48 protein-coding genes and 1 tRNA gene (2 of these 49 only partly in view) are annotated in these 57,671 nt (G+C 62.7%); 33 read left to right on the top strand and 16 right to left on the bottom strand.

Features of this window, described 5'->3' with window-relative positions; genetic code table 11:
• The 10 genes from VVR12_RS04285 to xerD all read left to right on the top strand — a co-directional run.
• Positions 1 to 654, top strand: the 3' end of a protein-coding gene (locus tag VVR12_RS04285) for a sodium:solute symporter family protein (protein ID WP_368549912.1). The gene continues 1,023 nt to the left of window position 1, outside the view; 654 of the gene's 1,677 nt are visible here — the last part of the coding sequence; its start codon lies beyond the left edge, outside the window; the stop codon is at positions 652 to 654.
• An 18-nt stretch (positions 655 to 672) separates the two neighbouring features.
• A complete protein-coding gene (locus VVR12_RS04280) occupies positions 673 to 1,008 on the top strand; it encodes a hypothetical protein (RefSeq protein ID WP_368549911.1) in 336 nt (111 codons plus the stop codon).
• A gap of 203 nt (positions 1,009 to 1,211) precedes the next feature.
• Entirely contained in the window at positions 1,212 to 2,495 is a 1,284-nt protein-coding gene (locus tag VVR12_RS04275; RefSeq protein WP_368549910.1) for a hypothetical protein, read from the top strand.
• A 1-nt stretch (position 2,496) separates the two neighbouring features.
• Positions 2,497 to 3,486 carry an HAD-IIA family hydrolase gene (locus VVR12_RS04270; protein WP_368549909.1) on the top strand — a complete coding sequence of 330 codons (990 nt, stop codon included), beginning with the start codon at positions 2,497 to 2,499 and terminating at the stop codon, positions 3,484 to 3,486.
• On the top strand, positions 3,479 to 3,625 hold the full coding sequence (locus VVR12_RS04265) for a GTPase (RefSeq protein WP_368549908.1): 147 nt from the start codon (positions 3,479 to 3,481) through the stop codon (positions 3,623 to 3,625). The genes VVR12_RS04270 and VVR12_RS04265 overlap by 8 nt, the downstream gene beginning before the upstream one ends.
• Positions 3,622 to 4,353, top strand: coding sequence for a TlyA family RNA methyltransferase (locus VVR12_RS04260; protein WP_368549907.1), 732 nt, complete (start codon positions 3,622 to 3,624; stop codon positions 4,351 to 4,353). Before VVR12_RS04265 ends, VVR12_RS04260 begins: the two co-directional genes overlap by 4 nt.
• A gap of 75 nt (positions 4,354 to 4,428) precedes the next feature.
• Positions 4,429 to 5,421 carry an NAD kinase gene (locus VVR12_RS04255; protein ID WP_368549906.1) on the top strand — a complete coding sequence of 331 codons (993 nt, stop codon included), beginning with the start codon at positions 4,429 to 4,431 and terminating at the stop codon, positions 5,419 to 5,421.
• A gap of 21 nt (positions 5,422 to 5,442) precedes the next feature.
• The gene (gene recN / locus VVR12_RS04250; protein ID WP_368549905.1) at positions 5,443 to 7,149 is read left to right on the top strand and encodes a DNA repair protein RecN; all 1,707 of its coding nucleotides are present in this window, start codon (positions 5,443 to 5,445) and stop codon (positions 7,147 to 7,149) included.
• Between the two features lie 152 nt (positions 7,150 to 7,301).
• A complete protein-coding gene (locus tag VVR12_RS04245; RefSeq protein ID WP_368549904.1) occupies positions 7,302 to 8,051 on the top strand; it encodes an NUDIX domain-containing protein in 750 nt (249 codons plus the stop codon).
• A 60-nt stretch (positions 8,052 to 8,111) separates the two neighbouring features.
• On the top strand, positions 8,112 to 9,104 hold the full coding sequence (xerD, locus tag VVR12_RS04240; protein WP_368549903.1) for a site-specific tyrosine recombinase XerD: 993 nt from the start codon (positions 8,112 to 8,114) through the stop codon (positions 9,102 to 9,104).
• A 92-nt stretch (positions 9,105 to 9,196) separates the two neighbouring features.
• Here xerD and VVR12_RS04235 read toward each other — a convergent pair whose 3' ends face one another.
• A complete protein-coding gene (locus VVR12_RS04235) occupies positions 9,197 to 10,447 on the bottom strand; it encodes an NRAMP family divalent metal transporter (protein ID WP_409349875.1) in 1,251 nt (416 codons plus the stop codon).
• 153 nt (positions 10,448 to 10,600) lie between these two features.
• On the opposite strand from VVR12_RS04235, the gene VVR12_RS04230 reads away from it, so the two are divergent.
• From VVR12_RS04230 to VVR12_RS04215, 4 genes are read left to right on the top strand one after another with little or no spacing between them, the layout of a single operon-like run.
• A complete protein-coding gene (locus VVR12_RS04230) occupies positions 10,601 to 11,371 on the top strand; it encodes a LamB/YcsF family protein (protein WP_368549902.1) in 771 nt (256 codons plus the stop codon).
• A gap of 14 nt (positions 11,372 to 11,385) precedes the next feature.
• Positions 11,386 to 12,990, top strand: a complete 1,605-nt coding sequence (locus VVR12_RS04225; protein ID WP_368549901.1) for a carboxyltransferase domain-containing protein — start codon at positions 11,386 to 11,388, stop codon at positions 12,988 to 12,990.
• A gap of 15 nt (positions 12,991 to 13,005) precedes the next feature.
• Positions 13,006 to 14,754 (top strand): biotin carboxylase N-terminal domain-containing protein, encoded by a 1,749-nt coding sequence (locus VVR12_RS04220; protein WP_368549900.1) that lies wholly within the window; start codon positions 13,006 to 13,008, stop codon positions 14,752 to 14,754.
• Positions 14,755 to 14,764: 10 nt separating this feature from the next.
• Positions 14,765 to 15,457: a GntR family transcriptional regulator gene (locus tag VVR12_RS04215; RefSeq protein ID WP_368549899.1), complete on the top strand. Its 693-nt coding sequence runs from the start codon at positions 14,765 to 14,767 to the stop codon at positions 15,455 to 15,457.
• A 117-nt stretch (positions 15,458 to 15,574) separates the two neighbouring features.
• Here the strand turns inward: VVR12_RS04215 and VVR12_RS04210 are convergent, their stop codons facing one another.
• From VVR12_RS04210 to VVR12_RS04190, 5 genes are all read right to left on the bottom strand, one after another.
• Positions 15,575 to 16,945, bottom strand: a complete 1,371-nt coding sequence (locus tag VVR12_RS04210; protein ID WP_368549945.1) for a cation:dicarboxylate symporter family transporter — start codon at positions 16,943 to 16,945, stop codon at positions 15,575 to 15,577.
• Between the two features lie 95 nt (positions 16,946 to 17,040).
• Positions 17,041 to 18,186 (bottom strand): bifunctional 2-methylcitrate synthase/citrate synthase, encoded by a 1,146-nt coding sequence (locus tag VVR12_RS04205; protein WP_368549898.1) that lies wholly within the window; start codon positions 18,184 to 18,186, stop codon positions 17,041 to 17,043.
• Positions 18,179 to 19,102 carry a methylisocitrate lyase gene (gene prpB / locus VVR12_RS04200; RefSeq protein ID WP_368549897.1) on the bottom strand — a complete coding sequence of 308 codons (924 nt, stop codon included), beginning with the start codon at positions 19,100 to 19,102 and terminating at the stop codon, positions 18,179 to 18,181. Before prpB ends, VVR12_RS04205 begins: the two co-directional genes overlap by 8 nt.
• Positions 19,102 to 20,619 (bottom strand): MmgE/PrpD family protein, encoded by a 1,518-nt coding sequence (locus VVR12_RS04195; RefSeq protein WP_368549896.1) that lies wholly within the window; start codon positions 20,617 to 20,619, stop codon positions 19,102 to 19,104. Before VVR12_RS04195 ends, prpB begins: the two co-directional genes overlap by 1 nt.
• Positions 20,620 to 20,636: 17 nt before the next feature.
• Complete coding sequence (locus VVR12_RS04190) at positions 20,637 to 21,299, bottom strand: GntR family transcriptional regulator (RefSeq protein WP_368549895.1); 663 nt, start codon at positions 21,297 to 21,299, stop codon at positions 20,637 to 20,639.
• Positions 21,300 to 21,514: 215 nt separating this feature from the next.
• On the opposite strand from VVR12_RS04190, the gene VVR12_RS04185 reads away from it, so the two are divergent.
• From VVR12_RS04185 to VVR12_RS04145, 9 genes are all read left to right on the top strand, one after another.
• The gene (locus VVR12_RS04185; protein WP_368549894.1) at positions 21,515 to 23,443 is read left to right on the top strand and encodes an AMP-binding protein; all 1,929 of its coding nucleotides are present in this window, start codon (positions 21,515 to 21,517) and stop codon (positions 23,441 to 23,443) included.
• Positions 23,444 to 23,602: 159 nt separating this feature from the next.
• The gene (locus VVR12_RS04180; RefSeq protein ID WP_368549893.1) at positions 23,603 to 24,466 is read left to right on the top strand and encodes a ParA family protein; all 864 of its coding nucleotides are present in this window, start codon (positions 23,603 to 23,605) and stop codon (positions 24,464 to 24,466) included.
• Positions 24,467 to 24,670: 204 nt separating this feature from the next.
• Entirely contained in the window at positions 24,671 to 25,519 is an 849-nt protein-coding gene (locus VVR12_RS04175; RefSeq protein WP_368549892.1) for a ScpA family protein, read from the top strand.
• Entirely contained in the window at positions 25,512 to 26,339 is an 828-nt protein-coding gene (locus tag VVR12_RS04170) for an SMC-Scp complex subunit ScpB (protein WP_368549891.1), read from the top strand. The genes VVR12_RS04175 and VVR12_RS04170 overlap by 8 nt, the downstream gene beginning before the upstream one ends.
• A gap of 75 nt (positions 26,340 to 26,414) precedes the next feature.
• Positions 26,415 to 27,482, top strand: a complete 1,068-nt coding sequence (locus VVR12_RS04165; RefSeq protein ID WP_368549890.1) for a pseudouridine synthase — start codon at positions 26,415 to 26,417, stop codon at positions 27,480 to 27,482.
• Between the two features lie 9 nt (positions 27,483 to 27,491).
• On the top strand, positions 27,492 to 28,634 hold the full coding sequence (locus VVR12_RS04160; RefSeq protein WP_368549889.1) for a prephenate dehydrogenase: 1,143 nt from the start codon (positions 27,492 to 27,494) through the stop codon (positions 28,632 to 28,634).
• A 17-nt stretch (positions 28,635 to 28,651) separates the two neighbouring features.
• A complete protein-coding gene (gene cmk / locus VVR12_RS04155) occupies positions 28,652 to 29,323 on the top strand; it encodes a (d)CMP kinase (protein WP_368549888.1) in 672 nt (223 codons plus the stop codon).
• A 65-nt stretch (positions 29,324 to 29,388) separates the two neighbouring features.
• Entirely contained in the window at positions 29,389 to 30,984 is a 1,596-nt protein-coding gene (gene der / locus VVR12_RS04150; RefSeq protein ID WP_368549887.1) for a ribosome biogenesis GTPase Der, read from the top strand.
• A gap of 130 nt (positions 30,985 to 31,114) precedes the next feature.
• Positions 31,115 to 31,188 (top strand) — tRNA-Pro (locus tag VVR12_RS04145).
• 180 nt (positions 31,189 to 31,368) lie between these two features.
• Here VVR12_RS04145 and VVR12_RS04140 read toward each other — a convergent pair.
• On the bottom strand, positions 31,369 to 33,477 hold the full coding sequence (locus VVR12_RS04140) for an ExeM/NucH family extracellular endonuclease (protein ID WP_368549886.1): 2,109 nt from the start codon (positions 33,475 to 33,477) through the stop codon (positions 31,369 to 31,371).
• 164 nt (positions 33,478 to 33,641) lie between these two features.
• Here VVR12_RS04140 and VVR12_RS04135 point away from each other — a divergent pair, with 164 nt between their 5' ends.
• Positions 33,642 to 34,319, top strand: coding sequence for a cyclopropane-fatty-acyl-phospholipid synthase family protein (locus VVR12_RS04135; RefSeq protein ID WP_368549885.1), 678 nt, complete (start codon positions 33,642 to 33,644; stop codon positions 34,317 to 34,319).
• On the opposite strand, the gene VVR12_RS04130 is transcribed toward VVR12_RS04135, so the two are convergent.
• The 4 genes from VVR12_RS04130 to VVR12_RS04115 form a co-directional block, all read right to left on the bottom strand.
• Complete coding sequence (locus VVR12_RS04130) at positions 34,316 to 35,080, bottom strand: DNA-3-methyladenine glycosylase I (protein ID WP_368549884.1); 765 nt, start codon at positions 35,078 to 35,080, stop codon at positions 34,316 to 34,318. The two genes, VVR12_RS04135 and VVR12_RS04130, sit on opposite strands and share 4 nt — an antisense overlap.
• Before the next feature lie 57 nt (positions 35,081 to 35,137).
• Positions 35,138 to 35,863, bottom strand: a complete 726-nt coding sequence (locus VVR12_RS04125) for an alpha-ketoglutarate-dependent dioxygenase AlkB (RefSeq protein ID WP_368549883.1) — start codon at positions 35,861 to 35,863, stop codon at positions 35,138 to 35,140.
• 9 nt (positions 35,864 to 35,872) lie between these two features.
• Positions 35,873 to 36,400: a methylated-DNA--[protein]-cysteine S-methyltransferase gene (locus tag VVR12_RS04120; RefSeq protein ID WP_368549882.1), complete on the bottom strand. Its 528-nt coding sequence runs from the start codon at positions 36,398 to 36,400 to the stop codon at positions 35,873 to 35,875.
• 68 nt (positions 36,401 to 36,468) lie between these two features.
• A complete protein-coding gene (locus VVR12_RS04115) occupies positions 36,469 to 38,190 on the bottom strand; it encodes an ABC-ATPase domain-containing protein (protein ID WP_368549881.1) in 1,722 nt (573 codons plus the stop codon).
• Between the two features lie 171 nt (positions 38,191 to 38,361).
• Here VVR12_RS04115 and VVR12_RS04110 point away from each other — a divergent pair, with 171 nt between their 5' ends.
• Positions 38,362 to 39,450: an S-layer homology domain-containing protein gene (locus VVR12_RS04110; protein WP_368549880.1), complete on the top strand. Its 1,089-nt coding sequence runs from the start codon at positions 38,362 to 38,364 to the stop codon at positions 39,448 to 39,450.
• A 90-nt stretch (positions 39,451 to 39,540) separates the two neighbouring features.
• Here VVR12_RS04110 and glpK read toward each other — a convergent pair whose 3' ends face one another.
• From glpK to VVR12_RS04095, 3 genes are all read right to left on the bottom strand, one after another.
• Complete coding sequence (glpK, locus tag VVR12_RS04105) at positions 39,541 to 41,100, bottom strand: glycerol kinase GlpK (protein WP_368549879.1); 1,560 nt, start codon at positions 41,098 to 41,100, stop codon at positions 39,541 to 39,543.
• 104 nt (positions 41,101 to 41,204) lie between these two features.
• Positions 41,205 to 41,990: an MIP/aquaporin family protein gene (locus tag VVR12_RS04100; protein ID WP_368549878.1), complete on the bottom strand. Its 786-nt coding sequence runs from the start codon at positions 41,988 to 41,990 to the stop codon at positions 41,205 to 41,207.
• A gap of 91 nt (positions 41,991 to 42,081) precedes the next feature.
• Positions 42,082 to 43,845, bottom strand: coding sequence for an FAD-dependent oxidoreductase (locus VVR12_RS04095; RefSeq protein ID WP_368549877.1), 1,764 nt, complete (start codon positions 43,843 to 43,845; stop codon positions 42,082 to 42,084).
• A 108-nt stretch (positions 43,846 to 43,953) separates the two neighbouring features.
• Here VVR12_RS04095 and VVR12_RS04090 point away from each other — a divergent pair, with 108 nt between their 5' ends.
• Positions 43,954 to 44,904, top strand: a complete 951-nt coding sequence (locus VVR12_RS04090; RefSeq protein WP_368549876.1) for a sugar-binding transcriptional regulator — start codon at positions 43,954 to 43,956, stop codon at positions 44,902 to 44,904.
• On the opposite strand, the gene VVR12_RS04085 is transcribed toward VVR12_RS04090, so the two are convergent.
• Complete coding sequence (locus VVR12_RS04085; RefSeq protein WP_368549875.1) at positions 44,893 to 45,789, bottom strand: LysR family transcriptional regulator; 897 nt, start codon at positions 45,787 to 45,789, stop codon at positions 44,893 to 44,895. The two genes, VVR12_RS04090 and VVR12_RS04085, sit on opposite strands and share 12 nt — an antisense overlap.
• Before the next feature lie 160 nt (positions 45,790 to 45,949).
• Here VVR12_RS04085 and VVR12_RS04080 point away from each other — a divergent pair, with 160 nt between their 5' ends.
• The 5 genes from VVR12_RS04080 (at position 45,950) to VVR12_RS04060 (ending at position 52,322) form a co-directional block, all read left to right on the top strand.
• Entirely contained in the window at positions 45,950 to 49,432 is a 3,483-nt protein-coding gene (locus VVR12_RS04080) for a bifunctional proline dehydrogenase/L-glutamate gamma-semialdehyde dehydrogenase (RefSeq protein WP_368549874.1), read from the top strand.
• Positions 49,433 to 49,650: 218 nt separating this feature from the next.
• Positions 49,651 to 50,037, top strand: coding sequence for a glycine cleavage system protein GcvH (gene gcvH / locus VVR12_RS04075; RefSeq protein ID WP_368549873.1), 387 nt, complete (start codon positions 49,651 to 49,653; stop codon positions 50,035 to 50,037).
• A 256-nt stretch (positions 50,038 to 50,293) separates the two neighbouring features.
• Positions 50,294 to 50,746 carry an FHA domain-containing protein gene (locus VVR12_RS04070; RefSeq protein ID WP_368549872.1) on the top strand — a complete coding sequence of 151 codons (453 nt, stop codon included), beginning with the start codon at positions 50,294 to 50,296 and terminating at the stop codon, positions 50,744 to 50,746.
• Entirely contained in the window at positions 50,746 to 51,495 is a 750-nt protein-coding gene (locus VVR12_RS04065; protein ID WP_368549871.1) for a MerR family transcriptional regulator, read from the top strand. The genes VVR12_RS04070 and VVR12_RS04065 overlap by 1 nt, the downstream gene beginning before the upstream one ends.
• Positions 51,496 to 51,725: 230 nt before the next feature.
• Complete coding sequence (locus VVR12_RS04060) at positions 51,726 to 52,322, top strand: MerR family transcriptional regulator (protein ID WP_368549944.1); 597 nt, start codon at positions 51,726 to 51,728, stop codon at positions 52,320 to 52,322.
• Positions 52,323 to 52,392: 70 nt separating this feature from the next.
• Here the strand turns inward: VVR12_RS04060 and VVR12_RS04055 are convergent, their stop codons facing one another.
• On the bottom strand, positions 52,393 to 53,223 hold the full coding sequence (locus tag VVR12_RS04055) for a ParA family protein (protein WP_368549870.1): 831 nt from the start codon (positions 53,221 to 53,223) through the stop codon (positions 52,393 to 52,395).
• 318 nt (positions 53,224 to 53,541) lie between these two features.
• Between VVR12_RS04055 and VVR12_RS04050 the strand changes: the two genes are divergently transcribed.
• Together VVR12_RS04050 and VVR12_RS04045 are read left to right on the top strand one after the other, a co-directional pair.
• On the top strand, positions 53,542 to 56,985 hold the full coding sequence (locus tag VVR12_RS04050; RefSeq protein WP_368549869.1) for a pyruvate carboxylase: 3,444 nt from the start codon (positions 53,542 to 53,544) through the stop codon (positions 56,983 to 56,985).
• Between the two features lie 118 nt (positions 56,986 to 57,103).
• A protein-coding gene (locus VVR12_RS04045; protein WP_368549868.1) for a mycothione reductase crosses the window boundary here: on the top strand, positions 57,104 to 57,671 show its 5' portion. Its footprint extends 839 nt past the window's final position; only the first 568 of its 1,407 coding nucleotides appear in the window; its start codon is at positions 57,104 to 57,106; its stop codon lies beyond the right edge, outside the window.

Raw genomic sequence — 57,671 nt, 5'->3', positions numbered from 1 at the left:
TCCGGCGTCCTGGGCGTCGCAGTCACCGGTCTCATGGCCTCGTTCATGGCTGGTATGGCGGCCAACGTCTCGTCTTTCAACACGGTGTTCACCTACGACATCTGGCAGGAATACGTTAAACCCAACAAGTCCGACGCTTACTATCTCTCCACCGGTCGCTGGATCACCGTAATCGGTGTGGTGATCGGTGTGTTTACTGCGCTACTAGCTGCCCAGTTCGGCAACATCATGACCTATATGCAGACGCTGTTCTCGTTCTTTAACGCACCGCTCTTTGCCGTTTTCATCTTGGGTCTGTTGTGGAAGCGCATGACACCGGCAGCTGGCCTGTGGGGTTACATCGCGGGTATCGTAGCACCGACCATCCTGTGGATCGCCTACATGAACAACCCGTCCCTCTTCGACACCGCTACCGCGGAAACCCTCTACGGCGCGATTCTTTCGTTCGTGACCGTGATCGTGGTCTCCGTTGTGGTCTCGCTGATCACCCGCCCCAAGCCCGAGAGCGAGCTACAGGGTCTGGTATATGGCATCGGCACCATCGATATTACCGGTGACGCCGTGGCCGGTGATGAGGCCTGGTACCGTTCCCCGGCGTTGTTGGGTACCTTGGCCCTCGCGCTGTGTGTCGTCTTCTATCTCATGATTATCTAAGGATCGGTGAAAAAATCCATGGTTTTTGAAAAAACTGGCCGCTCCACGCTGAGCGCCGCTGAAGAAGAAAAGATTGTCCGTTCTACCCGCCGCACCGACCTGCGCAACATTATCGGTGCGCTGTTCCTGGTCTATGGCATTATCGTCTTCCTAGTGGGTATGTTGAATCCCGCGGCGGACATTGCACAAACCGGTGGCATCCACATCAACCTTTGGACCGGACTCGGCATGTTCATTACCGGTGTGCTGTTCCTGTTGTGGAGCAAGTTCTTACCGGTGCCTGCCGAAGACATCCTTTCGGTCTATAAGACCGTCGATGAGAAGAAGGCCGAGGGAGCCGGTTCCCTCGACTAGGTTCCGATTAGGTACTCACGGACGCCGCCTCCCCGCAGATCGCGATGGGCAGGCGGCGTCCATCGTATGTGCAGGAGAGTAAGCGAAAACGCATGGCCAATTGAGAGCGCGACCTTTTACGCTGTGCCTCTGGCCGGATAAACTGGTTACCAGTGTCTGAAAGCAACGAGTACGGTTGCGTCCAAAATAATAGAGGAGATTACTTGTCTGATTCATCGCGTCGCGACGCCCATTCCCATGGCGAATCCCGCCGTTCCAAGGAAGGCTTCAACCAGCGCAATAACCGTAACTCCTCTGGAGATCGCCCCCGCGGCGGCAAGAAATACGGCGAGGATCGCCGGGACAACCGCCCGTACCGCGATCGGAATTCCTCTGACCGCCCCAAGAACCGTAGCTGGGGTGAGGGACGCCGCGAAGAACGCGACGGGCAGAAGCGTTTTGACCGAGGCGATCGAAAGTTCACCAACCGCGGTCGCGATTTTAACCGTGACGAGCGCCGAGACCGTGATGATCGGGGAGGACGCCCCGACCGCCGCGATCGTGACGGCAGCGGGTTTAAACGCGATGATCGTCGTGACCGCGGAGAACGACGCTTCGCCGACCAGCGTCATTCCGGCGGTCACCAGCGCGGGGGAGCGCAGCGTCGGGATGCTCGCGAACATGCCTCGGCAGTAGCTCGTGAAGGTTACCGTCCCTCACGTTCCAACGCCCCGGAAATCGATACCGACGTCACCGGTAAGGAACTGGATTTCGGCACCCTGCGCGAACTGCGCGCACTGGAGAAGGACAACGCAGAGGTGGTGGCTCGTCACCTGGTGATGGCCGGTCGCTACCTCGACATCGACCCTGCCTTTGCCCTGGAACACGCCAATGCAGCTACCCGTCGTGCGGGTCGCATCGCCGCCGTCCGCGAGGCCGCCGGCATTGCCGCCTACGTCGCCGAGGACTTCGAACTGTCTTTGCGTGAGCTGCGCACCCACCGTCGTATTTCTGGGTCGAACGAACATTTGGCGTTGCTGATCGACAACGAACGCGCCCTCGGACGCGTGGAGAAGGCTCTTGAACTGGCTCAGGAATCCCGCGATCTTGACCTGACGGACACCGCACGGGTTGAGATTGCTTTGGTTGTCAGCGGCATCCGACGCGATCAGGGTGATATCGAAGGCGCCATCAAGACCCTGCAGATCCCGCAGCTGAATTCGAAGCGCGGCTATGAATACAGCCCGCGACTTTTCTCTGCCTATGGCGAGTTGATGGAAGAAACCGGGAACGCCAAAGAGGCGGTTAAGTGGTACCGTTTGGCCGTCATGACCGAGGCCGCGCTGGGCCAGGGTGAATTTGCTGAGCCCGAAATCTTCGACATTTTCACCGAAGACGACCTCTTCGAGGACGAGCCCTCCGTGGATCTCGAGGCGGCCGTCAAGGAAACAGGCTTAGATAAGACCTCTGAGGAGGAGACCGACGACAGCCCGAGCGAGGACGCCTAACATGCTTCTGGACCGTCACGACGCCATCCTCAGCGATCTCGACGGCGTGGTTTACGCCGGACCGCACGCGATCGAAGGCGCCCCTCAGGCGCTCAACGCAGCCCAAGACTCCGGCGTGCCCGTAGCCTTCGTGACCAACAATGCCGGCCGAAGCGTCACAGCCGTGGCGGAACATCTCGTGGAACTGGGCGTGGCTACTGATGCCGATCACGTAATCAGCTCCGCGCAGGCGGCGGCCAAGCTCCTGGCGGAACGGTGTGCACCCGGTACGAAGGTTCTGATCACCGGGGCGCCCGCCCTGGCCGACTGCGTGGCGGAAGCCGGTTTGGTGCCGGTGTATTCACAACAGGACGAACCCGCGGCGGTCGTGCAGGGGTTCAACCCCGAGATCGGGTGGGCACAGTTAGCCGAGGCGTCGTATACCCTGGCGGATCCAGAGGTGCTGTGGGTCGCGTCCAATACCGACCTGACCATTCCTAAAGAACGGGGCCTGGCCCCAGGCAACGGGACGCTCGTGGGCGCCGTTGCGCAGGCCTGCGGTCGCACTCCGATCGTAGCCGGCAAGCCGGAGTCGCCCATTTTTCACACCGCCGCCCAGCAATTGAACAGCGAGAAGCCGCTGGTCATCGGGGATCGCCTGGACACCGATATTTTGGGTGCCAACCGGGCCAACATGGCCTCGGCCCTCGTGCTGACCGGAGTGGAGGATTTCAGTTCCGTGGCGGCTGCCGAGGTGCAGCAGCGACCTACGTACATCATAGAGACTCTCGCGGGAATTTTCGAAGAGTACCCGAAGATCGTGATCCGAACCGAGGGGTCGATGGTGCGCGCTGAAGGCGCAGGATGGAACGTCGAGGTTGAGGACGGCGCTGTGCGAGCTGCCGGAGGCGGGACCGAGATCGATTTGTGGCGGGTCGCGAGTCAGGCGTGGTGGGCGGCGCACCCCCACGCCGACCACCCCGTGCCGATGCCGGAGATCATCCGTGACTGAGACACCTGAGAACCCCGAAGAGATCGATCGTCAGTTCGAGGAGCAACTGCAAGCCACCCTCGCACTAGATCCGCTAGAACGTCTGAAGCGGTGGAGCGATCTCACCGATGACCTCGAGTCCGAAACGAACCGATCGTGAGACTGGACCGCGAACTGGTAGCGCGCTCTCTGGTGACCTCGCGGACGCTGGCCGCAAAGCTCATTGCCGCCGGTGAGGTGGCCGTCAACGGCACCCCGGTGACGAAGAGTTCGTTTCAGGTGGGGGAGTCGGATCGAATCGAGATCGCTGACTCTGAACTGACCCGGTACGTCTCCCGCGCCGGCCACAAGCTCGCCGGTGCGTTGGAAGCCTTCGGCGAGATTAGCGTGGCCGGGGCCCGCTGTCTCGATGCCGGGGCGTCCACCGGAGGGTTCACCGACGTCCTCTTGCGCTCCGGTGCCGCCGAGGTTGCGGCGGTTGACGTGGGACACGACCAGCTGGTCGAGCAATTGCGGAACGATCCTCGGGTTCACGTGTACGAGGGTATGAACGTTCGCTACTTGACCCCGGCAGATATCGGGGGTCAGGTGGAGCTGACCGTTTCAGACCTCTCCTTCATTTCGTTGACACTCGTGATACCTGCCCTCGCCGCCGCTACGGAGCGCGGTGGGGACCTGCTCCTGATGGTGAAGCCTCAATTTGAGGTCGGCCCACATCAGCTGGGACGGGGCGGAGTGGTGCGCGATGAGGCCGCACGGGAGGAAGCGGTAGACCGGGTGGCCGATGTGGCCGAGGAGTACGGGTTGACTGTCCGCGGTCGCCAACCGAGCCCCCTACCGGGTCAAGACGGCAACGTCGAATACTTTCTGTGGTGTACCAAGAATTGATCGAATTCGAATATTTTTTCGAATAACATCGTCGAATAGGTTCAAAACAGTCCCCATGTGCAATAACCTAGAGTCGTGACTGCAACTCAAACCAACACCGTCGACAAAGACGTTGCCCGCGCGCGGAGACACTCCCGCAAGATTCTCGTCTTCGCCCACACCGGGCGCGAGGACGCCCGCCGCGCAGCCCGGAGCGCCTGCACCCAGTTGCATGAGGCTGGCCTGACCCCGGTTATGGAGCGGGTCGACCTGGATTCGTTGCGTGAGGGCTGGCCTGACCCCATTCCCGTAGAGGTAGTACGTGAGACGGTGGCCCTGGTGGACATCGAACTGGGCGTAGTGCTCGGGGGAGACGGTTCCATTTTGCGAGCGGCTGAGAAGGTGCGCCATACCCACATACCGTTGGTGGGGGTGAATCTAGGCCACGTGGGGTTCCTCGCCGAGTCGGAAGAAACTGATCTGACTGAGACCGTGCAGCGCATCGTGAACTCCGAATACACGGTTGAAGAGCGCATGGCCATCGACGTGAAGGTATGGCACGACGGTCGCAAGCTCATCGATACCTGGGCCCTGAACGAGGCCAGCATTGAGAAGGGCAACCGCGCCAAAATGATAGAGCTGGCCATCGAAGTGGACCAACGCCCGCTCTCCACCTTCGGCTGCGACGGAGTCGTACTAGCCACTCCCACCGGCTCGACCGCCTATGCCTTCTCCGGCGGTGGCCCGGTGGTGTGGCCCGAAGTCGAGGCCATGCTCATCGTGCCCCTGAGCGCTCACGCGCTCTTCGCGCGTCCTCTGGTCACCGCGCCCACCTCGCGGCTGGCCGTAGAGATGTTGCAGCAATCTAACGCCAGCGGCGTGCTGTGGTGTGATGGTCGCCGTACGCACGATTTACCGCCGGGATCTCGCATTGAGGTTTCCCGTTCCACCAAACCCGTTCGGCTGGCACGCATTCACCCCGCGCCCTTTTCCGAGCGCCTCGTGGCCAAGTTCGAACTACCCGTCAACGGCTGGCGCGGTCCCCACGCCAAGAACGGTCCGTCCGCAGACGACGACCCCTCGAAGTAGAACCGCAAAGGACGAATTGTTGTGATTGAAGAGATTCACCTGCGTGACCTGGGCGTGATCACCGATGCGCGCTTGCCCTTAGAGCCCGGTTTCTCGGTGCTCACCGGTGAGACCGGTGCGGGCAAGACGATGGTCGTCACCGCCCTGGGTATGCTCTTGGGCGCTCGTTCGGACTCTTCGACCGTGCGTAGCGGAGCCAAGAACGCCCTCGCCGAGGCGGTCATTCGCCTGCCACGAGACCACCAAGCCCTGAACCTAGCCGAGGAAGCGGGAGGGTCGGTCGAGGATATCGACGACCAACACCGTGAACTCCTGTTGGCCCGCACCGTCTCTGCGGCCGGGCGTTCGCGCGCCCACGTGGGTGGGTGCTCGGCACCGATCGGTACGCTCTCCGAAATCGGTCGCCGCTTGGTGGCCGTGCACGGCCAGTCCGATCAGTTGCGCTTGAAATCCGCCACGGAACAGCGGCACGCACTGGATTCTTATGCCGGTGAGAAACTCAAGACGCTGAAGAAAAAGTATCGGGAACAATTCGAGCGGTACAAGGCCGTTGCCGCCGAACTGAAAGAGGTGCGCGAAAATTCACGAGCGCGCGCCCTAGAGGCACAAACCCTGCAGGGGGCGGTGGCAGAAATCGACGCCGTAGAACCGATCGAGGGTGAAGACGAAACCCTGCAGGTGGAGTCGCAGAAACTCTCCAATGTGGAGGCACTCCGCCAAGCGGCGGTGACCGCGCAGGCGGCGTTGACCGGCAACGAATACGCCGAAGGGGACGAACCGAACGTCCTCTCCCTTCTGGACGCGGCGCGAACTGCCGTGGCCGCACAGGCTGAATCCGATGCTGAGTTGGGAGATCTGGCCAAACGACTCAACGATACGCTGATCCAGGCCACTGATATCGCCGAAGAGCTCACCGGCTACCTCTCCACCCTCGGAGCGGAAGGACCGGAGCGCCTGGCCGAGGTGGAGGCACGTCGGGCCCAGCTGAAACAGCTGACGCGCAAATATGGAGCCGACATCGCAGAGGTGCTGGCCTGGGCAGAAGAATCGCGCCAGCGATTGGAGACCCTCACCGACGACCCTGATCGCGTCGAAGCTCTAGAGCAGGAGCTGATTCAACTGCGCGAGGGAATGGAAGGCCAAGCCCAGCAGCTCAAACGCCTGCGCGTGAAAGCGGGGGAAAAACTCGCGCGAGCCGTCTCGGAGGAGCTCAGCGCGCTTGCCATGCCCCACGCATCGTTGGTGGTTGAGGTCGATGACGCTGAAAAATTTACGCCCCACGGTAAAGACATCGTCACCTTCATGCTCAAACCGCATCGACAGGCAACACCTCGCCCTCTGGGCAAGGGAGCTTCGGGAGGTGAGCTCTCCCGAGTCATGCTGGCCCTCGAGGTGGTCTTGGCCGAGGTCGACCCGGTACCTACCTTTATCTTCGACGAGGTTGACTCGGGCGTGGGCGGCAAGGCTGCCATCGAGATCGGACGTCGCTTAGCGATGCTGGCCAAACACGTACAGGTCTTGGTGGTCACCCACCTTCCACAGGTCGCCGCATTCGCCGATCAACACGTGCTGGTGCTGAAAAACGATGACGCCTCGCTGTCGAAGGTTGAGGTTCTCTCGGAGGAGGAACGCGTGGTGGAACTGGCCCGCATGCTGGCCGGTCACGAACAGTCGGCCTCCGCGCAGGAGCACGCCCGCGAGTTGCTGGACATGCGAAAAAGCATTTAGCGCGGTGTGTACTCATCCGATCACACGTGGGAACGTCTCCGCCGTAGGAGGTTGTCACTAGGGGATTCAGTCAATGGCCTGTGCACAGTGTAAGGTAAAAAGGCCACTGGGGTAATTAAATTTTTAAGAAAGAACTGTGGGATTCATCCGGTATGCACTCGCAACGTCATTATGAAGTGGGCACCGCCGAGCGTCTCGATGCGCCGTCGATAGCGCGTGCCCAGGCTTCCATCGCAGACATTGCAAACCCCCGCTACGTCACCTCACGTGAGACGAAGTTCGGCGGATACATTTGGGATGTCGTCCGCGAGGGCATAGCGCTGGAGCAGGGGAGCGAACCCTTTGAACGAGACTTCTTAGTGCACCCCGGAGGGGTAGCGGTAGCGGCGCTGAACGAGAAGAACCAAATTCTTCTGATTAATCAATACCGCCACCCGGTGCGCGCAAATCTCTGGGAGGTACCCGCGGGGCTGCTCGATATCGAGGGGGAGCCTCCGGTCGATGCGGCGGCTCGCGAGCTTGCCGAAGAAGCGTCCCTCCGCGCAGAACACTGGCACAGCCTCATGGAGTTCTATAATTCCCCCGGCGGAGTGGGCGAAGCCTGCCGTATCTTTCTCGCCCGAGGTGTGAGCCCGATACCCGCTGAACAACGCGAGGAGCGGGTCCATGAAGAAGCGGAGATCGTCAGCCGTTGGGTCGACATTGATGAAGCCGTGGCCGCCGTCCTCGCCGGTCGCATTCACAACGCCGCCTCGACGAACGCAATCCTCGCCACCTACGCTGCGATCCAGAACCAGTTCAGCACGCTGTACGACGCTCGTGCTCCCTTCACCGCACACCCGGGCTTGCGTGACCCCAACTTCCGCGGCGAGATTCGTCCCGCCGAGAACAACGGAAGCTGATCACCGAGCCCGCACCAATACAACATTGCGAGAACCACGACGAAAGAACAGAAACTTTTGATGAAGTCAGCGGAAGCACCGCAACCTTCGGAGTTACACCAAACTCCGATCGGTGAAAATATCGATAAATACTTGCACTACCTCACCATCGAACGTGGGCTGGCGAAGAACACCGTTGAATCCTATGCTCGAGACCTGCACAAATACCGCGAGTATTTGGCCGAGCAAGGCGTGATCGACCCCCAGGCCATCACGAAGCAGATGGTGCGTTCCTTCGCGACGGCCCTGGCCGAACAAACTGGCCCCAACGGTAAGAAGCTCAGCGCGCGCACCGTGGCGCGCCTGGTGGTCTCGGTGCGAGGTTTGCACAAGTTTTGGTTAGCGGAGAAGGTGACTTCGTCGGACGTCGCCTCCACGGTTCACCCGCCGAACATCGGCTCACGTCTGCCCAAGGCGATTTCGGTAGACCAGGTCACCCGCCTGTTGGAATCACCCGATACCTCAACCCCGACCGGTCTGCGCGATCGGGCGATTCTCGAGTTTCTCTACTCCACCGGCGCTCGTATCTCTGAGGTGGTCGGGGTAGACCTCGACGATCTTTCCCTCGGTCAGCGCTCGGGTGGTTCGTCGGTGGCCAAGCGCACCGGCGTGGTGCGGTTGTTCGGTAAGGGGAACAAAGAGCGCCTCGTGCCCGTTGGTTCCTATGCCTCGAAAGCCTTAGACGAATACCTGGTGCGCGCGCGTCCTGAACTGTCTTCCCACGGCCAGGGCACGGCGGCTGTCTTTCTCAACGCCCGCGGATCGCGACTAACCCGCCAGGGCGCGTGGCTGATCCTCAAGAAGGCTGCCGAAAAAGCGAAGCTCGACGTGGAGATTTCACCGCACACCTTGCGGCATTCCTACGCGACCCACCTGCTGGAGGGCGGCGCGGACATTAGGGTGGTGCAGGAACTGCTCGGGCATTCCTCGGTGACGACCACGCAGATCTACACCAAGGTCACCGCGGATACTCTGCGAGAGGTCTTCGCCGCCACCCACCCCCGTGCGCTGTAACACCAGCGGTCGGAGCAACCCAGATAAAAAGGCCGGGGCGGTCACCTTCATGAGAAGGTGACCGCCCCGGCCTTGTGTGTCATCTGGAAGGCTTAGCCGTTCCAGAGCTTAGCGATGCCCGAGAGCGAGCTGATGCCGAGGTAGACGGTCAGCGCCCAGGACAGCCAACCGACGACCAGCAACCAGAGGGGGTAGCGGTAGGCGCCGAGCATGTTCTTCACGCGGAAGGTCGCGACGATCAGCAGGGCCGCGAAACCAACTGGCAGGATCAGGCCGTTGACCGCGCCGGCCACGATGAGCAGGGTGGCCGGAGCCTTGCCCACTGCCACGAACACGATGGTCGAGGCCACGATGAACGCGATGGTCATGCCGTTCTTTACCAGCGCCGAGGTGTTCTTGTGGGTCAGGAACGAGACCGAGGTGTAGGCTGCGCCGATCACCGAGGAAATCGAAGCGCCCCAGAGGATCACACCGAACAGGCGGGTGCCGAGATCGCCCGCGGCGATGCCGAACGCCTGGCCTGCAATCGAGGAGTCAGTAGCGAACTTCGCGCCGCCGGCTACCACGCCGAGGATTGCCAAGAACAGCAGGAAGCGCATGATGCCGGTGACGATGACGCCGGTGGCCGAGGAGTTCGCGATGTCCTTGATGTACTCGGGACCCTGCACGCCGGCGTCGATCATGCGGTGGGCACCGGCGTAGGTAATGTAGCCGCCCACGGTGCCACCGACGAGGGTGGTGATGATGGTGAAGTCGACCTTCTCGGGCATGACGAAGTTCTTCATTGCATCGCCGACCGGCGGGTTCGAAACGAAGGCTACGTAAGCGGTGGCGATGATCATGACGACGCCGAGCACGACTACGATCTTGTCGAGGGCCGCTCCGGCCTTCTTGGAGAGGAAGATGAGCACGGCGAGCACCGCGGTGATGATGCCGCCGGTGGTAGCGTCCAGGCCGAGCATGGAGTTGATGCCCAGGCCACCGCCGGCCACGTTGCCGACGTTAAAGACGAAGCCGCCTAGCGCTACCAGGATGGCGAGGAAGACGCCCAGGCCGGGGAGCAGGTTGTTGGCGATTTCGTGGGCGCGCAGACCCGAGACGCCGATGATGCGCCACACGTTGAGCTGCACCGCGATATCGATGAGGATTGAGACCAGGATGGCAAACGCGAATGCGGCACCTAACTGGTACGTGAATTGACCGGTCTGGGTGATGAAGCCCGGGCCGATGGCGCTGGTTGCCATGAGAAATAGAGCGCCGACGAGAACGGAACGCCCGCCTTTGATACGTTCCGCGTCGGTTGCCGCCTTCGATGCGACGGGCTGAGGCTGGGTATTTGCCACTCGATGTCCTTCCGCCGGGTGGTCCGGATGATGGTGTGATGCACAAAAGATGCAAATTCGTTATCTACGTCATAGAATTACACCACGCAAAGTATTGTTCAACAATAAAGCAGCTTTCTAAGCGTGTCTAGAACGTCGTCGAAGGAGATTCACATGTCGAGCACCGCAGACCTCAACTCCGACTCCGGTGAGGCTTTTGGCTCCTGGGCGATGGGCGACGATAACACCATGATGGGTATCGTCTCCAGCGCGAACATCGCTTGCGGGTACCACGCCGGCGACCCGCTGACCATGCGCCGCACCGTTGCCGCAGCGGCAGAGAACTCGGTGGCGATTGGCGCGCACGTGGCCTATCCCGACCTGGTCGGTTTCGGACGCCGCTTTCTCGACATGACCGCCGATGAGCTAACCGCCGCCGTCCTGTACCAGATGGGTGCATTGGAGGCGATCGCACGCTCCGCCGGTACCACAGTCTCTTACGTGAAGCCGCATGGTGGTCTCTATAACGCCATCGTGCACCACGAGACGCAGGCGAAGGCAGTGGCGCGTGCCGTCAAGGAATTCGGCGGGGATCTTCCCATTCTGTGCTTGCCCAACAGCGAGATCGAAAAGGCCGCCCGCGAGGTAGGTCTTGAACCCGTCTACGAGGCATTCGCCGACCGCGGGTACACCTCCGAAGGCACCCTTGTACCGCGCACTCAGCCCGGCGCCGTTATCCACGATGCTGAACAGATCGCCGCCCGCGTGGTGCGCATGGTGACCGAATCTCGGGTCACCGCCGTCGACGGTAGCGACATCACCCTGGAGGCCCGGAGCATTTGTGTGCACGGAGACACCCCCGGCGCGGTCGATATCGCGCGGGCAGTCCGCGCCGCACTCACCGATCACGGCATCGACATCCGACCCTTCACCGCGAACCGCTAAGGCCTCCTTCCTCTATGCAACACGTTTCTTCACCGAGCCAGTCCATGGGCGTCAAACGCTTCGGGCTGACCGCTGCCCTCATCGAGTGCGGCGATCTTGCCCGTGCCGCCGCCGTCCATGAACAACTCAAGAGCTCATCGGTGCCCTTTACCGAGATCATCCCGGCGGCACAAACCGTTCTGGTGCGTTTCGATTCCGCTGCCGCGACCGCCGAATTTATCGCCAGCTTCCGACCTGAACCAACCTTCGAGTCACAGCGCGGGCGTGGAGACGAACGCGTCATCGACGTCATCTATGACGGTGAGGATCTTCAGGCCGTAGCCGAGCTGACCGGACTCACCCGCGATCAGGTCATCGTAGCGCACACCGAGCAACAGTGGTCGGTCGCCTTCGCCGGATTTGCACCGGGATTCTTCTACCTTCACGCGGCCGACAACGCGCTGAACGTGCCCCGACGAGACACCCCGCGTACCGCTGTACCCGCCGGCGCGGTCGGGCTGGCTGGTGAATTTTCTGGTATCTACCCGCGTACCTCCCCGGGCGGTTGGCAGCTCATCGGCCATACCAATGCCCCGCTGTGGAACATCCATCAAGACCCTCCTGCACTGTTGGAACCCGGGGCCACGGTCCGCTTCCGGGCTGTGCGCGAACACATCGAGGTCTCGGCCGCCGAAGAACGCGGCGTCGCCGAACCCACCACGCCACCGACCCAGCCGAACGCGCTGACCGTGGTGGCCTCCGGTCCACAACTTCTCATGCAGGACGCCGGACGCGCCGGCCTGACGCACTGGGGCGTCTCACCCTCGGGGTTCGCCGACCCTTCAGCTGCCCGGGAAGCGAACCGGTTGGTGGGTAACGACCCCTCCGCGGTAGCTCTCGAATCGCTGATGGGTGGGTTCACAGTGACGGCCGAGGCAGACACCGTGCTCTCCCTGACCGGTGCCCGAGTGAAGGCGATCATCAGCGAGCCGGAGAAGAAGGACCGTCAGGTTCCCGCCGCCACACCTTTCGCGTTGCTCGCCGGCCAGAAGCTCAGTGTGGGGACGGCGGAGGCCGGCTTGCGCGTGTACTGCGCGGTCCGCGGTGGATTTGCCGCCCCAGTCAGCGCCCAGTCGCGATCCTACGACACGATGTCGGAGATTGGCCCCGCTCCGGTCAAGGCCGGAGATAAGCTCTCGGTTTTTGGGAAGATCAGCCCCTCGGTGGCGTACCCGTTGCCGCGGCCGCTTCCGCTACCGGAGAGCGATACAGCAACGGAGGTTCGAGTGATCCTCGGGCCTCGCGAGGATTGGTTCACCGAGGAGTCGCTCCAGCGTTTCTGCGAAGTCGAGTGGGAAGTGGGAGCCGACACGAACCGTATCGGCGCCCGCCTGAAGCCCGTGCAGACCGACGAGACGGTGTTGGAGCGTGCGATCACTACCGAGTTGCCCAGCGAGGGTATGGTCGCCGGCGCGATCCAGGTTCCTCCCAGCGGGGAGCCGGTTGTCTTTCTCGCCGACCATCCGGTCACCGGCGGTTACCCGGTCATCGCGACCGTCCACCCAGACGATCTGCGCTTGGTCGCCCAAGCCGCCCCCGGCACCCTGTTACATTTCACCCCTTACACGCCCACGGCATAACCACAGGAGCACACCATGAAAAAAGTACTCATCGCCAACCGCGGCGAAATCGCCGTGCGCATCATCGGAGCTTGCGCCCAAGAAGGCATCACCTCTGTGGCGGTTTACGCCGACTCCGACGCGCAGGCCCTGCACACTTCGCTGGCCAACGAGGCCTACGCGCTCGAGGGTAACAGCCCCGCCGAGACCTACCTGAACATCGAGAAGATCCTCAAGATCGCCGAGCGCTCCGGTGCCGACGCGGTGCACCCCGGTTACGGTTTTCTCGCTGAGAATGCTGACTTCGCCCAGGCCGTCATGGACGCCGGGCTCACCTGGATCGGCCCCAAGCCCGAGACGATCACCGCATTGGGCGATAAGGTCAAGGCGCGCGATATCGCGCTGGCTGTGAACGCCCCGCTGGCTCCGGGCACCGACGGCCCCGTGGCAGGTCCCGACGAGGCGCGAGCCTTCGCCGAAGAGTTTGGTCTTCCCATCGTGATCAAGGCCGCGCACGGTGGCGGTGGCCGCGGTATGCGCGTGGTGCGCGAAATGTCTGAGGTGCCCGCGGCTTTCGAGTCGGCACAGCGTGAGGCCATTGGCGCGTTCGGCAACGGCGAGTGCTTCGTGGAGCGCTTCCTGGACAAGCCCCGCCACGTCGAGACCCAGGTGGCAGCCGACGTCCACGGTGGGGTCGTGGTGTTGGGTACCCGCGACTGCTCGCTGCAGCGCCGCCACCAGAAGCTGGTCGAAGAGGCTCCGGCGCCCTTCCTCAGTGACGATCAGATCGCGACCCTGAAGAAGGCCTCGGAAGATATCTTCCGCGAGGCGGGATATGTTGGGGTTGGCACCTGTGAATTCTTGATCGCCAATGACGGCACCATCTCCTTCCTCGAGGTCAACACCCGAATTCAGGTCGAACACCCGGTGACCGAGGAATCGGCGGGGGTAGACCTCGTGCGCATGCAGTTGGACATCGCCGCCGGCAAACCGTTGCACTTCACTGAGATGCCCGAGCCGAAAATGCACGCCATCGAGTTCCGTATCAACGCTGAGGATCCGGGACGCGGCTTCCTGCCCTCGGCCGGCACCATCGAGGCCATCAACGTCCCCACCGGGCACGGCATCCGCTGGGACTCAGGTATCCGCGTGGGAACGGTGGTCGATGGAAGCTTCGACTCGATGCTCGCGAAGCTGATCGTCACCGGAACTACCCGTGAGCGCGCGATCCGCCGCGCCCGCTTCGCGCTACACCAACTGGAAATCAACGGTGTGGCCACGGTCGTTCCCTTTGACCGGATGATCATCAACCGCCCCGAATTCACCGCAGACGAGGGTGAGCTGGGCATCTACACCACCTGGATCGATACCGAACTGGGCGAAGACCTCGAGATCGACCCGGAGTACACCCAGGGCCTGATCCCCGTGGGTGCCACCGCGGTCCCCGGCACCTCGGTGACCCGCTTCGAGCTGGAAATCGACGGCACCCCGCGCCGCATCGGTATCCCTGCCGCGGTCTTCGCGGCGATGGGCAACGGCTCAACCCCGGACGTCGGTGACGAGGACGCGGCCCCCACCGGGGTGCAGGCACCCATGGGTGGAGTGGTGTTGAAGGTGAATGTCTCCGCAGGCGACGAGGTCTCCGCGGGTGACCAGGTCGCGATGCTGGAAGCGATGAAGACCGAGGTACCTGTTTACGCCGAGGCTGAGGGCACCGTGGGTGAGATCGCCGTGCAGGAGGGCGACCGCGTCACTGCCGGTCAGTCGCTCATCACGTTCGCGTAGTCTGTAGTCTATGAATCCGGAGACCTCACACATACCCACCGTCGTCTCTCTGCAAGACGTTATCGAACGCACACCCGCACCCGCGCACGCCCACGCCACCGCGTGGACGGCGGCGGTGCTCCGTCGTGCCATGAACGACGGTGCCCTGGTGCCCGGATCGAAATTGGTTGAGTCACGTCTCGCTGAGACCCTCGATATTTCGCGCAACACTCTACGCCAGGCGTTTATGGTGTTGGCTGCAGAGAATCTGGTGGAGCAGATCCCCAACCGCGGGGTGTTCGTCAAGTCACCGGACGCCATCGCGATCGGGGAGCTGTTCACCGTGCGTTTGGCCCTGGAATCGACGGCTATTGAGCTGGCCGCGTCCGGGCGCCGACAGGAGCTTCACGACATCATCGACTGGGCGAAGCGGGCGCGAGAGAACGGTTCTGTCAGCGAGATGGCTCTGGCCAATCAGGAGTTTCACCGGGTAATCGTGGCCGCTAGCGAAAGCCCGCGGCTCATCAAGCTGATGTCGGCCGTCTTGGCGGAGATGCGCCTGTTGTTCTTCGCCAAGGTGACGATGCCCAGTTTCCACGGTGCGTTCGTGGATCGCAATGAGCGTTTGATGAACCTGGTGGAGGCCGGTGAGACCGCCCTGGCTCAGGAGGAACTGCGGGAGTATCTCGCCGCGTCTCGAGATTATTTCGCCGAACAGGCCTAGATCGACTGTGGCGCGGTGAGGCGCCTGTCAACGCTGGCGAACCCCTTTCACGCCGCAGCACAAAGGCGCCCCGGAAATCCGGGGCGCCTTTTACATGCCAGGGGTCAGCGGTCCGTGCTATCCCTCAACGTGGACGTTGGTTTGCGGCTTCTGGTCAACCACCGGCATCTGCTTGGTGGGGGACTTCAGAGCCACCGCGTGATCGACATGCTGATCGCCGACGAGGTGCTCGCTACCCATCGAGGCTTCGTCGAAGGGACGCTCGCCCTTGAGTACCGCACGCACCTGTTCCATATCGATCTCGTGAACGAGCTTGCCCATGAGCAGGGTCGCCACGGCGTTGCCGGTGAAGTTGGTCAGCGCGCGGGCCTCGGACATAAAACGATCGATACCGACGATGAGACCGACACCATCGACCAGGTCGGGGCGGTGTGACTGCAGTCCAGCCGCCAGGGTAGCGATGCCTGCGCCGGAGACGCCGGCGGCGCCCTTTGAGGCGATGATCATGAACAGCAGCAACGAGATCTGCTCACCGATCATCAGCGGGGTGCCCATCGCCTCGGCCACGAACAGTGCCGCCATGGTCAGGTAGATCGCGGTGCCGTCGAGGTTGAAGGAGTAACCGGTGGGCACGACCACACCGACGACGGGTTTGGACACACCCAGGTGCTCCATCTTCGCCAGCAGGCGGGGCAAAGCCACCTCCGAGGACGAAGTGGAGAAGATGAGCAGGTATTCGCGCGCCAGGTACTTCATCAACGAGAAGATGTTGACACCGGTGGTCACCTTCAACAGGGTTCCCAGAATCACCACGATGAACAGGATGCAGGTGATGTAGAAGGACACCATGAGTAGCAACATCGAGCCGATCGCCTTGGCTCCGGATTCGCCGACGACGGCGGCGATCGCACCGAGGGCACCCAACGGAGCCAACCACATGATCATCATCAGCAGGCGGAAAACGAGAGCCTGCATGTAGGTGATGAACTTGAGGATCGGTTTGCCGGTCTCGCCCATCTTCTGCAACGCGAAACCAACCAGCAACGCAACCATCAGGGTCTGCAGAATGTTGCCGGAGGTCAGCGAGGAGAGCAACGAGGTGGGGATGATGCCCAGCAAGAAGCCGACGGTGCCGCCCTCTTCACCACCGTGGGCATCGGCGGGTGAGACCTTGAAACCGGTGGAATGGTAGTGCAAGTCGTGACCAGGTTCGATGAGGTTACCGACGACCAGGCCGATGCCCAGCGCGAAGGTCGACATGATCACGAAGTACAACAGCGCCATGCCGCCGACCTTGCCGACGGTGGCGGCCTTGGCCACTGAACCAACACCGATGACGATGGTGCAGAAGATCACCGGGGCGATCATCATCTTAATGAGGGCGATGAAGCCAGTACCGATGGGTTTGAGGGCTTTGCCGACCTCGGGAGCGGCAAGGCCGATGACACAGCCAAGGATGACGGCGATGATCACCGACACGTACAGCATGTGGGTGGGGTCCTTATAGAAAGGCTTCTTCCCCGCAGTGGTGTGTGAAGACACGAGTGGTTCCTTCGAAGTATGGGATGGCTTGCAGAGGAAGTTTACTGGATCACACTGCGTTCTGCCTCTCCGTTGTACGCCGAGAGAGGCCTAATCAGTGAGTTATTGGCCCGCTGCTCCAGGATGTGGGCGGTCCACCCGGCCACGCGAGCGCACACGAAGATCGGTGTGAACGTGGGCGTATCGAAGCCCATGAGGTGATAGGTCGGGCCGGCGGGGTAGTCGAGGTTCGGTTTGATGGACTTGGCCTCGTCCATCGCTTCGGCGAGACCCCGGTACAGGCCCACCATGTCGTGCCGTCCATAGTGTTCGACCATCTTGAAGAAGTAGTCCTGCATGGTAGGAACGCGTGAGTCGCCGTTTTTGTAGACGCGGTGACCGAATCCCATGATCTTCTTTTTCTCTGCGAGGGCGGCCTCCATCCAGGCTTTGGCGCGGGCCTTGGCTTGCTCTTCCGTCTCGTTCTCGTCGAATCCGATCTCGTCAAAGGTGTGCATGACTGCCTCGTTGGCCCCGCCATGCAAGGGGCCTTTGAGCGCGCCGATGGCACCGGTGACTGCCGAGTGCAGGTCGGACAGCGTGGAGGTGATGGCGCGGGCGGTGAAGGTGGAGGCGTTGAAGGAGTGCTCGGCGTAGAGCACCATCGATGCGTTGAAGGCGTCACGCACGGGTGCCGGTGGTACCTCTCCGAAGGCCATGTAGAGGAAGTTCTCGGAGTAATCGAGGTCATCGCGCGGTGCGATGGGTTCGAGGCCGTGGCGGCGTCGTTGGTCGTAGCAGACCACGCTCGGTAAGACGGCGAACAGTTCCCAGGCCTTTTTCAGTTCGGTCTCGGGCGAGTTGTCTTCGGACATGGGGTCCATGGCTCCGAGTAAGGAGACCGCGGTGCGGACGACGTCCATCGGGTGGCAGTCGGTCGGCAGCGCGTCGATGACCGCCTTGAGCGCCGGGGTCAGGGTGCGGTGTGCTCGTCCGTAGGCCACGTGTTCGGCCTTGCGCTCTGCGGTGGGTAGTTCTCCGTCCCACAGCAGCAGTGCGACCTCTTCGAATTTCACGCTCGTGGCTAGCTCCTGCACGGGGTATCCGCGGTAGAGTAGCGAGTTGGTCTCGGCATTGACCTTCGAAATGGCGGTGTAGTCGGCGACGACTCCGGCTAGACCCTTCTTAATCTCGGTGTTCTCAGTCATTGGTCTCTCCTTGAAAACGTTGGGGCACCTCGAAGTTGAAGATGCCGGTGTCGAAGGCGTTGTAGGCCTGGTAGTCGACGAGGTCGTAGAGGCGGGCGCGGGTGAACATCTCGTCCACGGCTGCCTCCTGGGTGCCGTCCTGCTCGATCGTGTCGAGGACGCGCTCCATCGCTCCCAGCGAGGAACGCAGCAGGGTCACGGGGTAGATGATCATGTTCACGCCGACCTGGGCCAACTGGTCTTTGGTGTAGAGGGCCGACTTGCCGAATTCGGTCATGTTCGCCAGGATCGGCACGTCGATGGCGGCGCGGACGGCCTCGAACTCGTCCAGGGATTTGAGGGCTTCGGGGAAGATCGCGTCGGCGCCGGCGTCCACCAGCGCTCGCATGCGATCGATGGCGGCCTCGAGGGTGTCGATGCCGCGCAGGTCGGTGCGCGCCATGATGAGAAAGTTGTCGTCGCGCCGGGCCTGGGCGGCCGCCTGGATGCGCTTGACGGCTACGTCTTCGTCGACGATGTTCTTGTTGTCGAGGTGCCCGCAACGCTTGGGGTTGAACTGGTCTTCGATATGGCACCCGGATAATCCGAATTCCTCCAGTTCTTGGACAGTGCGGGCGACGTTCATGGGTTCGCCGAAACCGGTGTCGGCATCGACGATCGCCGGGAGATTGGTCAATCTGGCGATCTGACCGGCCCGCTGGGCCACCTCGGTGAGCGTGGTGAGCCCGACGTCCGGGAAACCCAGTTCATTGGCTAGCACCGCGCCGGAGATGTAGACGCCGTCGAATTTTTTCTCTTCGATCAGCCTTGCGGAGATCGGGGTGAACGCGCCGGGGAACTGCAGGGTTTTACCCGATGCCAGCATGTCCCGGAAGTCGCGACGTTTCTGCGCGGCGGTTTTGGATGAGTACAGCATTAGAAGATTCCCTTCTGAGCCCGTTCCAATTCAACGGCTGCGGTGACGTTGAGAGCGTCGAGTTCTCCCGCACCCAGAGAGCTCAAGTTTTCGGCGGCATCGATGAATCGATTCAGCTCGGATTCGGATACCTTGCCCTCGGCCAGGGTGCGCAGCTTGGTGATGTATTGCTCTCGCCCGAAAGGACGTGCGCCCAGCGGATGCGCGTCGGCCACCGCGATCTCTTCGGCGAAGACGGTGCCGTCGGTCAGGGTGATTTCGGCGCGACCGCCGAAGGCCTTCTCCGCGGGGTCCAGTGAATGGTAGCGGCGGGTCCACCCGGGGTCTTCTTCGGTGGTGACCTTGTGCCAGAGTGCTACGGTCTCTGGGCGCTGTGCACGCTCGGGGGCGTACGAGGCCACGTGATCCCATTCGCCGTCTTGCAACATGACGGTGAAGATGTAGGGGATGGAGTGGTCGAGGGTCTCGCGGGTTGCGGTGGGGTCGTACTTCTGCGGGTCGTTTGCACCGGAGCCGATCACGTAGTGGGTGTGGTGCGAGGTGTGCAAAACGATCTTCTCGACGTTGGTCGGGTCGGCGAATTCGGGGTGATCGCGGTGCAGCTTGCGGGCCAGGTCGATCCAGGCCTGGGCCTGGTATTCGGCGGAGTGTTCCTTGGTGTAGGTGTCGAGGATGGCGCGCTTGGCCTCACCGGGGGCCGGCAGCGGAACCTCGTAGGAGGCCCCGGGGCCATCGAGCATCCAGGCGATCACGCCGTCCTCGCCCTCGTAGATCGGCACCGGCGAGGTCTGCCCGCGCATGGCCCGGTCGACCGCCTCGACCGCCATCTTGCCGGCGAAGGCCGGGGCGTGTGCCTTCCAGGTGGAGATCTCGCCCTTACGTGACTGGCGGGTGGCAGTGGTGGTGTGCAGGGCCTGGCCCACCGCCTGGAACACGGTCTCGGTGTCGAGGCCGAGCAGGGTGCCGATGCCGGCTGCTGCCGAGGGGCCCAGGTGGGCTACGTGGTCGATCTTGTGCTGGTGCAGGCAGATGGCCTTGGCCAGGTCCACCTGAATTTCATATCCGGTGGCGATGCCGCGCACGAGATCGCGGCCAGTGCTGCCGGCGTGTTGGGCGACGGCGAGAATCGGCGGAATGTTGTCCCCGGGGTGCGAGTACTCGGCGGCCAAGAAGGTGTCGTGGTAGTCCAGCTCGCGGACGGCCACGCCGTTGGCCCAGGCTGCCCATTCGGGGGAGACCTTCGTGGCGGCGTCCACGCCAAAGAGGGTGGCGCCGGTTCCGCCGTCTCCGGGGCGGTGCGCCAGCGCCTGCGTGCGGGCCGAGACGATGGGGTCGCGGTTCAGGGAGGCGATGGCCACCGAGGCATTGTCCAAAATACGGTTGATGACCATCTCTTCGACCTCGGCGGTGACCTCGACGTCGTCGGTGGCTACCCGGGCTATTTTGTAGGCCAGTTGATCTTCGCGCGGGAGATTCTCTTCGGAGGCGTAGACGCGGACGGTGTGCAATTCGGTCATGATACTTCCTTCGACATTCAGGGGGTTGTGGCTTCGTGGTGGGGTTCGGTGGCCGCTTCGTCGATCGCGGCGAGCGCGTTATGTAGGTGGACGAGGGTGGCGGCTCTGGCCAGGTCGGGTTGGCCGGCGGCGATCGCTCGGGCGATTTGTTCGTGTTCTTTGGCCGATGCCATCAGGCGCGCGGTGTTGGTTTTGGAGAGTCGGCGGACTCTGATGAGCTGGCTGTGCATGGACGCCTGGGCCTGCTGCAGGTAGCGGTTGTCGGTGGCGGTGTCGATGGCCGCGTCTAATTCGCTGACGAGATCGTAGTAATGCTGCACCTCGGCGTCCCCGGTGGCGAGTCGCTGGTGGGCGGCCTCGAATCGGGTGGCCAGGTCATGAAATACCGTGGGGTCGGCGCGTCGGGCGGCCAGCGCGGCGCAGGCGGTGTCGAGGGCCTCGCGCATCTCGAAGAGGTCGTGGACGTTGTCGATGGATATGGGGGCCACGACCACGCCTCTGCCGGTGTTCGGTTCGACGAGCAGGTCGGCTAAGAGGCGACCGATGGCTTCTCGCACGGGGGTGCGGGATACTCCCATGCGTTCGGCCTGTTCGACCTCAGCGATGAGGTGCCCGGGCGGTAATACCCCGTGCATGATCTCTTCTCGCAGCGTGCGATAGACGCGCTCGCTGGCTCTCATGCTTTCTCCTGTGGTGGGCGGTGGTTTGTGTTGTAGAACACTGTAGAGCGTGAGAGCTGTTTTGTATACACAATGAATCGAAATCTGGAGAAATTGATGAAATATTCGCATAATCGCGGGTTTTAATGAAAATTTGTATACAAAGTCTTGTGTTGTGTGATTTAAAACACTAAATTGGCTCTCAACCTCAACCGGTTACACCACAGGAGACACCGATGACTGCACACACCGGCTCATATCAACAGACCTACACCCGCAGCGTGGAAGACCCGCACGGTTTCTGGCTGGACGCGGCAACCGACATCGACTGGATCAACCCGCCGACCACCGCGCTCGATTCGACGCAGGCCCCGCTGTACAGATGGTTTCCCGACGGTACGCTCAACACCTGCTTCAACGCGGTAGATCGCCACGTTCTGGCCGGTCGAGGTGAACAACCCGCCATTATCTTCGATTCCGCGATGCAGGGCGTGCGAGAAGAAATTACCTACGCCGCATTGCAACAACGCGTGGCCGCCTTTGCCGGGGCGCTGGCGGCGGCAGGAGTGACCACGGGGGATCGGGTACTCATCTACCTCCCGATGATCCCTCAGGCCGCCGTGGCCATGCTCGCCTGCGCCCGACTCGGCGCCATTCACTCCGTCGTCTTCGGTGGATTCGCTCCCCATGAACTGGCCACCCGCATCGACGACTGCCAGCCGAAAGTCGTGCTGACCACCTCGGGCGGGTTGGAACCACGCCGCCGCATCGAATACATTCCTGCCGTCGAAAAAGCGATCGCGCTGGCCAACGCCACCCCCGAAACGGTCATCGTGTACGAACGCGAGGGATTCGACGACACCGTCGCTGCCGCGGCCGAGCGCGCGCACCAGGCCAGCACCGGCGTCCGGTGGACGAGCTGGGATGAGGTCCTCGACGGTGTGCAACCGGCCGAACCCGTCGAGGTTTCCGCCACCGACCCCCTCTACATTCTCTACACCTCCGGGACCACCGGGACCCCTAAGGGCGTGGTGCGAGACAACGGGGGACATGCGGTGGCGATGCACTGGTCCATGAAGAACATCTACGACGTTGGCCCCGGTGAGGTCATGTGGACGGCCTCGGACGTCGGCTGGGTCGTGGGGCACTCCTACATCATCTACGCGCCGCTGCTGGTCGGTGCAACCACCGTCATCTACGAAGGCAAACCCATCGGTACCCCCGACGCCGGGGCGTTCTGGCGCGTGGTGCAAGACGCCCGCGCCAAGGTGCTCTTCACCGCCCCGACCGCGCTGCGAGCCATCCGCAAAGTAGACCCAGAGGCCGAGCTGCTGGGCAGCTACGACACCTCGAGCCTGCGCGCCCTCTTCGTTGCCGGCGAGCGCCTCGATCCGGAAACCTATTCCTGGGCGGGGCAGAAGTTGGGCGTGCCGGTGGTCGACAACTGGTGGCAGACCGAAACCGGTTGGGCAATCTGCGCGAATCTGCGCGGGTTGGAACCCATGCCGATCAAACCGGGTTCGCCCTCGGTACCGGTTCCCGGATACAACCTGCAGGTGTTAGACCCGCTGGGGGAACCGTTGCTGGCCGGCGCGGAGGGCAACCTCTGCATTAAGCTCCCTCTGCCTCCCGGGTGCCTGCCCACGCTCTGGGGCAACGACGATCGCTATATCGACTCTTATCTGGCGGCCTTCGAGGGATACTACGCCACGGGAGATTCCGGATATATCGATGACGAGGGTTACGTGTTCGTCATGGGGCGCACCGACGACGTCATTAACGTCTCCGGGCACCGGCTTTCCACCGGCGCGATGGAGCAGGTCTTGGCCGAGCACCCCGCGGTGGCCGAATGTGCGGTGATCGGTATCTCCGATCCGCTCAAGGGTCAGAAGCCCTCGGGGTACGTCGTGCTCAAGGCGGGGGCGGAGATCGACGAAGCCGACTTGGCGGGGGAGCTGGTTGCTCGCGTGCGTGAGAATATCGGGGCGGTGGCCGACTTCAAAGACGTGCGGGTGGTCGAGGCGCTGCCGAAGACTCGCTCGGGCAAGATCCTGCGCAAGACCATGCGTCAGATCGCCGACGGTGAGGACTACAAGGTGCCCTCGACGATCGAAGACATCGGCGTGCTCGACGACCTCGCCGAGGTGCTCCGGACCCGTTCGTAGCCATCACCTGTCGACCGGGCCGGTCCGTTCATCGGCGGTTTCCGCTGATACGCGGACCGTCCCGGATCATTGTCGCTGATAGTGCGGCAGTTGCGGTTTGACCTGAGGTTGTAATCTAGAAGACAGAGAAATTTTGTCTGACGTGAAAAGGTGAAGTCTGTGACCGCAGCTGAACACGAACCCACGCTTGGTCCCACCGGACGCGAGCTGAAGGTGTACCCCGACCCCGCGCCCCTGCAGACCCACGGGCCGGCACGCATCATCTCGATGGTGAACCAGAAGGGCGGGGTGGGCAAGACCACCTCTACGATCAACCTCGGTGCCGCCCTGGCCGAATGCGGACGCCGTGTTCTGCTCGTCGACTTTGACCCCCAGGGAGCGCTCTCGGCAGGCTTTGGGGCGAACCCGCACGAGCTTGACCTGACGGTCTACAACGTGATGATGGACCGCAAAGTCGATATCAAAGACGTGATTCACTCCACCGCCGTGGACAACATCGACCTGCTCCCGGCTAATATCGATCTCTCCGCCGCCGAAGTTCAGCTCGTGAACGAGGTCGCCCGTGAACAGGTTCTGGCCTCGGCGCTGCGCAAGGTCGAGAACGACTACGACGTGATCCTCATCGATTGCCAGCCCTCGTTGGGTCTGCTCACCGTCAACGCGCTCACCGCCTCCCACGGCGTGATCATCCCGCTCATCTGCGAGTTCTTCGCCCTGCGCGCCGTGGCTCTACTGGTGGATTCGATCGAAAAGGTGCAAGACCGCCTGAACCCCAAGCTCCAAATCGACGGTGTGCTGGCCACCATGTTCGACTCCCGCACCCTGCACTCCAAGGAAGTGCTGGCGCGCATCATTGACGCCTTCGGCGACAAGGTCTTCGATACCGTCATCAAGCGCACGGTGAAGTTCCCCGACGCCACTGTATCGGCCGAACCCATTCTCTCCTACGCCACCAACCACCCCGGCGCCGAGGCCTATCGCCAGCTAGCCCGCGAGCTCATCTCCCGCGGCGGCGCTCCCTAATGATTGCCGACTAGCCTCCCCGCGCGTCCTGACCGTTGCGTGCACCGGCCACGGGCGTGGGGGAGCTAACCACCGTGGGGAGCCCTTGCTCCTACCCAGAGACATCGGGGATAATAGGTATCTGGTTCGTGGCCTGTTCCGCGGGCCGACACCTGTACGACGTCATCACAGAATGACGCCCTCTCGAGTAAGGACGCTGCCGTGATGGCACCGACGACAACCACTGATCCCGCCCCGCGCGTTGAGCCCCGCTCCGCCAGCTTTAGGGTGCAACTCGAGAACTTCAGCGGGCCCTACGATCTTCTGCTCTCGCTGATCGCCCGCAAGAAGCTAGACATCACCGACATCGCGCTCGCCGAGGTCACCGACGAATTCATGGCCTATATTTCCGCTCTCTACGAGCGGGATACCCCGGCCGCGCTCGATCAAGCCAGTGACTTTCTTGTCACCGCGGCTACCCTGTTAGATCTGAAGGCGGCCCGGTTGTTGCCGCGCGGCACGGTGGATGTAGAAGAGGACGTCGCGCTCATCGAGGCCCGCGACCTGTTGTTTGCCCGCCTCTTGCAATACCGCGCCTATAAAGAGGTGGCCGAGATCTTGGGCAATCGCTATGCCCACGAATCCCACCGCTTTGCCCGTTCGGTCGCGCTGGAGCCCCAGTTCGCCCAGGCGTTGCCGGCGCTGGTCTTCGATACCACGGCGCAGGAATTTGCCCGCATCGCCGCTCAGGCTCTGGGCGCCGCACCGGAGGAACCCGAACCCCCGACGGTCGATACAGAGCATCTGCGCGCTCCGCTCACGACAATCGCCGAGCAAGAGGCGGTCATCCTCGAACAACTGGGTGACACAGCGCACCGCACGTTGGCGGATCTGCTGGCCGGCGCCGCTGAGTTCGAGGTAGCCGTGGTGAGGTTTCTGGCCGTGCTCGAGCTGTGCCGTCGCGGGGACATCACGGCCAGCCAAGAGCATCCGCTGGGTGCCACCGATATCTCGGTGGTGCCGCCGGAGAAGAACGAGGCAACCGTTGACGCGGAGGGAGGCGACCATGAGTGATATCACCGGCGAGAACCCGGATTACACTGACGACGACCTGGCAATCTTGCTCGCCGGAGCGTGGAACCCGGGTGAGGACGAAGAACCTGCAACGGAATCCGAGCCGGAAGCGGACGCGGAACCGGAGCAGGACCAGCCCCCGGCCAATCCCTGGGCGCACCCCCAACAAGCGGAGAGCTACTCTCAGAGCACCACGTCCCAACCGGTCAACGCGACCGAGGGAGAAGACACCTCCCGCGTGGAACTGCAACCCGGGGGAGTGCGTGCCGCCATCGAGGCCATCCTCGCCGTGGCAGACCGTCCCGTGACCGCCCGTGAGCTTTCGGCAGCTCTCATTGTCTCCGAGGAGCGTATCGAGGCGGCCCTCGACGAGCTCTATCGCGAATACAACGGCTATGACGAGAACGAGCGGGTTCACGAACCACGCGGATTCGAGTTGCGCCGCATCGCCGGCGGTTGGCGGCTCTATGCCCGCGCCGACTTCGGCCCGTGGGTCTCACGGTTTGTCGTGGGGCAGACCAGCAAGAAATTGCCGCGGGCGGTGATGGAGACGCTGACCGTGCTGGCCTACCAACAGCCGGCAACCCGCGGTTACGTGGCCAGCGTGCGAGGGGTGAATGTGGACGCCGCCTTCCGCACCCTCCTCAAGCGGGGGCTTATCGCAGAGGCGGGTCTCGACCCGGAGACCCGGGCCCCGCAGTACGTCACCACCGATCTGCTTCTGGAAAAACTGGGGCTGAACTCGCTGGACGAGCTACCGCCCTTGGCCCCCTACCTGCCCGAGGCAGACGACCTCGAGCTTTCGGGCGAAAACCCCTAACCACAGCAGGTCTCCCGGCCTGCATACATAACACCGATAGACTTTAAATAACGATCGTGAGAAGGATAGAGACATATGGCACAAGGACGCTCAGGTAATCACGGACGCGGTGGCGCTGGCCGCGGCTTCGGTAAGAACAACGAGTACCGTGGCGGAAAATCCGGCCCCGGACGCTCCGGTGCACCCGGCAAAGGCGGTGGCTTCAAGGGTCGCGGCTCCAACAAGGGTGCTAAGCCCGGTCAGCCCGGCGGCCCCCGCAAGCCCGGCACCGGAAAGGGCCCGAAGTTCAAGTCGGGTCAGCCGTTCGCCAACGAATTCGGCGAGTTCCGTCCGCAACGGAACAAGAACTATGCCGGTCCCCACCGCCCGCGCCGCCCCAAGGCAGACCCGGTAGATCACTACGATTTCTATGACCACGAGGGGGTACGCCTGCAGAAGCTCATGGCCGGTGCCGGTGTGGCTTCGCGCCGCGTATGCGAGCAGATGATCGAAGAGGGTCGCGTGACCGTCAACGACCAGGTGGTCACCGAGCTCGGCGTGCGCGTGAACCCCGATGAGGTCACCGTGCGCGTGGACGGTATCAGCCTGCAGACCGACGAGAAGCTGATCTACATGGCGTTCAACAAGCCCAAGGGCGTTGTCTCCACCATGGACGACCCCGACGGCCGCCCCTGCATCAACGACTACCTCCGCTCCTCAATGTCGCAGCGCGTGTTCCACGTCGGCCGCCTCGACGTGGAAACCGAGGGGCTACTGTTGCTGACCAACGACGGTGAGCTGGCCAACCGCCTGACCCACCCGTCCTACGAGGTGCCCAAGACCTACCTCGTGCAGGTGCGCGGCCCGGTGGAATCAGGCGTGGGCAACGAGCTGAAGAAGGGTGTGCGCCTGGAAGACGGCGTCTCCCGCGTGGATACGTTCAAGCTCGTCGACTCGACCCCCGGCCATGTGCTGATCGAGGTGTCCATCCACTCGGGTAAGAACCGCATCGTGCGCCGCATGTTCGACGCCGTGGGGTACCCCGTCGAGAAGCTGGTCCGTGTAGAGATGGGACCGATCCGCATCGGTTCGCAAAAGCAGGGCACGATTCGCAACCTTTCCAAGGTAGAGATCGGCGAGTTGCTGGCCTCTGTCGATATGTAAGGTGAGCCCGTGAGCGAGCAGAATACTTCGGCGATTGCGGGGCCGGTGCTGATCATTGGCTCCGGTCTGCTGGGCGCGTCGGTCGGTCTCGGCTTGCGCGCCCAGGGGGCGAAGGTCTTCGTCTCGGATGTGTCCCCGACCGTCGAGGCTGTGGCCCAAGACATCGGTGCGGGTATCTCGGTGCGCGCCGAAGCCGCCCGGCACGGGTCGTCCGAGACTCAGCCGGCCAAGGTGCTCACCGAGCAGCCGCAGCTGGTGGTCGTGGCGGCCCCGCCGGACGTCACCGCCGCCCTGGTTATCGAGGCTTTGGAGGATTTCCCCGAGGCGACCGTCATCGACATCGCCTCCGTCAAGGGTCCTATCCTGCACGAGGTGTTGGCCTCCGGCGTGGACGCCTCACGCTATGTGGGCACCCACCCGATGGCCGGCCGTGAACGGTCCGGCCCCGTGGCCGCCCGCGGGGAGCTGTTCACCTCGCGGCCCTTTGTGATCTGCCGTCACGACGCCGCCCGCGCAGAGTCGGTGCGCCTAGCGCAGACCTTGGGCGTGGAGCTGGGTTCTACCATCACCTACCTCTCGGTGGAGGAACACGATCGCTCGGTCGCGTTAATCTCCCACGTTCCGCAGGTCATGAGCTCGCTGCTCGCCTCGCGACTGCAGGAGACGCCGCTGTACGCGTTGGGCCTGGCGGGGCAAGGGCTGCGCGATACGGTGCGCATCGCCGCCAGTGACCCGGGCCTATGGATTCAAATCCTCTCGGCCAACGCCGAGCCCGTGGTGCAGACGCTCTACGGCGTGCGCGACGACCTTGAACGGCTCATCGCCACCCTGGAGAACCCCACCGCACCCGGCGCACGCCTGGATATCGCGCAGCTGATGAGCGAGGGCAACGCCGGCGTGGCCCGCATCCCGGGCAAGCACGGCGGTTCGCCTACCGCCTTTGCGCACCTGACGGTGCTCGTGGACGACACCCCCGGCCAGATCGCGCGCCTGCTACACGAGATCGGTGAGCTGGGAGTCAACCTCGAAGATCTGCGGCTGGAGCACTCGCCGGGGCAACCGGTGGGCATGGCGGAGCTCGCCGTGAACCCGAACGAACACGACAAACTTGTACAGGATCTCACCAGCGCCGGCTGGAAGGTCGTTCGCTAAGAAGAAAGGATGATCTCGTGAGCGAGAGAATCGTTATTGCCATCGACGGACCTTCCGGTTCCGGTAAGTCCTCGGTGTCTCAGGCCGTGGCCCGCCACTTCGGTTTGCAGTACCTGGATACCGGCGCGATGTACCGTGCACTGACCTGGCACGTACTCAATGAGGGCATAGACCTGACCGACGCGTCCGCAATTGTGAGCGCCGCCCAGGATTTCCCGCTGCACATCGGCACCTCCCCGGATCGCGAAGAGATCACGGTCAACGGCGTGGACGTCGCCGAGGATATCCGTTCCCCGCGGATCTCCGAGTCGGTCTCGGCGGTGGCCTCGGTGCCCGAGGTGCGGCAGCTGCTCATTGACCTGCAGCGCCAGTTCATCGCCGCAGCCCCCAAGGGCATGGTGGCCGAGGGCCGCGACATCACCACAGTGGTCGCCCCCGATGCGGACGCGCGGGTGCTGCTCACGGCGTCCGAGGAAATTCGCATGGCTCGCCGCGGTTTGCAGCTGGGCGGAACCCAGGACCAGGCGGCGCTGCAGAACCAGGTGGCCGAGCGCGACAAGCGCGACTCGAAGGTGAACAACTTCACCGAAGCCGCCGAGGGAGTCACCCTGGTGGACTCCTCCGAACTGGACTTCCAGCAGACCATTGACGCCGTCATCGCAGCCGTGCAACAGCAACTGAACCGCTGAGCGGCCCGGCACGTCAGTCACCGCTACACTTTAGACGAAAAGACTTATGAGGAAAGAGGTACGCCATGATCGATAACACCACCGGCGCACACGACGATTACGAGGAGAAGTTCCTCGACGGAGGTTCCGACGACGTGTCGGAACGCCTAGCAGAGATCGACGACGACACCGCCGAACAGCGCGCACAGGCGCTGTTGGCAGGTCTAGAAGATTACGAGCTCGACGAAGAAGACGAGGCGCTGCTGGGTGCCTGGGGCTTCGACATTGCCGAGGAATCCAACGACGAAGCCGACCCTGTGGTGGCGATCGTGGGTCGACCGAACGTCGGCAAATCTACCATCATCAACCGCATCCTGGGCCGCCGCGAGGCCGTGGTCGAAGACAAGCCGGGCGTGACCCGCGACCGTGTCTCCTACAAAGCGGAGTGGTCGGGCAAAGACTTCACCCTGGTCGATACCGGCGGCTGGGAAGCCGACGCCAAGGGCATCGACGCGCAGGTCGCCGCTCAGGCGGAGATCGCCGTGGCACACGCGGACGTCGTGTTGCTGGTCGTCGATGCCATCGTCGGTATCTCCAACACCGACGAGGCCATCGTGCGGATGCTGCGCCGCATCAACAAGCCCCTGTTGCTGATCGCCAACAAGGTCGACGCCGAGCACCAGGAGGCTGAGATTCACGCGCTCTGGTCGCTGGGCATGGGCCAGCCGTACCCGGTCTCCGGTTTGCACGGCCGTGGCCTGGCCGACCTGCTGGACGCCGTGCTCGAGGTATTGCCCGAGCACTCGCAGTACGCCGAACCCGAGGCTCTGGGCGGGCCGCGCCGCGTGGCCCTGGTCGGTCGTCCTAACGTCGGCAAGTCCTCGCTACTGAACAAGCTGGCGGGGGAGGAACGCGCGGTGGTCAACGACCTGGCGGGCACCACTCGCGACCCGGTGGACGAGATCGTCGAACTCGGTGGGGAGCCCTGGCGCTTCGTGGACACCGCGGGTATCCGCCGCCGTGTGCACATGGCCAAGGGTGCCGACTTCTACGCCTCGCTCCGCACGCAGACCGCGATCGAGCGTTCCGAGGTGTGCGTGGTGTTGCTGGATGTCTCCGAACCGATCTCGGAGCAGGACGTGCGCATCATTCAGCAGGTCGTCGATTCCGGACGCGCCCTGGTGCTGGCCTTCAACAAGTGGGACACCCTCGACGAGGAACGCCGTGAGCAGCTCGAGCGCGAGATCGATCGCGACCTGGCGCACGTGGCCTGGGCGCCGCGCGTGAACATCTCGGCGAAGACCGGCTGGCACAAAGACAAGCTCGTGCCCGCCCTGGAGACCGCGCTGGATTCCTGGGACGCACGCATCCCCACCGGCCGCCTCAACGCCTTCTTGGGCGAGATCGTGGCGGCTCACCCGCACCCGTTGCGCGGCGGCAAGCAGCCCCGCATTCTCTTCGGCACCCAGGTGCAGTCGCGTCCGCCGAAGTTCGTGCTCTTCACCACCGGTTTCTTGGATCCCGGGTACCGTCGTTTCATCACCCGACGCCTGCGCGAGACCTTCGAGTTCACCGGCACCCCGATCGAGATCTCGATGCGCGTGCGTGAACGCCGGACGATGGCCGAGCGTCATTCCGCCCGCGACGGTGGCAAGAAGGGCGGCAAGGGCAAGCGCCGCTAGGACGCGGCTCGGGGTGGCGACCGTTGGATGTGACGGACGCCGCCCCGGGTAGGCCCCGCCTCGATTTGTGCAGTCGCCGAAGGGTGCTGTATAGTAATTCGAGTGCTTGAGGGAAACCTCGAGGAACAATCGGGTTGTGGCGCAGCTTGGTAGCGCACTTGACTGGGGGTCAAGGGGTCGCAGGTTCAAATCCTGTCAACCCGACAAATCAAATCCCGCCTACGGAATGTAGGCGGGATTTTTTGTGCCCTCTCAGGGAAGGATAGAGACGGCGGGGGCGGTGTCACCGGTTCAAGCTCAAACAGTTTCTCGGCTTCGCCTCGAAAAACTCGCAGTCACCGGTAACACCGCCCCGCCGCGCTCAGCACTTCGCGAGAGAGAAAATTATCCCTGCTTTTTCAGCTGGCCTGGTACTTCACCGGGGCGACCGGCATGACCCGGCGCAGGAACATGTTTGTTGCCGCGACCGTTGTTGCCCTCACCGCGAGGGTTCTTCTTGCCCTTCACCCGAGGCGCCTCGGTGGAATCACCGGGCTGCTCCACCGAGGGATCCGGCTGCGTGGCAGCATCGTTGGCTACCTTGAGGTTGAAACCGACGATCTCCGGGTCGTGATCGGAAGAACGGAAAGCATCCGGGCGGTACAGGTTCGTGATGTTGTTATTGAAGCGTGAGTACTCCAGGCCCACCGACTCGAAGGCGTTGATGTTCCACACGTCCGCACCGGTAGCATGCGGCAGTAGCGCGCCCGAGAGCAGCACGTGGTCCAGGGAACCGACGCGGCCGTCGAACTGGTAGGTGTGGCCTGCGCTGAAGTAGGTGCCGGCGTCGGTGTAACCCGCCTGGTAGAGCACCTGCATCGGGTCTTCCTGGGTGTAGGAGTTGAAGTCGCCGAGCAACACCGCGTTCTCGGTGCCGTGCATCTGCTTCTGCTGTTCCGCGAAGGTGGCCAGCGCCTGAGCCTGCGCCACGCGAGAGGCGTTAGACATGCCCTGGCCGTCACCGGCGTCCGTATTTCCCTCGCCGGTGCCCGAACCCTTGGACTTGAAATGGTTCACGATCGCCAGGAAGGTCTGGTCGTTCTCGTCGCCGTGGGCCAGTTTGAACTGCTGCGCCAGTGGGTAGCGGGCGTTGTCGAAGGCGGGGTCCTGCAGGATGGTCGACTCCCCAACGGGCGCCACGGTGTCGGGTTGGTAGATAAATCCGGTACGGATGACGTCTTCACCGGTGGGAACGTTGGCAGGGGAGGGTACCGCCTTCCACTTTTCGTATCCTGCGGCAGCGTTGAGAGCACCCACGAGGTTATTGAGCGCCGCGTCGCGGTCCTTGCCGAAAGCAACCGAGTTCTCGATTTCTTCCAGCGATACCACCGAGGCGTTCAGGGTGTTGATGGCCGAGACAATCTTGGACTGCTGGCGCAGGAAGTTCTCTTGGTTGGCGGCACCGCGGGCTGCACACCCGCCGGAAATCGTGATCGGGTTGCCCTGGCGGTCTTTGTAGAACGAGCACCCGGTCAGTTCATCGCCGGTGGTGGGGAAGTAGTTCAACACGTTGAAGCTGGCGATGGTGCCGTCCCCACCGACGTTCTTCGGGGCGGTTTCGCGGGTGTTCGTCCAGTGAGCCGGTGCGAAGCTGGACTCGTTATCGCCGGTGATCTGCTGGGTAGGTTGCAGGCGCCAGAGGTCTCGGGTGAAGCTGACAACCACGGGCTGGTCGAAGGTCACTGCCGCGCCGGTGCGCACCGGGTTGTCACCGGAGAGGTAGGGGACCGGGGTCTCGGAACCGCCGCGGGTCAGGTTGGCGGTGGAGCCGTCGTCTAGCACGAAGTACCGCTGATCGTTCTTCGCCTCGTAGGCTACGGCCTCGGCACCCGGTGCCACCACATCGGTGGCGGTGCGCAGGGGTTCGGCCCCATTGGTCAGACCGATCTCACCGAACGTGTTGGTGCTGTAGTTGTTGGTGACCGTGATATCACCGGTAGGAAGGTATAGCATGCCCTCCACGGCCTCGCGGGCGGCCTCGTCCTCGGGGAAGGCGGCACGAATCGGCTCAACGGGTGCATGCTGGTCGCTGAGCTGCTTCAGGTCGGCGGTGCCGGAAACGGTGATCTGGGTCTGATCGTAGTACTCGGAGATCGCGCCGGTGACCTCAACATAGTCGCCGATCTTTACGTTCGAGACGGTGTTGGGGGAGTACACGAAGATGCCATCCGACTGGCCGGGGGTGGCATCCTGCGCTCCACCGGAGCCCTCGGTCTGGATGAAGTAGCCACGCAGGCCGCCGGTGGGGTAGGTAGCGGTGATCACACCGCGGGTGGTCACGGTCGTGCCGCTGAACGGTGAGGCCGCCCCATTGCCCTGGACGTCGGCGATCGACACGGTTTCGGCGGCAGCGGCGACGCCGAAACTGGTGATGGCGCCGGTAGTGGTCAGGGCGAGGGTTGCGGTGAGCGCGCCGGTCACCTTCAGTGCGCGCCAGGAGTAAGTTGCTGACATGTGTGTGATCCTTTGGGGTATTGTCAGATGGGGATGGTGCACTGATTAAATTAGCCCACTGACATGCACTTAAGGTAAATATCGAGTGAAGGTTCAACCGGTTCTCCCACGGCTACCCGGCATGCAAAGGCACCCTCAACCCATGCGTCAGGTAGGGTAGCTGTATGAGCGAAAACTCCCACTCACCCCGACAGGGTATGCGACACGACATGCCCGACACTGACCTTCCACCTCGCGAATTTTGGGATGAACTCTATTCCCAGCGCGAGCGCATGTGGTCAGGGAACGTCAATTCGACGCTGGAACGAGAACTCACCACAGTCGGCCCAGGCACCGTGCTCGATCTGGGGTGTGGTGAAGGCGGTGACGTGTTATGGATGGCCCAGCACGGTTGGCGCGCTACCGGGATCGATATTTCACGCGTGGCTATCGATAGAGCTCGTCAACGGGCACAATCCCTGGGGCTGAATGAGAAACAGGCTCGTTTTCTGGTAGCGGATCTGCATACCTGGCAGTCTGCAGAAACCTTCGATGTGGTTGTCTCGAGTTTCTTGCAATCTCCAGTTCCGCTCGAACGTGAACGCATCTTGGCCGAGGCCCTCCAGCGGGTGACTTCCGGGGGCAGGTTCATCGCGCTGTCGCACGCGGGTCTGCCGCCCTGGGCGGATTATGATCCCGACTTCCATCGTTTCCCTGATCCCGAACAGGAAGCTACCCTGCTTGTTCCCGAAGGGAGCCGCGATACGGTGGTGTTCGCCGGGATCGTCCAGCGGGAGGTGGAAGGCCCCGACGGGCAGACCGGTACAATCCCCGATGGCCTCATCGTCATCGATAAGGCTTAACTCTCTTCCTCTTCGGGCCAGATACCTGAACGCCCGCGTTTGTGCGAGCCCACCAGGTTGGTGTCCACTATTCCGATGGCTTCCATCAGGGCGAAACAGGTGGTCGGCCCCACGAAGCTGAACCCCAGTTTCTTCAAGGTCTTGGCCATCGTCTTCGACTCCTCAGACTGGGTGGGGATGTCTGCGACGGTCAACGGACGCGGGGTCTTCTCGGGACGGAAACTCCAGAGCAAAGCGGGCAGGCCCGGTTCAACCCTCACACCGTTGGGCAACTCAAACCCGGCCAGGCGGCGGTCAAGATCGTTTTTGTCAGTACCATCCGGTGAGAGCGCGCGTTCCCGCAACGACAGGGTCAACCGAGCGTTATTGATCGCCGAGGTCACCTTGCAGGCCGAGCGGATGCCGCGGGCGTCGTCCATAATGCTCGCGATCTCGGCGTCACCGAACCGGGCGACCGCCTCGGGGTCGAACCCGGCAAATAATTCCCGCAACGCCTCACGCTTGAGCAATACCGTACGCCACGATAATCCAGCCTGGAATCCTTCCAGCGCCAGGCGTTCATAACACCCGCGTTCGTCGGTCACGGGATTCGACCATTCGTCATCGTAATACTCCCGCATCTCTGGTTGCTGGGCGGCCCACGGCGGGCGGGCGAGGCCGTCGTCTCCCACGACGAGTCCGTTCGGCGTCGTCTGCGGAAGGCCAGCTGAGGCGTCGGTGAGGTGTGCACTGTGGTGATGATCTGGTGTTGTGTTGTTCATGAGCTCACCCTAACCATCGCGACTGACAAGATAAGCCAAAAATCGGCCCGGCGAACATTATTTCAGCCCCGTTTGGCGCAGCGTCAGATTAAACCTGCCGCGCTGGACTCCCACCTCGGTGGGGCCGGTCCCGGGCAGGATCTTCGGCACTCCGTGGAACATGAACCGTGAGGGGCCGCCGAAAACGATCAGGTCACCCGATGCCAAGAGGACGTCCGTATACGGCTGGGTAGCCGAGACCGTATTGCCGGCGCGGAACACCGCCGTGTCACCGATCGATAACGAGACGATCGGCATGTCGCAACGCTCCACCTTGTCTTGGTGCATGCCCATGCTGGCGTGCGGTGCGTAGTAGTTCACCAAGGCGACGTCGGGGGTATATGACGCCGCCCACTCGGCGCGTTCGGCAGCCCCCATCCGCTCGGGCCAGGAACGTGCTACCTCCGGGGCGAAAGCCTCCGCCATGGCGCGGCGTCCCAGGCGGATCATCCAGTCGGGAATCGGTAGTGCCTGCGCCCCACCGAACTCTTCTGCGGTGCGGGTGTAGCGATCGTTATCCCAGTGCCACCCCAGGCTGGTCAAGCGCACCGACATGGGGTGACCAAACACTTCGGGGTGGTGCGGCGGTATGCCCTGCGGATCGGCACCCCACTGCTCAAAACGGCGCACTAAAAACCGTTGCTGATCGTGGGAGAGCCACCCGGGAAGGTGAACCACGCCGGGCATCACCTCGCGGGCGGGCAAAGGCAACTGGTCGTCGCTGAAGAGCGGGTCTGATTCCACGAGGTTTCCCTAGAAAAGCGTGGATTCTTGTTCGCCGGGACGTTCGAAATCCAAGAGAAAGCGTTTTTTCTCCACTCCGGCGGAATACCCGGTCATCTTCCCGTCGGCGGCGATCACGCGGTGGCACGGCACGAAGATCATGAGCCGGTTGCGAGCAACGGCCTGCCCGACCGCCTGCGCCGGCGCATGGGGGCCCACCTGTTTAGAGATCGCCCCGTAGGTAGTGGTGAAGCCAAAAGGTACCTCGTTCAGCGCCTCCCACACGGCCAATTGGAAGTCGGTTCCCTCAGGGCGCACAGCCACCGTGAATTCGGTGCGTTGACCGGCGAAGTACTCCTCTAATTCCTGCACGGCCTGCGCGAGCACGGGGCTGTCTGCGACCTCAACGCGTGGCCCGAGGTCTTCTTCCCTTGCCCCGTGCAACTGACCCACAAACCAAGCCCCGGTGAGCTGACCGGCAGAGGCCGCAAGGTGCATGGTCCCCAGCGGCGTCTGGTGAACCACGTGGTGGGTGCCCTGGTGTTGAGATTCGGTCATGTCTGGCTCCCGGTGCTAAGAGGTAACTTTCCACCATCCTACCGAGCGCGACGGTTACTCCGCGGTGATCACCGCACGCGCAGTTTTCGCCACCGGTTGATCGCGGCGGCGATCTCGGCCGCGCGCGGAATCACCAGATCTCCGCGTACGTGGGAGCTGGAGGACGCCTGTTGCGGGGAAACACCGCACAGCTGATCAAGACCGTGATCCTGCAGCTCGACGACCTCGGCCTCAACGGCCTCCGCCCACGTGCCACCCCGATCCGAAAGTCGCCGGGCAATCCGCGGAATGATCAGGGCGATCGCCTGGGTTTGTCCCGCATCGACGAGCTGGTGAAGATACCGCAGGTCGATGTCCTCTCGCCCTATCTGAATCTGTTCCAAGCCGCGGGCGCGCGGGGGTTTGCGGGCGTCCTCGACGATCAACGAATCGGAATCGATGCGGCGAGCCAGGTGCCGCGCGGAGAGCGCGGGGGTCGCCGAATTCGGCGAGACCGGGGATGCGCTGGAGGACGCGGCGATCTGGTGCGCCCGTTCCGTCACCTCGTGTGGGGTGTAGCTATCCATTGCGATCACCGTGTCGGCCAAACCGAAGAAGGCCCCCGAGCCACCCACGACGAGCACGGTGGAAACACTGTGACGCTCGTAGAGTTCGCGCACCCGCTGGGTGAAAGGTGTGATGGGCTCTCGGTCGGCGCTAATCAGCGCGGCCATATCGGCGTCACGAATCATGAAATTTGTGGCCGAGGTGTCTTCATCGATCAACAGGGTTTTCGCGCCCATCTCGAGTGCCTCGGCGACATTGGCGGCTTGGCTGGTGGAACCGGAGGCGTTGGCGGTGGTGAAGTTCTCGGTCGACGTACCGTTCGGGAGGTTGTTGATGAATCCCGAGATATTCACCCCCGTGACGGCTCGACCGTCTTCAGCGCGCACGCTCACGGCGGTGGGGTCGCAGGCGACCAATTCACGGCCGTCCCCGGGTACATGCGCGTACACGCCACGTTGCAGGGCCTGAAGTAGCGTCGATTTACCGTGGAAGCCTCCGCCGACGATCAGGCTCACACCGCGCGGTATGCCCATGCCGGTCACCGTGCGGCCGCTGGGCAAGACGACGGTGGTCTCCAGCTCGGGCGGGGACTGAAAAGCCACGGCCTGACGCGCCGGGCGGTCATCGTGGCCCGCCGCGCGCGGGAGCACCGACCCGTTGGCCACAAATGCCACCAGGCCTTGGTCGCTCAGCTGCGAACGCAGGGAGAGGTAATCGGTATGGGCACGGAGGTGCTCCTCGAACCGAGCGGTATCTAAACCGCTACCCAGGGCGGAGGTGGCCAGGAGCTCGGGGAGCACATCGGTGAGCAGGCGGGCGGCGGCGCGTCCTTTGACGCGGCGTCCTGCGGCGGGGAACTGAAAGGTGAAGCGTACGTGCACACGGTGGGTGTCGACGACCACCGAGGACCGCGCGAGGATTTCTTGTCCCGGGGTAGGCAGGGAGAACTCACGGGCAGCCGCGCGGAAGCGCTGGCTGAGGTCGCGGGCCAGGAAGTCGGCGCCAGCTACCCGGTCGTGCGGATCGTCGAAACAGGTCTGCGGCAGGGCCGTGTCGGACGCGTCGATCACCGCATGCAGACGCGAGGGAGGGGCGTAGGGGTCAGACTGCACCCGATCGATACTGAGCGTGGCCGTTCCAAGATCCCACGATCCCTTGAGCCGTTTGAGGTTACCGTAGGAGGCTCCATCGAGTCGGTTCAGTTGTTTCTGCAGATCCTGCGCGGTGTTGTTCATGCCTTCCATGGTAGACCCCACACTGAGGGCTACAATCTTTTCCCTCATGTTGTCTATCCGATAGAATGCAGTGAGGGCTCAACGGCTGACAAGCGCATTTGTCTTTCCCCGGCCAGATTCCCCCGGCCCGATCACGACGCGATTTTCACTCATCACCACCTTAGAGAAGGAGTACTCCTCATGGGCGACCGCCGAACAGTACTTGCAACATCGGCAGCCGCCGGCATTGCCATTGCCGGCTCCTCGATCATCAACGCCAGTGCGGCTCGAGCCGCCACCAGCTTCGTCGATGTTCCCGGCGACTACGTCTTCGCCACGGAAATCCAGTGGATGGCAGACAAGGGAATCTCCACCGGCTGGGTTGTCGGATCGACCAAGGAGTTCCGCCCCAACGATTCGATTCTGCGCGATGCCGTGGCGGCTTTCTTCTACCGCTACGCCCAGGTTGCCAACTTCACCGCCCCGGCCCGTTCCCCATTTATTGACGTACCCACCGGCCGCGTCTTCTACAAGGAAATCTGCTGGTTGGCCGACGCCGGAATCTCCAAGGGTTGGCCGGACGGCACCTTCAAACCAGACTCCCCGGTGTTGCGTGACGCCGTGGCTGCCTTCTTCTATCGTCTGGCGGGATCGCCCGCATTCACCGCTCCCGCCACCTCACCGTTCAAGGACGTTTCCCAAGATAAGCCGTTCTACAAGGAAATCTGCTGGCTGGCCGACTCCGGCATCACCCGCGGTTGGCCCGACGGGACCTTCCATCCCTACGAAGAGATCAAGCGCGACGCCATGGCGGCCTTCCTCTACCGCTTCGACCAGAAGTTCGGATACTCGCCGACCGACGCCGCGGTACTGTACCCCGAACACATCGGCCACAACAATATTGCCGAGGGTGACCTCTCGGTAGGCTGGAACGCACCGATCACGACCGCCGCCGGTAAAACGTTCACCGACTGGATCTCGTTCTCTAACGTTTACCCGACCGCTACTAGCTCCGCCGTGATCGACGTCCCCGGTCCGGGACGCACGTTCAAGACCACCGTGGGAGCGGGGCAGGGGATGCGCGCGGGAACCGCCGTGCAGGTCACCTTCACCGCCGGCGGCCAGGGCAAAGGCACTTTCACCGTCAAGGCCGCCACCAACCAGGAGGTCTCGTTCGCGGTTCCCGATGGTGCGACCGATGTGCGCGTCACCGCTCGCGCCAGCGCCGTCGACCCCGGACAGTCACAGACCGTGGCCGTCATCTTCGGCGACGCACGGTTCGTGAAGTAATCTTGTTCAAAATCAGATAAGAAGAAGGGCAGTATGCGAAAACGCGCACTGCCCTTCTTCTATAGCCGGTCGCAACCAGCCGGTCGGGGATTAGCCGACCTCGACGTCCTCATCGACCCAGTCGAGGGTCTTGGAGACGGCCTTCTTCCAGTTGCGGTACTGGCTGTCGACCTTCTCGGAATCCATGGAGGGCTCCCAGCGCTTGTCTTCGGACCAGTTGTCGATGACGTCCTGCTCGCCATCCCAGAAACCGACCGCGATACCGGCGGCGTAGGCCGCACCCAGCGCGGTGGTTTCGATGATCTTCGGGCGGATCACCGGAACGCCCAGGATGTCTGCCTGGAACTGCATGAGGAATTCGTTGGCTGTCATACCACCGTCAACGCGCATCTCGGAGAGCTCCACGCCGGTTCCTGCGGCGGTGGCATCGGCGTTCATTGCATCAAGCACTTCGCGGGTCTGCCACGCGGTGGCCTCCAGTGCGGCGCGCACGATGTGGGCGCGGTTGACGTAGCGGGTCAGGCCCACGATGACGCCGCGGGCGTCTTCACGCCAGTGCGGTGCGAACAGGCCGGAGAAGGCGGGCACCACGTAGCAACCACCGGAATCCTCGACGCTGGTCGCCAGCTCCTCGGAATCGGCGGCGTTGTCGATCATCTTCAGGTTGTCGCGCAACCACTGGATCAGTGAGCCCGACACAGCAACCGAACCCTCCAGGGCGTAGACCGGCTTCGCGTCGCCGAGCTTGTAGGCGACGGTGGTCAGCAGGCCGTTCTCGGAGATCACCGGTTCCTCACCGGTGTTCATTAGCATGAAGTTGCCGGTGCCATAGGTGTTCTTGGCCTGGCCGGTCTCGAAGCAGGCCTGACCGAAGGTGGCTGCCTGCTGATCACCGAGAATGCCGGCGATAGGGGTGCCGTTGAGCAGGCCCTTGGCGCGGCCCTTGCCATAGATCTCGGAGGAGGACTTGATCTCGGGCAACATGGACATCGGGATGCCCATGTCTGCGGCGATGTTCTCATCCCATTCGAGGGTGCGGATGTTCATCAGCATGGTGCGCGAGGCGTTGGTGACGTCGGTGACGTGCACGCCGCCTTCCACACCGCCGGTCAGGTTCCAGAGCACCCAGGTGTCGGTGGTGCCGAAGAGCAGGTCGCCGGCCTCTGCCTTCTCTCGGGCGCCTTCAACGTTGTCCAGAATCCACTTGACCTTCGGGCCGGCGAAGTAGGTCGCCAGGTTCAGGCCCACGATGTCGTGGTACTTACCCTTGCCCTCGGAGCCACCGAGCTCTTCACAGATCTTCTGGGTGCGGGTGTCTTGCCACACGATCGCGTTGTAGATCGGCTCGCCGGTGTTCTTGTCCCACACCACGGTGGTTTCGCGCTGGTTGGTGATACCGACGGCTGCGATCTCGTGGTGGTTGACTTCGGCCTCGGTCAAGCACTGACCGACTGCCTGGCGAACGTTCTTCCAGATTTCCAACGGATCGTGTTCGACCCAGCCTGCCTTAGGGAAGATCTGCTCGTGCTCGAGCTGACCCACCGAGACGAGGGTGCCCTTCTTGTCGAAGAGGATCGCGCGGGAGCTGGTGGTGCCCTGGTCGATGGAGAGAACGTACTTCTTGCGTTCGGGGAGTTGCTTTTCAGCCATGAGATGAACTTTCTGTGATGCTTTGTTTTATGAGGGTTAGTCTTTTTCAGCCTACGTGGCATCTTTGCCAGTTGTCTGCCGAAACCCTCTGATGACGGTGAGTCTTAGATACCCAAGAGTGCGGGAACGATCAGTGCGGCAGCGACGGCACCGATGATGGGGCCGACGATCGGCACCCACGCATAGGCCCAGTTCGAGGAACCCTTACCCGGGATGGGCAAGACGGCGTGGGCGATGCGGGGGCCGAGGTCACGTGCCGGGTTAATGGCGTAACCGGTCGGGCCACCGAGGGAGAGCCCGATACCTACCACGATGAAGGCCACTGCCAAGGGGCCCAGGCCAGAGGGCGTCTGTCCGGAGGCCACCACGAACCCGATGAGGATGAAGGTGCCCAGGATCTCGGTGACAACGTTCCACACCGGAGCGTGGATGGCGGGGCCGGTAGAGAACACGCCAAGCTTAGTGCCGTCTTCGGCGGGCTCGTCGAATTGTTTTTTGTAAGCCAACCACACGCCGACCGCACCCACGAACGCGCCGAGCAACTGGGCGGCAAAGTAGATCAGCATGTATCCGAAGGTGGCCGGCACGCCCTTGGTCAGCTCGTTACCTGCTACCCACTGGCCGATGGTCACGGCGGGGTTGAGGTGGGCACCCGAGGGCCCGGAGACGTACACCGCGGCGAAGACCGCCAGACCCCAACCGAAAGCGATGGCCACCCAGCCGGCGCCGTGGGCATGCGACTTCTTCAGCGCGGTCGCGGCGCACACGCCGCCACCGAGCAAGATCAGCACGGCGGTACCGAGGAATTCTGAGGCGAACAACCCCAGTGCGGTGGGAACCCCGTTAGCGCCCATGAGCGCTGAGGGCTCCCCAGCTAGCAAAACATCCATGTCTTGACCTTTCTTCTCATCATTGAGAAACGGGTAGGTGTAGAGTTACGGCCCGCCCCGTGGTGGAGCGGGCCTGCGGTGATAAAAAATTTTACGATAGCGGAACTCGAGCGCTGACCGGTTCTACGGCTTCTACGATCGAGGCGGCTTGCGCGTCGGTGGCGGTAGTGGCGGCGGCACCGATGGCCTCCACGCGCTGACGGTAGAGGTCAATCTCGCGCTGCACGGTCTGCTCGGACCAGCCCAAGTGACCGGCCATGATCGAGGCGATTTCCTCGGCGCTGGAGAGGCCGCGGTCGGTCTGCTCGAGGTCGAGGCGGACGCGGCGGATCAGGACGTCCTCCAGGTGCAGGGCACCCTCGACGCGCACCGCGTAGTCGACCTCGGCCCGCATGAACTGCGGTGCGTGCTGCAGCGGGCGACCCAGCTCGGGGTCCTCCGCGATGAGATCCGCAATCGCGGTGATTTCGTCGCCGTAACGCTCCAGCAGGTGCTCAAGGCGATCTTCGGTCCAGCCAAACTTACGGGCCAGGCGGGCCGAGCGTGCTCGCGCCGCGCCGTAACCGGCCGCACCCACCAGCTGAATATTTTCGGTGATCGAGGGCAGGGACGAGGCGGCATCGCCCAGTGCAAAGTCCACGGCGTCTGCGGCCATCACTCGGTAACCGGTGAGCTTGCCGCCGGCGATGGCGCACATTCCCGGGGCAATTTCGGTCACGGTGTGCTCGCGGGACACCTTGGTCGAGGCGCTCTCCGAACCCTCCTTGAGCTTGGGTTGCAACAGCGGGCGCAGACCGGCGTAGGTCGAGATGACGTCGTCGCGGGTGAGCTCGTCCGCGATCAGCTTGTTGGCCTGGTCCAATACGTACTGGATGTCTTTCTCGGTGGCCACGGGGTTTTCGACGTCTTCAGTCCACGGGGTGTCGGTGGTGCCGATAATCCAGTAGCGCTGCCAAGGGATGATGAACAGCACGGACTTTTCGGTCTTGGTGAAGATGCCCGAGGTGGCCTGGATGCGCTCGCGGGGAACGGTGATGTGAATGCCCTTCGAGGCCAACACTTCGAGTCCGGCATCGTCGGTGGCTAACGCTTCGGTCTCTTCGGTCCACACACCGGTGGCGTTGATGATCCGCGAGGCGGAGATGGTGTGCTCGGCGCCGGTTTCGAGATCCTTGACGACTGCGCCGGTGACGTTCCCGTTGGCGTCCTTGCGGATGGAAGTGACCTGGGTGCGGGATGCGGCGAGCGCACCGTACCCTGCGGCGGTACGGACGAGGTCCAACACCAGGCGCGCGTCGTCGACTCGGGCGTCGTAGAACTGGATGGCGCCGGTGAAGGCGGAGTCTTTGATACCGGGGAAGACCTTCTTGGTGCCCGCCTTGGTGAAGTGCTTCTGCGGCGGGACGGTGAAGTGGCCACCGGCGCCGGCGAAGGCGAGGGTGTCGTACATGCCGATGCCCACGGCGGAGTAGGCGCGTTCGATGACGGGCAGTTTCAGAGGCCAGAGGAAGGGCTGGGCCTTGACCAGGTGCGGGGCGATCTTCTCGAGGAGCAGGCCGCGTTCTTTGAGCGATTCGGCGACCAGCTTGAAGTCGAGGTTGTAGAGGTACCGCAGGCCGCCGTGCACCAGCTTGGAAGACCACGCAGAGGTGCCTGCGGCCCAGTCGCCGGCTTCGACGATGCCGGTGCGCAGGCCGCGGGTTGCGGCGTCCACGGCAATGCCGGCGCCGGTCACTCCGCCGCCGATGACGAGGATGTCGAGGCCCTCTTGGTCGCTCATCGCCTGCAGTGATCGGGTGCGGTGTTCGGAGGTGAGGTGTGAGTCTGCGGTGGAGAATGTTGGTGCGCTGGTCATGGTGCCCTATCGGTTAGGTCGGTCACGTTTTGTTTACATCTAATGTGAACCAGTTAGTGTGATTACGACTAAATCATTGAACATCTTTTCACTGAAGCGGGACGAGTGATGAACGATCGTAACACCATGGCGTATCGGGCGGCGGCGTTGTACTACCGCCACCATCAAACCACCGAGGCCATCGCCAAAGACCTGGGCACCTCTCGAGCCACTGTCTCCCGTCTACTCAAATCGGCCCGCGAGCTGGGGATTGTGAAGATCGAGCTGGATGATAGCTTTCGCCCCTCGGGGCAGCTCGATCACCGCATCGCCGAGCGGTTCAAGGTGCGCGCCACCGTGGTCGAGACCGGCCCCACCATGTCTGCTCTGATGCGCATGGAACGCGTGGCGCACGAAGGAGCCCGTTTGCTGGATTCTGTGATGACCGACGGTACAGTGCTCGGGGTGGCCTGGGGTTCGACGGTGACGGAAGTAGCCAGGTTCCTGCCCACTCGCCAACTGAGCGATGTGGTGGTGGTGCAGCTCAACGGCGCTGGCAACGCCCGTCATACGGGTATCCCATACTCGGGGTCCATTCTCGGCTCAGTGGCCACCGCCTACGGCGGGCAGATGGTGCATTTCCCGGTGCCGGCGTTCTTCGACCAGGCCGCGACCAAGCAGGCCATGTGGGGAGAGCGCAGCGTGCAGGCCGTGTTACAGATACAGCGCAAGGCGCACGTGGCCCTCTTCGGGATTGGTGCCTTCGGCGGAGCGATCCCCTCCCATGTTTATAGCGGGGGATACTTCGACGCCGATCAGCAGAAAACCTTGCGCACCCAGGGTGTGGTCGGGGATATCTGCACCGTCTTGCTGAGAGAAGACGGCTCCTACGCCGATCTCGAGGTCAATCAGCGCGCGACCGGTCCCACGCCGCGAGAACTGGCCAAAATCCCGCGGCGCATCGCGGTGGTCTCCGGAGGGCATCGCCTCCAGGCCTTGCGTGCCGCGCTACAGACCGGAGCGATCACTGACCTCGTGCTCGATGAGCAGCTTGCTCAGGCACTGGTGCTACAGCGCTAGTTGCTCCACGGCGTTCTCCAGCGCTTGACGGACGGCCACGATCGCCGGGGCCTGAGCACTATCGTGCCGCACCGCCGTGTAGATATTGCGGTGTGGGCGCCCTGGTAGATCGATGATTTTCACCCCAAAGTCTTCCGGCAGGGTGGCGGTGGCGAAACCCGGCAGAATCGCGGCGGCATGCCCGGTGCGTGCGAGGTGACAGTGGGTGAGGAGGTCTTCGATGTCGTAGCGGATCTGAGGTTCAAACCCGGCGGCGCGACACTGATTGATCGCCCACGAACGACTGGTGTTGTGGGATCCCTCGAGAACCCAGGGCAGGGGAGCGGCCTCGGGAAGTGAGGTGATCGGGCTGTCAGCAGACACCACCAGCTGCAAAGCATCGGAGGTGAGCAATTGCAGGTCGAGCTCGGGGTGGGCGGGGGCGTGGTAACCGGGATAGGTCTCGGCGATAACCGCGTCGCAGAGTCGCGAGGTGGTCAGGTCGAGACCGGTCTCGGGATCGATCTGGTGCACGATCAAACGCACCTGAGGGGCGTTGTCCGCCAACCAGTCCAGGGTGGGTGTTAACAATGCCATAGCCGCCGACTGGAACATAGCGATCCGTACCGCGCCGGCCGGTTCTCCCGAGAGGCGGGCAATGCGGGTTGCAGTCGTGTCTAGCTCTCGTAGTACCTGGCGGGCGCCTTCGGCAATCACCAAACCGGCCTGCGTAAGCTGCGCGAAACGTCCTTCTTTCTGCAACAGCGGTTGACCGACCTCTTTCTCCAAAGCGGCCATCTGCTGCGAGATGGCAGAGGGGGTCAGGTGCAGGGTGCGGGCGGCCGAAGAAATCGAGCCTCGTTCATGGATTTCGAGTAGCATAGCCATGCGGCGCACGTCGTACATAGAGCCTCACAGGGATCGATGATGATCTTTTAGAGATTCTAAAGTATGTCGTGAAGAATCATTCACTATTACTAATAGTGTGCCCCGCACCATAACGTGATGAAATGGCATCAGCATTTCATATCGCGCGCCCTGAAGGCGCCGTTCCAAAGGAGTAACTGTGGCTCAACCCTTCGCTTCTGAGCATTACCAAAAGATGGCCGAAGAGGCTCGTCAACTCGTGCGCGAGTGGCTCACCGAGGCTCAAACCATCCCCGCCGATACCTCGGCCGAGATGCTCGCGGGCGTACTGAAAGACCCCAAGGGTCTTGACTTCACCGTCGGCTTCGTGGACGACGTTATTCGTCCTGAAGACGACAAAATCGCCGGACGCAACCTGTCCAAGATCTCGCACATGGCCCCGGACTTCCTGCCTTGGTACATGAAGTCTGCCGTGGGCGTGGGTGGCAAGGTCGCTTCCACCATGTCTTGGCCGACCGTGCAGATCGCCCGCCGCGTGCTGCGCGAAATGGTCGGTCACCTCGTGGTGGACGCCCGCGACGAGAAGCTCGGTCCCGCCATCGAACACCTCACCGCTTCGGGCAACAAGCTCAACGTCAACCTGCTCGGCGAGGCAGTGTTGGGTGACCAAGAGGCAGAGCGTCGCCTCTCCGAGGTTTCCCGTCTGCTCAAGCGCGACGACATCGACTACGTATCCGTTAAGGTTTCCGCCGTCTCCGGCCCGCACTCCGCCTGGGCCTTCGACGAGGTCGTCGAAACCGCAGTTCGCCGCCTGACCCCGCTCTACGAGCAGGCCGCTAACTCCCCGCTGAAGAAGTTCATCAACCTGGACATGGAGGAGTACCACGATCTCGATATGACGATCGCGGTCTTCACCAAGATCCTGGACCAGCCGCACCTGAAGAACCTCGAAGCCGGCATCGTGCTGCAGGCCTACCTGCCCGACACCCTCGAGGCCATGCAGCGTCTGCAGGCCTGGGCCGCTGATCGCGTGGCCAACGGCGGCGCTCGCATCAAGGTCCGCCTGGTGAAGGGCGCTAACCTCTCCATGGAGACCGTCGAGGCAGTCGTGCACGGCTGGGAGCTGACCACCTGGGATTCCAAGCAGCTCACCGACACCAACTACAAGCGCGTTCTGGACTACGCACTGCGCCCCGAGCACACCAAGAACATCCGCTTGGGCGTGGCCGGCCACAACCTCTTCGACGTCGCCTTCGCCCTGTTGTTGGCCGAGGACCGCGGCGTGGAGAAGGACGTCGAGTTCGAGATGCTCATCGGTATGGCATCGCAGCAGGCTGAGGTCATCCGCCGCCGCGTGGGCCACCTGCTGCTGTACGTACCCGTGGTGCGCCCCGAGGAATTCGACGTGGCTATCTCGTACCTGGTGCGTCGCCTCGAAGAGAACGCATCGAGCGAGAACTTCATGTCGGCAGTCTTCGATCTGCACGACGTCGAAGAGCTCTTCCAGCGTGAGGAGAGCCGCTTCATGCGCTCCCTGAACTCGGTCACCGACGAGGTGCCCGGCCCCAAGCGCACCCAGAACCGCTCTACCGAAACCGCAGAGACCGTCTTCAAGCCCCGCTACGGCTTTGAAAACGCTCCCGACACCGACCCCGCGTTGGAAGCAAACCGCATCTGGGGCCGCGAGATCCTCGAGCGTTCCAAGAACACCCAGCTGGGCATCCAGGCACTGAAAGACAACGAGCTCTCGGGCGCGGACCAGGTTCAGCCGCTGATCGATTCCGTCATCGAAGCCTCCAAGTCTTGGGGTGCAAAGTCCGGTGCCGAGCGCGCCAAGGTCCTGCGCCAGGTGGGCATCGAGCTCGGCCTGCACCGCGGTGACCTGCTCGAGGTCATGGCCGCTGAAGCCGGCAAGACCCTGGATCAGGGCGACACCGAGGTTTCCGAGGCGATCGACTTCGCCAACTACTACGCTCAGTTGGCTGAGGCCCTCGACGACGTCGACGGCGCACAGCACAAGCCGGTGAACCTGACTCTGGTGGTTCCGCCGTGGAACTTCCCGACCGCTATCCCCACCGGTGGTGTGCTGGCCGCTCTGGCTGCCGGCTCCGGTGTGGTTTTCAAGCCTGCAACCAACACCGCCCGCACCGGTGCGGTCATCGCCGAGATCCTCTGGAAGGCCGGTGTGCCCAAGGAGCTGGTGCGCCTGATCAAGGTCACCGATCGCGACGCCGGCAAGCAGCTGATCTCCGCTCCCGAGGTGGATCGCCTGATCCTCACCGGTGGTTACGAGACCGCAGAGACCTTCCGCTCCTGGCGCAAGGATCTGCCGCTGTTCGGCGAGACCTCGGGTAAGAACTCGATCATCGTCACCCCCAACGCGGACCTCGACCTGGCCGTCAAGGACGTCGTGTATTCGGCCTTCGGTCACGCCGGTCAGAAGTGCTCGGCCGCCTCGACCGTGATCCTGGTGGGAACCGTTGCGACCTCCAAGCGCTTCCACAACCAGCTCATCGACGCCGTCTCCTCGCTGCACGTGGCCTACCCGCAGGACATCGAGGCTCAGATGGGCCCGATCATCGCTCCGGCAGAGGGCAAGTTGCTGCGCGGTTTGACCACCCTGGGTGAGGGCGAGCAGTGGGCCATCGAACCGCGTCAGTTGGATGAGACCGGCAAGCTGTGGTCGCCCGGCGTCCGCTCCGGCGTCAAGCCCGGTAGCGAATACCACCTGACCGAGTACTTCGGCCCGATCTTGGGCGTGATGACCGCCGATACTCTCGAAGAGGCTATCGAGCTGCAGAACGCCACCGACTACGGTTTGACCGCCGGTCTACACTCGCTGGATTCCGACGAGCTGGAGCTGTGGCTGTCGAAGGTTCAGGCGGGCAACCTGTACGTCAACCGCGGTATCACCGGGGCGATCGTGCAGCGCCAGCCCTTCGGCGGTTGGAAGAAGTCGACCGTTGGTTCGGGCACCAAGGCCGGTGGCCCCAACTACCTGGTCGCACTTTCCGACTGGGAGACCAAGCCCTCGAAGGCAACTGCAGCCCCCACCGCGCCCGCAGTGCGTGAGGTGCTCGGCGCCATCCGCGAGCCCTCCGCCGTGGACCAGTCCGAGGTGGAGTACCTGATGCGTGCGGCCGGTTCCGACTCCTACGCCTGGAACTCCGAGTTCGGCATCGGTCATGACCCCTCGCAGCTGGGCGTGGAGCGCAACATCCTGCGCTACGTGCCCCAGGCCGTGCAGGTTCGCGCCGACTCCTCGGCGAAGCTGACCCACACCCTGCGCGTGGTGCTGGCCGGTCTGGCAGCCAAGGCTCCGGTCTTCCTGTCCGTGGCTCAGCCCCTGCCGGTGGCCATCGCAGGTACCCTGGAGAACCACGGCGTCAAGATCACGGTGGAGTCGGACGAGGCCTACCGCCAGTTCCTGAACGCCAACGCCAAGAAGGACGTCCGCGAGTTCGTGGGTGGCCCTCTGGAAGGTACCCGCATCCGCTACATCGGCGACGACGCGTCCTCGATCTTCCACGCCCTGGACGGTCGCCCGGACGTCGCGGTGTACACTCACGGTGTCACCGAGTCCGGTCGTATCGAGATGTTGCCCTTCGTCAAGGAGCAGGCAGTCTCCATCACCGCTCACCGCTTCGGTAACCCCAACAAGTTCTCCGAGCGCGTGATCTAATAATCGCGAATTGCCGGGCCCGGCGTGTGGATCGCACAAGTAGGGAAGTCTTCAATGCCTGGATATCACCTCAGGTATGCGATACTTTTAGGTGTGACCTAGTTCAAACCCTCGTGAGCTAGGTCATGCCGGCCATAGATTCACGTGCCAGGCCCGGCATTTGTCAGTACGCTTCAACCGAGCAATAAGTTCGGTTATGTACACCGGAAGGAATCGCAATGAGCGACGTACCCGCAAATCTTTCGTATACGGCAGAGCACGAATGGGTCACCAGCGTTACCGCTGAGGGCCACGTTCGCGTGGGAATCACCGACCACGCCCAAGACGCCCTGGGAGACGTTGTTTACGTCGACCTCCCCGAGGTGGGCGAGTCTGTGACCGCAGGAGACACCTTCGGCGAGATCGAGTCGACCAAGAGCGTCTCCGATCTGTTCGTACCTGTCTCCGGCGAGATCGTCACTGTCAATGAGCAGCTCGAGGCTGACCCTGCTCTGGTGAACACCGATCCTTACGGTGAGGGTTGGCTCGTTGAAATCAAGCCCGAGAACGAAGATGATCTGGGTAACCTGCTTTCGGCTGAGGATTACAAGAACGAGATCGCCTAGGTTGACCCGAGGCTTCTGAGCCACGTCAAAGGGGCCGGAATCCGCCGTATATCGAGGCGGGTTCCGGCTTTTTTATATTTTGCGTGAGGGTTGAGGCTGACCTCATCAAAATATCTGGCTAAGATTAGACAAGAGATTCAATGTTTACCAATTCGTGATGAAGCCAAGCCCGTAATAACGATCCTCACGAGGAACCTCTCTCACCTAGAGGATTGGGCGCGCTACAGAACTTGGTACCCCAACTCGAGGAACTGAAATGACTCACCACGACGCACACCCCGAAACCTCGGCGCTCAACACCGCGGCGCTGAACGTGCAACATTCATCGCACCACACCTACGCCCCCACGCCCGAGGAACTGGATACGATCGCCACTCTTCCCGAAGGCTCGGCAATCCTCATCGGAACCAACGCGGAGCTTCGTGGTGCCCGCTTCCTCCTGAATGTTGAGACCGATTCCGAAGGTGCGGTACTACCCATCGTTGCCGGACGCAGCCCCAACTCAGACATCTTCCTCAACGACGTCACCGTTTCGCGCCAGCACGCCGTATTCGTGCCCAACACCGGTACGTTCGTGTTGACCGACAACAACTCGCTGAACGGTACCTACGTCAACGGCGACCGCGTGGATCAGGCGTTCTTGAAGAACGGAGCCGAGATCCACATTGGTAAGTTCCACTTCGCGTTCTTCCTGGGTACTGGAAAATAATGGCAGACTCGGTGAATTCCGCGTCGGATTCGGCGCCGCAACGCACGAAAGATAAGACGATCGGCCAGGTGCTCAGCACGCTGGACGGTGAGTTCCCGGGTATTAGCGCATCCAAGATCCGTTTCCTCGAGGATCGGGGTCTGGTTCACCCCCATCGCACCAATACCGGGTATCGCAAGTATTCAGCTGACGACGTTCAGCGTCTTCGCTACATTCTGCAGTTGCAGCGCGATCAATATCTGCCGCTCAAAGTCATCAAGGAGCGACTGGACTCCGGTGATCTGGGGCAAGACGAGAAGCCTGCAGAGACAGCCGCGGAGACCCCCGCCGATCCCGAGACGGGGGAGAACCCTCAGGTCGCCGTTCTGGAGCCCACGGTGGATCCGGCCAAGACCTATTCGATCCGCGAACTCTCGGCCGAAACCAAGACCGATATGCCGCTGTTGCGTGAACTGATTGCTTTCGGCCTGATCGCCGAGCAGGGGCCCTATGACGCCTATGACGTGGTCGTTGCCACCGTCTGTTCGCAGCTGACGGCTCACGGTCTGCATCCGCGTCATCTGCGTCAGTTCCGTGCAGCCGCCGAGCGCGAGGTCGGCCTGGTGAAAACCGCGGTCGCCCCGCTGGCACTGCGGAAGGACGAACAGTCTCAGGCGAAAGCAGCCGAACGGGCCGGTGAGATCGCTCAGCTGTGCCTGCGCCTGCACATGGCGCTGGTCGCCTCGTCGATGCCCAGCTACGAAGAATAGCGGTCCGTAACCCTGTGGTGGTCTGCCTGATGGGAGGCAGGCCACCAAAATTGACCCCTCAGATGCGTCAATTTGGCGCGCTCGCCTTCGGCACTGGGTTAAACTAGCTAAAGTCAGTATTTTTTCTACGTAAGGACGACCTCATGGTGACTCGCGAGTTCGACGAACAGCACCCCCGCGCGGTGGTGCATCGCTTGAGCCCCGCAGTCGAGGACGCTCCTGCGCCGTCCATGGATCAGCCCCTGCTGGGATTTGATGCCATCATGCCCACCGAACCGCCTCACGGCGAGCAGGGTGTGTTGTTTACCGACCCCGTCTCGTTGGTTGACGAGAACCTCGGTTATCGTGGCCCCACCGCCTGCAAGGCGGCCGGGATCACCTACCGTCAGCTCGACTACTGGGCTCGCACTAAGCTGGTGACCCCCACCGTGCGTTCTGCCTCGGGATCGGGCTCGCAGCGTCTGTATTCTTTCCGCGATGTTCTGGTGTTGAAGATCGTCAAGCGTCTGCTCGACACGGGTGTATCTCTGCAACAGATCCGCACCTCCGTGGAGCACCTGCGCACCCGTGGCATCGAAGATCTTTCCGGTATCACCCTGATGTCAGACGGTGTCTCCGTCTATGAGTGCACCTCACCACACGAGGTCATTGATCTAGTACAGGCTGGCCAGGGCGTGTTCGGCATCGCCATCGGTCGAGTCTGGCGTGAGCTGGAAGTCAACCTCTCGGAGCTTCCCGGCGAATCGACGCAGGCCGCGGACTCCCAGGTCGAAGACGAGCTTTCGGCGCTACGTCAGCGCAAAGTGGCAGGCGGCCGTAGCGTATAATAAAACTGTGGTCTGACCACAAGATGTAGCAAAAAACCGAGATTATCCTCAAAGATAATCTCGGTTCTTTTTATCCCTCGAGCAAGCCCTGCAACAGGGTGGAGACACGTTCGGAAAATTCCGCCGCGTGAGGCGTGGGCCAATAGTGCAACGGGTACGCCGAACCCTGGATGCGTTGGATCTCGGGGAATTCGGGAAGCGCCGGTTCGGCGACCAGGTCGGCAAACAGCGTCTTCATCTCGGCAATGCGGTAATCGTGCTCAGGGTCGTTCTCGCGGGTCTTGTTGATGACGACCGAGGCCGCTTGAACCGAATACTCGGTATTTTCGGCAAAACGCGCGATGGCTCGCAGGGTACGCTCCGTTCCCGCCACGGAAAACAGCGAAGGTTCGGCCACCGAGATCACCCGGTCGGAGACCGCCCACGCCATGGACGTAAGCCGACCCAGTGTGGGCGGGCAGTCGATGAGCACCAGGTCGAAACCTTCCACCTGGTCCTCGAGCAACCGCTTCAAACGGGGCAAGGCGCGCTCGGTGGTCAGATTTTCCAGGGCCGTGGACGCCGCCGAACCGCGGGCTACATAAACTGTGCCGGCAACCGGGGTTTCGGCGTTCTCATCAGTATCTTGCGTCTCTTCGTTGATGTGGCTCTCGGCCAGTGCGTTCCATCCCGAGGGAACGATCTCATTGAGGAATTCATACTGAGCGGGGGAGGCGAGCATCGTGCCGATGTCAGTGCCGGAGACGGGAACGTCCAGGCCCGTGCTGGAATCACCGTGCGGATCCATGTCGATCACGAGAACCCGCATGTGTGCGGCCAGTGCCGCCGAGGCCAATGCCAACGTCATCGAGGTCTTTCCGACCCCACCCTTCAGGCTGGTGATACTGACGATAAGCGGCATGAAGGCAGTCCCCCGTGAAGTGCAAGTTGAATGAGGATGTTGAACTGACCCTCCGAATATTTCAAAACCGTAAGGGTCGTGTGTCCATGTTACCCAATACTCCTCCTTGAAACGGGTCACTGACGACCCCACGGCACGGAAACCTCCACCCAGACCTGGTGGTGATCTACATCTCAGTTGTGGGTACATGAGAGACAGTTAGTCCCATATTGTTAGACAGGATGTCGTTGATGGGGGTTCTTAAAGCTATATTGGGACTATTCACTGACCGTGAAATTGTCTTCGCCGATAAATATCGGCCGGGCGGATTGGAAAAGTATGTTTGAGAAAGTTCTTGTTGCTAACCGCGGCGAGATTGCTATTCGCGCATATCGAGCGGCCTACGAGCTCGGAGCCAAAACCGTAGGCGTCTTCCCCTACGAAGACCGTCACTCTGTGCATCGCCAGCAGGCCGACGAGTCTTATGTGATTGGGGAAAAAGGCCACCCCGTTCGCGCCTACCTGGATGTTGAGGAGATCGTTCGCGTCGCCAAAGAAGCCGGCGCAGACGCGATCTACCCCGGATACGGATTCCTCTCGGAAAACCCCGACCTTGCACGCGCAGCCGCCGCGGAGGGCATCACCTTCGTCGGCCCGCCGCCGGAAGTTCTCGAACTGGCCGGCAACAAGGTAGCTGCACTGAAAGCCGCCCGTGAAGCGGGCATCCCGGTACTGGCGTCCTCGGAACCCTCGAAGGACACTGACTACCTGATGTCCGAAGCCGAGAAGATCGGCTTCCCGATCTTCGTCAAGGCGGTCGCCGGTGGTGGTGGACGCGGCATGCGGCGCGTGGAATCCAAGGAGGCCCTGCCGGACGCCCTGGCCTCGGCTATGCGCGAGGCGGACACCGCGTTCGGTGACCCCACCGTGTTCCTCGAGCAGGCCGTGTTGCGTCCTCGCCACATCGAGGTGCAGATCCTGGCCGACGGGCAGGGCAACATCGTGCACCTGTTCGAGCGCGACTGCTCACTGCAGCGCCGCCACCAGAAGGTGGTAGAAATTGCTCCTGCCCCGAATCTCGACGAGGAGATTCGCCAGGCACTCTTCCGCGACGCCGTGAAGTTCGCTCGCGCACTGGGCTACCAGAACGCAGGAACGGTCGAGTTCCTCGTCGACACCGCGGGTGAACGAGCCGGCCAGCACGTGTTCATCGAGATGAACCCCCGAGTGCAGGTCGAGCACACCGTGACCGAAGAGATCACGGACATCGACATCGTGCAGTCGCAGATGCGCATCGCCGCCGGTGAATCTCTAGAAGACCTGGGCATTCGCCAGGAAGACATCCACGTCCGCGGTGCCGCCCTGCAGTGCCGCATCACCACTGAAGACCCGGCCAACGGGTTCCGGCCCGATATCGGCAAGATCTCCTTCTACCGTTCGGCCGGCGGATCGGGCATTCGCCTCGATGGCGGTACCGTCTACACCGGTGCGTCCATTTCCCCGCACTTCGACTCGATGCTGGTGAAGCTCACCTGCCGCGGCCGCGACTACCTTTCGGCTATTCAGCGCGCCGAACGCGCGCTGGCTGAGTTCCGTATTCGCGGTGTGGCCACCAACATCCCCTTCCTGAAGTCCGTATTGGCCGATGAGACCTTCCGCTCCGGCGACGTCTCGACCCCGTTCATCGATGAGCACCCGGAACTGGTCAACAACAAGCCCTCCGGCGACCGCGGCACCAAGGCGCTGCAGTACCTGGCGAAGGTGACCGTCAACCAGCCGCACGGCGAGCGCATCGAGGGCACCGATCCCCGGTACAAGTTGCCACGTTTCCCCGGCGATATGAAGTCCGAGCCGCATCGTTCGCCCTTCGAACCGGGGGATCACGTTCCTCCGGCGGGCTGGCGCAACAAGTTGCTCGAGCTGGGTCCTGAAGGGTTCGCCAAGTACCTGCGTGAGTACAAGCCGGTGGCGATCACCGACACCACGATGCGTGACGCGCACCAGTCGTTGCTGGCTACCCGTCTGCGTACCCGCGACCTGCTCGCGGCGGCACCGGCGATCGCTCATACCACGCCGAACCTCTTCTCCGTCGAGGCGTGGGGTGGGGCGACCTACGACGTCGCGCTGCGCTTCTTGAACGAGGATCCGTGGGCACGTTTGGCGCACCTGCGCGCGGCTATGCCGAACATTCCCATTCAGATGCTGTTGCGTGGTCGAAATACCGTCGGTTACACGCCGTACCCGACCGAGGTGACCGACGCGTTCGTCAAGGAAGCTGCCGAGACGGGTGTGGACATCTTCCGTATCTTCGACGCCCTGAACGACATCGAGCAGATGACCCCGGCAATCAAGGCCGTTCGCGCTACCGGCACCGCGGTGGCCGAGGTGGCGCTGTGCTACGCGGGTAACCTACTGGATCCGAACGAGAAGGTCTACACCCTCGACTACTACCTCGATCTGGCGCAACAGATCGTGGACGCCGGTGCGCACATCCTGGCCATTAAGGACATGGCCGGCCTGTTGCGTCCCGAGGCGGCCCGTCAGCTGGTGACCGCGCTGCGCGAGCGCTTCGATCTGCCTGTGCACCTGCACACGCACGACACCGCCGGCGGTCAGGTGGGCACCCTGCTCACCGCCATTGAGGCAGGTGTGGACGCCGTGGACGTCGCCTCGGCGACCATGGCAGGCACCACCAGCCAGCCCTCGTTCTCGGCCCTGGTGGCTGCCCTCGACGGCAACTCCCGCGCACCCGAGATCGATCTGGACGCCGTCCTCGCCTTGGAGCCCTATTGGGAGGCCGTGCGCGCGATCTACAAGCCCTTCGAAAACGGCCTGGCGTCGCCGACCGGTCGCGTGTACAACCACGAGATCCCCGGCGGACAGCTGTCGAACCTCCGCGCACAGGCGGTGGCTCTGGGGTTGGCGGATCGTTTCGAGGCGATCGAAGACATGTACGCTGCGGCCGACAAGATGCTCGGCCATATCGTGAAGGTGACCCCGTCGTCCAAGGTCGTCGGTGACCTCGCACTGCAGCTGGTGGGTATGGGCGTGGACCCGAAGGAGTTCGAGGAGAACCCGCAGTCCTTCGACATCCCCGATTCGGTCATCGGATTCCTCAACGGCGAGCTGGGCACCCCGCCCGCAGGCTGGCCCGAGCCGTTTCGTACCAAGGCCTTGGAGGGTCGCAAGCTCTCGAAGCCGAGCGTCACCGAGCTTTCCGACGAGGATCGTGAGCGTCTCAACGGCGATTCCGAGACCCGCCGCGCGACGTTGAACCGTCTGCTCTTCCCCGGCCCGACCAAGGAGTACGAGCAGGTCACGGCCGAGTACGGCGACGTCTCGATCCTGCATACCCGCGATTACTTCTACGGCATGATCCCCAACCGCGAGCACGTGATCTCGCTGGGCAAGGGCGTGCGACTCATCGCGACTCTGCAGGCTATTTCGGACGCCGATGAGAAGGGCATGCGCCAAGTGATCTGCACCCTCAACGGCCAGTCGCGCACCGTGGAGGTTCGCGATGAGTCGATCGAGACGAACGTGCGCGAGGCTGAGAAAGCCGACGCTTCCAATAAGAACCACATCGCCGCTCCGTTCGCGGGCGCGGTCTCGATCAGTGTTCAGCCCGGAGATACCGTCTCCGCCGGCGACCAGATTGCGACCATCGAGGCGATGAAGATGGAAGCCGGTATTACCTCACCGGTCGCCGGCACCGTCGAGCGAGTGGTGTACTCGGACGTCGCCCAGGTTCAGGGCGGTGACCTGTTGGTCGTCCTCAAGTAACCCTCGTCGGTTTTTCACCTGTGCCACGGGCCGGGTCTTTTCCCCGCATCGGGAATGGACTCGGCCCGTGGTGCATTATGGTTTAAGCACAAAAGAACTCCATCGGGAAGGGTCAGTCGTGGCTGAAGAATTCGACCTCATCATCATCGGATCGGGATCCGGTAACTCGCTTATCACGGAGGACTGGGAGAACAAGAAGGTCGCCATGATCGACGGCGGCACGTTCGGGGGCACCTGTCTGAACTTCGGGTGCATTCCGACCAAGCAGTATGTCTACCCGGCAACCGTGGCGGCCAAGGCCGAGGAACTTCACGAGTTGGGAGTGACCGCGCAGGTCACCTCCACCGACTGGCCGGCGATGCGCGACCGCATCTTCGCGCGCATCGACGCCATCTCACAGGGCGGATTGGAGTATCGACAGAACTCAGAGAACGTCACCGTCATCGAGGAATACGCGAAATTCGTCGACCCCCACACCGTGGAGACCTCCTCGGGCCGTCAGCTCACCGCCCCGCAGATCGTGGTAGCGAACGGTTCGCGCAACATCGTTCCCGAGATCGAGGGCATCGACCACGCCAAGGTCTACACCTCAGACACGGTCATGCGCATGCCTGAGCTGCCGGAGCGGGTTTTGATCATCGGAGGCGGGTATATCGCCGCCGAGTTCGCCCACGTCTTCCACGGGC

The sequence above is a fragment of the Rothia sp. LK2588 genome, from assembly GCF_040946465.1.
Taxonomy (GTDB): Bacteria; Actinomycetota; Actinomycetes; order Actinomycetales; family Micrococcaceae; genus Rothia.
This window is presented reverse-complemented; position numbering and strand designations above follow the sequence as displayed.

Bases quoted from the DNA above. Each gene is read 5' to 3' on its own strand.
- VVR12_RS04095 (WP_368549877.1), bottom strand. From the start codon at position 43,845: ATGACCAGCGCACCAACATTCTCCACCGCAGACTCACACCTCACCTCC.
- gcvH (WP_368549873.1), top strand. From the start codon at position 49,651: ATGAGCGACGTACCCGCAAATCTTTCGTATACGGCAGAGCACGAATGG.
- VVR12_RS04090 (WP_368549876.1), top strand. From the start codon at position 43,954: ATGAACGATCGTAACACCATGGCGTATCGGGCGGCGGCGTTGTACTAC.
- VVR12_RS04120 (WP_368549882.1), bottom strand. From the start codon at position 36,400: ATGACCGAATCTCAACACCAGGGCACCCACCACGTGGTTCACCAGACG.
- VVR12_RS04225 (WP_368549901.1), top strand. From the start codon at position 11,386: ATGCAACACGTTTCTTCACCGAGCCAGTCCATGGGCGTCAAACGCTTC.
- VVR12_RS04220 (WP_368549900.1), top strand. From the start codon at position 13,006: ATGAAAAAAGTACTCATCGCCAACCGCGGCGAAATCGCCGTGCGCATC.
- VVR12_RS04195 (WP_368549896.1), bottom strand. From the start codon at position 20,619: ATGACCGAATTGCACACCGTCCGCGTCTACGCCTCCGAAGAGAATCTC.
- der (WP_368549887.1), top strand. From the start codon at position 29,389: ATGATCGATAACACCACCGGCGCACACGACGATTACGAGGAGAAGTTC.
- VVR12_RS04135 (WP_368549885.1), top strand. From the start codon at position 33,642: ATGAGCGAAAACTCCCACTCACCCCGACAGGGTATGCGACACGACATG.
- VVR12_RS04215 (WP_368549899.1), top strand. From the start codon at position 14,765: ATGAATCCGGAGACCTCACACATACCCACCGTCGTCTCTCTGCAAGAC.
- VVR12_RS04270 (WP_368549909.1), top strand. From the start codon at position 2,497: ATGCTTCTGGACCGTCACGACGCCATCCTCAGCGATCTCGACGGCGTG.
- VVR12_RS04245 (WP_368549904.1), top strand. From the start codon at position 7,302: ATGCACTCGCAACGTCATTATGAAGTGGGCACCGCCGAGCGTCTCGAT.
- VVR12_RS04230 (WP_368549902.1), top strand. From the start codon at position 10,601: ATGTCGAGCACCGCAGACCTCAACTCCGACTCCGGTGAGGCTTTTGGC.
- VVR12_RS04165 (WP_368549890.1), top strand. From the start codon at position 26,415: ATGGCACAAGGACGCTCAGGTAATCACGGACGCGGTGGCGCTGGCCGC.
- xerD (WP_368549903.1), top strand. From the start codon at position 8,112: ATGAAGTCAGCGGAAGCACCGCAACCTTCGGAGTTACACCAAACTCCG.
- VVR12_RS04060 (WP_368549944.1), top strand. From the start codon at position 51,726: ATGGATCAGCCCCTGCTGGGATTTGATGCCATCATGCCCACCGAACCG.
- VVR12_RS04175 (WP_368549892.1), top strand. From the start codon at position 24,671: ATGGCACCGACGACAACCACTGATCCCGCCCCGCGCGTTGAGCCCCGC.
- VVR12_RS04185 (WP_368549894.1), top strand. From the start codon at position 21,515: ATGACTGCACACACCGGCTCATATCAACAGACCTACACCCGCAGCGTG.
- VVR12_RS04140 (WP_368549886.1), bottom strand. From the start codon at position 33,477: ATGTCAGCAACTTACTCCTGGCGCGCACTGAAGGTGACCGGCGCGCTC.
- VVR12_RS04070 (WP_368549872.1), top strand. From the start codon at position 50,294: ATGACTCACCACGACGCACACCCCGAAACCTCGGCGCTCAACACCGCG.
- VVR12_RS04210 (WP_368549945.1), bottom strand. From the start codon at position 16,945: ATGCTGTACGTGTCGGTGATCATCGCCGTCATCCTTGGCTGTGTCATC.
- VVR12_RS04100 (WP_368549878.1), bottom strand. From the start codon at position 41,990: ATGGATGTTTTGCTAGCTGGGGAGCCCTCAGCGCTCATGGGCGCTAAC.
- VVR12_RS04170 (WP_368549891.1), top strand. From the start codon at position 25,512: ATGAGTGATATCACCGGCGAGAACCCGGATTACACTGACGACGACCTG.
- VVR12_RS04130 (WP_368549884.1), bottom strand. From the start codon at position 35,080: ATGAACAACACAACACCAGATCATCACCACAGTGCACACCTCACCGAC.
- VVR12_RS04110 (WP_368549880.1), top strand. From the start codon at position 38,362: ATGGGCGACCGCCGAACAGTACTTGCAACATCGGCAGCCGCCGGCATT.
- VVR12_RS04205 (WP_368549898.1), bottom strand. From the start codon at position 18,186: ATGACTGAGAACACCGAGATTAAGAAGGGTCTAGCCGGAGTCGTCGCC.
- prpB (WP_368549897.1), bottom strand. From the start codon at position 19,102: ATGCTGTACTCATCCAAAACCGCCGCGCAGAAACGTCGCGACTTCCGG.
- VVR12_RS04190 (WP_368549895.1), bottom strand. From the start codon at position 21,299: ATGAGAGCCAGCGAGCGCGTCTATCGCACGCTGCGAGAAGAGATCATG.
- glpK (WP_368549879.1), bottom strand. From the start codon at position 41,100: ATGGCTGAAAAGCAACTCCCCGAACGCAAGAAGTACGTTCTCTCCATC.
- VVR12_RS04280 (WP_368549911.1), top strand. From the start codon at position 673: ATGGTTTTTGAAAAAACTGGCCGCTCCACGCTGAGCGCCGCTGAAGAA.
- VVR12_RS04065 (WP_368549871.1), top strand. From the start codon at position 50,746: ATGGCAGACTCGGTGAATTCCGCGTCGGATTCGGCGCCGCAACGCACG.
- VVR12_RS04050 (WP_368549869.1), top strand. From the start codon at position 53,542: ATGTTTGAGAAAGTTCTTGTTGCTAACCGCGGCGAGATTGCTATTCGC.
- VVR12_RS04055 (WP_368549870.1), bottom strand. From the start codon at position 53,223: ATGCCGCTTATCGTCAGTATCACCAGCCTGAAGGGTGGGGTCGGAAAG.
- VVR12_RS04115 (WP_368549881.1), bottom strand. From the start codon at position 38,190: ATGGAAGGCATGAACAACACCGCGCAGGATCTGCAGAAACAACTGAAC.
- VVR12_RS04085 (WP_368549875.1), bottom strand. From the start codon at position 45,789: ATGTACGACGTGCGCCGCATGGCTATGCTACTCGAAATCCATGAACGA.